Source organism: Geodermatophilus sp. SYSU D00684, assembly GCF_054050455.1.
The window spans coordinates 1-56,636 of the sequence record NZ_JBJGZI010000012.1 but is presented as its reverse complement, the minus strand read 5'-3'; the positions used below and the strand labels follow the sequence as shown (position 1 = coordinate 56,636).

The following is a 56,636-nucleotide window of genomic DNA, read 5'->3' as shown; positions in this document are numbered from 1 at the left end:
TGCCCGCGCTCCACCAGCCGCTCGACCAGCGCCACCATGTCGGGAACGTGCCCGGTCGCGCGCGGCTCGTAGGTCGGCGGCAGGACGCCGAGGGCGTCGTAGGCGCGGGTGCAGGCCAGCTCGTTCGCGTAGGCCCAGGCCCACCACGGGACGCCGTGCTCGGCGGCCTTGGCGAGGATCTTGTCGTCGATGTCGGTGACGTTGCGGACGTAGGTGACCTCGAGCCCGCTCGCGGTCAGCCAGCGGCGCAGGACGTCGAAGGCGACGGCGGCGCGCACGTGCCCGACGTGCGGCGGCCCCTGGACGGTGAGCCCGCAGACGTACACCGAGGCCTCGCCGGGACGCAGGGGCGTGAAGTCCCGGACCGCGCGCGCGGCCGTGTCGTACAGGCGGAGGCTCACTGCGCGGAGTCTACGGAGCGCGCCGTCAGCCGGGCGCGGAGTCCACGGACCCCGCCCGGACGACCAGCGCCGTCGCCAGGGCGGCCCGGCCCTCGCCGCGGCCGACCAGCCCCAGTCCGTCGGTGGTGGTGGCGGTGACGCTCACCGGGGCGCCCAGCGCCGCGGACAGCGCCGCCTCGGCCTCGGCGCGGCGCGGGCCGAGCTTCGGTGTGGGCGCCACGAGCTGCACGGCGGCGTTGCCGACCCGCCAGCCGGCCGCGACCAGGGTCTCCCGCACGTGCTCGAGGACGGCGACGCCGCGGGCGCCGGCCCAGCGCGGGTCGTCGGTGCCGAGCAGCCCGCCGATGTCGCCGAGGCCGGCCGCGGACAGCACCGCGTCGGTGAGGGCGTGCGCGACGACGTCGCCGTCGGAGTGCCCGGCGCAGCCGTCGGCGCCCGGCCACGGCAGCCCGGCCAGCCAGCACTCCCGGCCGGCCTCGACCGGGTGCACGTCGACGCCGAGGCCGACGCGGGGGAGGTCGTCGCTCACCGGGCGGCCTGCAGCGCGGCCAGGTGCAGGTCGTGCGGCACGGTCACCTTCGCGGCGCGCTCGTCGCCGGCCACCGTGCTGACGGGGACGCCGACCGCGCGGACGACGGCCGCGTCGTCGGTCAGCTCCTCGCCGGCCGGCAGGCCGGCGTAGGCCTCGTCGAGCACGCGGCGGGAGAAGCCCTGCGGGGTCTGCACGCGGCGGAGCGTGGCGCGGTCGGGGGTCGCGGTGACGGTGCCGGCGGCGTCGACCACCACGGTGGTGTCCACGACCGGCAGCACCGGGACGACGGCGGGCGCGCCGGCGGCCAGCGCGTCGAGCACGCGGGCCACCACGTCCGGCGGGGTCAGCGGGCGGGCGGCGTCGTGCACGAGGACGGCGTCGGCGCGGGAGCCGGCGGCCGCCAGCGCGGCGCGGACCGAGGCGGTGCGGGTGGCGCCGCCGTCGACCAGCGCGACGCCCCCCGGCAGGACGGCGGCGAAGGCGTCGTGCTCGGCCGCGGGCACCGCGACCACGACCTCGTCGACGCCGCCGGCCAGCAGCGTGTCCACCGCCCAGCAGACCAGCGGGCGGCCGGCCAGCTCCACGAGCGCCTTGGGCCTGTCGGCTCCCAGACGCGAACCACTCCCGGCCGCTGCGACGATGCCGACAGCGGACACGGGAGCGGTCCGGGAGAGCGAGGGTGCGGGGGTCAGCTGGCGAGGACCTCGTCGAGCAGCACCTCGGCCTTGTCCTCGTTGGTCCCCTCGGCGAGCGCGAGCTCGCTGACCAGGATCTGGCGGGCCTTGGACAGCATCCGCTTCTCGCCGGCGGAGAGGCCACGGTCCTTGTCACGGCGCCACAGGTCGCGGACGACCTCGGCCACCTTGTTGACGTCGCCGGAGGCCAGCTTCTCGAGGTTGGCCTTGTAGCGGCGCGACCAGTTGGTCGGCTCCTCGGTGTGCGGGGCCCGCAGGACCTCGAACACGCGGTTGAGCCCGTCCTGACCGACGACGTCACGGACGCCGACGATCTCTGCGTTGTCGGCCGGCACGCGCACGGTCAGGTCGCCCTGGGCGACCTTCAGCACGAGGTAGGCCTTCTCTTCACCCTTGATGACCCGCGTCTCGATCGCCTCGATCAGAGCGGCACCGTGGTGCGGGTAGACGACGGTCTCGCCGACAGTGAAGCCCATGTGTGTGTGACCCCTTTCGCTGTACCCAGGTTAGCACGGCACACTGACGGCCGGAACGGTCCGCCGATGGATATCCGCAGGTCAGAGGCCTGATGAAGTACCCGGGAGGGGTTGACAGCGCGTGGTCGGTGTGCCTGCACGGGCCTCGCGGGGCGCCTCCGTCCGCGCGCTCGTCCTGGCCACGCACGCGCCGCCGGCGGTCGCGGTCACCGTCGTGGCGACCCTCCTCGCGGTCACCGCGCAGGTGTCCCCGGGGCGCGTGGTGCTCGTGGGACTGGCCGTCCTCGCAGGTCAGGCGTCCATCGGGTGGAGCAACGACTGGCTCGACGCCGACCGCGACCGCGCCGTCGCGCGGGCCGACAAGCCGGTCGTGCAGGGCGCCGTGACCCCCGCCACGCTGCGCGCGGCGGCCCTCGGCGCGGCCGTCGCGGCCGTCGTCCTGTCCCTGGCGCTGGGCTGGGTGCCCGGACTGCTGCTGCTGGTGCTGGTGGCCAGCGGTTGGGCCTACAACGCGGGTCTGAAGCGCACGGTGGCCTCCGGGCTCCCCTACGTCACCGGTTTCGGCGCTCTTCCCGCCGGGGTGGTGGCCGCGGCGCCGGGCGTGCCCGTCGCGCCGTGGTGGCTGCCGGCCGCCGGCGCGGCGCTGGGCGCGGCGGCCCACCTGGCCAACGTGGCCCCCGACATCGCCGACGACCTGGCGACCGGGGTGCGCGGCCTGCCGCACCGGCTGGGTCCCCGCGTGTCGGCGGTCCTGGGAGCGCTGCTGCTCGGGACGGCGTCGCTGGTGCTCGTGCTCGGCCCGGCCGGCGCGCCCGCGTGGTGGGGCTGGGCCGGACTGGTGCTGGCGGTGCCCGCGGTCGCCGTCGCCGCCCTGGCCGGGACGGCGCCCTTCCGCCGGCTGGCCTTCCCGGCGGTGATGCTGCTGACCGTGCTCGACGTGGTGCTGCTGCTGGCGGGCGGGGCCGCGCTCACCTGAGCGCGGCCCCGCCGTCGGTCACTTCCGGCCGTTGCCGTGGCCGTGGCCGCCACCGTTGCCGTTGCCGTTGCCGTTGCCGCCACCGTGGCCGCCGGTCGAGGTGGTGGCGACGGGCTCCTCGGGCGCGGGCGCCGGGGCCACGACCTCCGGCTCCTCGGTCACCGGCTCCTCGGTGACCGGCGCGGCAGCCTGCTCACGGGCCGCCTGGCGCTCGGCGTTGCGCGCGTGGGCCGCGTCGCTGACCCGCTCACCGGTCACCCAGCCGTTGCGGGCGCCCTGGCTGACCCAGTCACCGTGGGACTGCCCCTCGGCCGGGCCCTCGGCCCACTGCTCCTCGGTGAGCTCGGGTTCGGTGGTGGGCTCCTCCTCGGTGCCCTCCTCCGCGGCGACCCGGTCCCCGGTGGCCTCCTCGGTGCCCTCCTCCGCGGCGACCTCGTCCCCGGTGGACTCGTCGGTCGCCCCCTCGGTGCCGTCGCCGGCGACCAGGTCGTCGGTCGTGCCGTCAGAGACGCCGTCCGTGCCGTCGCTCGTCTCGGTGACGGCGGGGGTGGTGTCCTCGGGCAGGACGACGGCGGCGGTGGTGCCGGCGGTCAGGGCGACCGCGACCGCGCCGCCGGCGACGGCGGCCTTCGCGACCGCGGAGAGCGCGGCGAACTTGACGGCGAGGGAGGTGATGAACATGCGGGGTCTCTTCCGTGAGGCCCGGGCGGGGCGCCCGGTCGTCCGCGTGGACGGGTCCGACTGGTCGGTGAGCGAACCGGTCGCCAGCAGCTCGGCCAGGGCCGCGTTCGGGCGCCCCGGCGCGGTGGCGGAGGACCGGACCGCGTCGGTGAACGCGGCCAGGTACTGCGCGCCCTCGGGCACGGGACGGCCGGCGAGGCAGGCCTCCAGGGCCCGCTCGGCGGTCCGGGCGTCGGCTGGCGTGGTCATCTCGCCCCCGTCATCGCCGGACGGGCCCGCAGGGGCGCGCGGCCCGTCGTCGTCTCCCTCGTCCGGGTGGTCCCGGCGGGCTCCAGCTCCTCGCGCAGCCGGCGCAGGCCGCGCCGCTGCAGCGCCTTGACCGAGGCCACCGAGCGGCCCATCACCGCGGCGACCTGCTCGACGGTGAGGTCGGCCAGGATCCGCAGCAGCAGGACCGAGCGCTGGTCCTCCGGCAGGCCGGCGCACAGCCGGTGCACCGCCTCGGCGCCCAGCCGGGTCAGGACGTCGTCCTCCACGTCCCCGCCGGCGACCTCGGGCAGCAGGTCCGCGCCCCCGTCGGCGAGCTGCGGGCGGCGGCTGCGCCGGCGCAGGTCGTCGACCAGCCGCCGGTGGGCGATGGTGAACACCCACGACCGCAGCCCCGCCTCGTCGCCGGTGAAGCCGGACATCCCGCGGAAGACCGCGAGGAACGTCTCGCTGGCCAGGTCGTCGGGGTCCGGGGCGCCGTGCAGCCGCAGGTAGCCGGTGACCACCGGGGACAGGTCCCGGTAGAGCACCTCGAAGGCCCACGCGGCGCCCGTCCGGGCCGCCGCGAGGACGTCGTCGAACGCGGTACCGACCGCCACACCGCACCTCCCGTGCCGTCCCCCGTGCAGGGGGAGGCATCGGCAGGCCGGGCGCGGAACTGGACCGTCCGTCCCCCGATCAGGGGGCGGCGGTGCCCCGGGCGGCCTCCTGCTCGACGACGGCCGGCAGGTCCCCGAGCCGGTCCAGGCCCTGCAGCGGACGGCGCATCCGCTGGTTGCCGGCCAGCCGCTCGCGGTTGCGCTCGAGGAAGGCCCGGTAGCCGGCGGTGTAGGGGCAGGCGTCGTCGCCGAGGCGCCGCCGCGGGTCGTGGGGGCAGCCGCCGCAGTAGTCGCTCATCCGGTCGATGTAGGCGCCGCCGGCCGCGTACGGCTTGGTGGCCAGCGCCCCGCCGTCGGCGTGCTGGCTCATCCCGACGACGTTGGCGACCATCACCCAGTCGTAGCCGTCGACGAACGTGCGGTGGAACCAGTCGGTCATCGCCAGCGGGTCGATGCCGCGCTGCAGCGCGTAGTTGCCGAGCACCATCAGCCGGGGGATGTGGTGCACCCAGCCGTCGCGGCGCAGGTCGGTGAGGACGCCGGACAGGCACGCGGCGTCGACGGCGTCCCCGTCCAGCTCGGCCAGCCACCGCGGCACCGGCTCGGTGGCGCGCAGGTGGTTGCGGTGCCGGTAGTCGCGGCCGAAGTGCCAGTAGGTGTGCCAGACGTAGTCCCGCCAGCCCATGACCTGGCGGACGAAGCCCTCGACGCTGTCGAGCGGCAGCGGGGCGCCGTCGGCGGCGGCCGCGCGGACGGTGTCCTCGGCGGCGTGCACCACCTCCAGCGGGTCGAGCAGGCCGAGGTTGATCGCCGACGACAGCAGCGAGTGGGCCAGCCAGCGCTCGCCGGCGAGGATCGCGTCCTCGTGCGGGCCGAAGACGCCCAGCCGCGAGCGCAGGAAGTCCGACAGCCGGATGAGCGCCTCCTCGCGGGTGACGGGGAACCGCCGCGGCCCGTCGTCGCCGACGAAGGAGACCTCGCCGTCGGCCTCCCAGCGGTCGAGGTCGGCGCGCACCTGCTCGTCGATCTCGTCCTCGGTGGGCCACCACGGCTCCGGGGCCGGGGAACGGCCGTCCCGCGGGGCGGGCTCGCGGTTCTCGTGGTCGCGGTTCCACTGCCCGCCCAGCGGCTCCGCGCCGTCCATGAGGACGTCGAGGCGGCGGCGGGCGTCGCGGTAGAAGTCCTCCATCAGCAGCCGGCGGCGGCCGCGGCCCTCCGCCCACCGGGCGAACTCGGCCTGGCTGCTGACGAAGCCGCGCGCGGCGAGCACCTGCAGGCCGGGGCGGCGCAGCACGTGGTCGCGGCTGCTCCAGGTGGTGGGCGCGCAGACGCTCAGCGGCTCGTCGTACCGGTCCAGGGCCCCGGCGTAGGTGGTGACCTGGTGGAAGTCGGCCTGGTCCCCCAGCTCCGCGGCCCGGTGGCGCAGCGCGGACAGCACCAGGTGGGCCTTCTGCCGGCGGAACCGCCGGCGGCCGAAGACCGCCCTCGACTCGACCAGGAGCACCGGCTGGCCGGGCGCGTCGAGGAAGTGCGGGCCGAGCTGGTCGGCGAAGGTCCACCGACGCGTACCGGGCGACCGTTCGGGGAAGTCAGCGAGGGCAGGGTCGCTCGGCTCGCCGCCGGCGCCGGGTCCTGGGCGCCCCATCGGCCTCACCTCCCGGCGGACATGGTGGGCGGACCGTTAGGCTCGGCGCGACTCGGGCCATCGAGACGCACGGTGGCCGGCTGCTGTTTCCCCGTGGAGGTCGACCGCTGTGAACCGCGCGCTGCGCGCCGCCGTGATGGGTGCCCTCGTCCTCAGCCCGGTCGCGCTCGGCGCCTGCAGCGCCGGCCAGGTCTCCCAGACCGGCACCCAGGACCGCGACAAGGTCGGCCCCCAGGCGCAGGTGGAGGACATCCTGCTGCGCCAGGTCCTGCTCGCTCCGCCGGAGAACGGCCGGTACGAGGAGGGCGACGACGCCGAGCTGATCCTCACGATCGTCAACGCCTCCGACGCCGACGACACCCTCACCGGCATCGAGGGCGAGGGCTTCGACGGGGTGCTGGTCTCGGCGACCGGGCCCACCCCCTCGCCGTCGTCGCCCGCCGGCAGCTCCCCCACGGCCACCCCGACGCCGGGCAGCACCGGCGCCACCCCGGGTGCGTCGGCCGGCGGCACGGCGAGCACGCGGGTGTCGCTCGACGTCCCGGCCGACACCGCCCTCTACATCGGGCGCGAGGACGGCGCGACGGTCACGCTGCAGGACCTCGGCGAGGAGCTGACGGCCGGGCAGACGGTGACGCTCACCCTGACCTTCGAGCAGGCCGGCGAGATCACCACGCAGGCGCTGGTGGCCGGTCCGGACGAGGAGATCGAGCGGGGCGAGAGCTTCGACTTCGAGGAGGGCCTCGAGGAGGAGAACCCGGAGAGCGAGGAGGACACCCAGGCCGAGTGACGGCCGTGGTGACCTGCCTCCGGTGACCCGCCCGGCCTCCCCGGGAGTGTCGGTACCCCCACCTACCGTGGCGGCGTGCCCTCCGGAGTGAAGTCCGCCCGTCCCGCCCACCGCTGCACCGAGTGCGGCTTCTCGTCGGCGAAGTGGATGGGCAAGTGCCCGGAGTGCCAGGCCTGGGGCACGCTGCAGGAGGTCGGGCCCGCCGCGCCGGCGCTCCGCTCGGTCGCCGCCGGCCCGGTCACCGCGCCCGCGCGGCCGATCGCGCAGGTCCAGCTCGACGGCGCGCGGGCGGTGCCCACCGGCATCCCCGAGTTCGACCGCGTCCTCGGCGGCGGCCTGGTCCCCGGCGCGGTGGTCCTCGTCGCCGGCGAGCCCGGCGTCGGCAAGTCCACGCTGCTGCTCGAGGTCGCCCACCGGGTCGCGGAGTCCAACGGGCCCACGCTGGTGGTCTCCGGCGAGGAGTCCGCCGCGCAGGTGCGGCTGCGCGCCGAGCGGATCGGCGCCCTGCACGACCGGCTCTACCTGGCCGCCGAGACCGAGCTGTCGGCCGTGCTCGCCCACGTCGAGCAGGTGGCGCCCTCGCTGCTGGTGCTCGACAGCGTGCAGACCGTCCGCTCCTCCGCGGTCGAGGGGACCGACGGCGGCGCCACCCAGGTCCGCTCGGTGGCCACCGCGCTCACCGCCGTCGCCAAGTCCCGCGGGATGACGACGATCCTCGTCGGGCACGTCACCAAGGACGGCGCGATCGCCGGGCCGCGGGCGCTGGAGCACCTGGTCGACGTCGTCGTGTCCTTCGACGGCGAGCGGCACTCCACCCTGCGCCTGGTGCGCGCCACCAAGAACCGGTTCGGCCCGGCCGACGAGATCGGCTGCTTCGAGATCGGCGACGGCGGGGTGGTCGGCGTCCCCGACCCCTCCCACCTGTTCGTCTCGCGCCGCACCGCCTCGGTGCCCGGCAGTTGCGTCACGGTGACCATGGAGGGCAGCCGGCCGCTGCTGGCCGAGGTGCAGGCCCTCGTCGCCACCAACACCGGCGGCGGCTCGCCGCGGCGGGCGGTCAGCGGGCTGGACTCGCAGCGGGTCGCGATGGTCAACGCCGTCGTCGAGCGGCGCGGCGGCGTTCGGCTGGCCGACGCCGACGTGTTCGCCGCCTCCGTCGGCGGCGTGAAGATCGCCGAGCCGGCGGCCGACCTCGCGCTCGCGCTGGCGATCGCGTCGGCGTCGCGGGACACCCCGCTGCCCGAGGGGATGATCGCGCTGGGCGAGGTGGGCCTGTCGGGGGAGATCCGGCGGGTCGGCGGCACCGGCCGGCGGCTGGCCGAGGCCGCCCGTCAGGGGTACAGGCTCGCGCTGGTCCCGCCGGACGCCGGCCAGGCGCCCAAGGGCATCCGGCTCATGGAGGTGCCCGACCTGGGAGCGGCGCTCGCCGGGCTCTTCCCCGGGTGAGCCTGGTCACCACACCCCGGTCCCGACCGGCAGGTCGGCGTGCCACGTAGACTCGGTGGCCGTACCACGACGACGTCAGGAGCGCCCGTGCCCCCCGCTGTGGACTCCGAGGTCGCCCTGCGCGAACTGCTCGGCCGCATCGCCCCGGGGACCGCGTTGCGCGACGGCCTGGAGCGCATCCTGGCCGGCCGCACCGGCGCCCTGATCGTGCTCGGCTACGACCGGGTCGTGGAGTCCATCTGCACCGGCGGGTTCGCCCTGGACGTCGCGCTGTCGGCCACCCGGCTGCGCGAGCTGGCCAAGATGGACGGCGCGGTGATCCTGTCCTCCGACGGGCTGCGCATCGTCCGCGCCGGCGTGCACCTGATGCCCGACCCGACCGTGCCCACCGAGGAGTCGGGCACCCGGCACCGGACCGCCGAGCGGGTGGCCGTGCAGACCGGGTTCCCGGTGATCTCGGTCAGCCAGTCGATGCACATCATCAGCGTCTACGTGGCCGGCCGGCGCTACACGCTCGAGCACCCGACGACGATCCTCGCCCGCGCCAACCAGGCCCTCGCGGCGCTGGAGCGGTACAAGCTGCGCCTCGACGAGGTCGCCAGCACCCTCTCGGCGCTGGAGATCGAGGACCTGGTGACGGTCCGCGACGCGATGAGCGTCAGCCAGCGGCTGGAGATGGTCCGGCGGATCGCCGACGAGATCGAGGGCTTCGTCGTCGAGCTGGGCACCGACGGGCGGCTGCTGGCCCTGCAGCTCGACGAGATGCTCGCCGGCGTCGAGGAGGACCGCGCGCTGCTGGTGCGCGACTACCTGCCCGCCGCGGGCACCCGCCGGCCGCGGACCATCGAGGACGTGCTGGCCGAGCTGCGGGCGCTGTCGGCCACCGAGCTGCTGGACCTGTCCGCCGTCTCGCGCTGCTACGGGCTGCCCACCTCGGCCGACGCGCTGGACTCCCCCGTCAGCCCGCGCGGCTACCGGCTGCTGGCCCGGGTGCCGCGGCTGCCCGCGGCGATCATCGACCGGCTGGTCGACCACTTCGGCGGCCTGCAGAAGCTGCTGGCGGCCACCATCGAGGACCTGCTCGCCGTCGAGGGCGTCGGCGAGGCCCGTGCCCGCGGCATCCGCGAGGGCCTGTCCCGGCTGGCCGAGACCTCGATCCTCGACCGCTACAGCTGAGGAAGGACCCTCCTGCCCCCCCACCGTGGAAGGACCCCGGCCTCCCCGCCCTTCGCAAGCTCAGGGCGGGACCCGGGACGGGGCCAGCGGCGGGTCCCTGCAGGAGGGCCGGTCAAGTGATGCTGAGGGCGGCGTCCGGGCTGGTCTTGGTGTCCAGCCGGGCGCGCAGCACGTACTGACCCGGGGCCACCGGCACGCGCTCGGCGGTGCAGGTCGGCTCGCTGGTCAGGCCGCTCCACACCAGCGGGAACACCACCTGCTCGCCGGGCTGCAGCGTGCGGGTGTCGCTGCTGGTCTCGGGCTGGCAGTCGTTGCTGCCCCACAGCCGGGCGCCGGCCGCGTCGAGCAGCACCATCTCCTGCACCTGCTTGTCCAGCACGCGGGTGCACGGCACCGCGGCGGTGTTGGTGACGACGAGCTCGAGCGTCGGCGAGGACCCGGAGGCGACCGTGCCGGGCGTGCGCACCTCCAGCGCGACGACGTCGTCGCCGCAGGGGGCGCCGGCCTCCTGCACCGGGGCGGCCGGCCCCGCGGGCGGCGCGGGCGTCGGGGTGGGCGGCGGGGTGGGGGTCTGCACGCTGGCGAGTGACGGGAGGACCCGGTCGAGGGCGGGCGGCTCCTCGGCGGCCGGCGCCGTCGACGCCGCCTCCGAGGTGCCGGCGGCCGTGGCCGAGCCCTCCGGGCCGCCGCCCAGCAGCGCCACCCCCAGCCAGCTCCCGCCGCCGAGGACGGCGACGAGCAGGAGGAGCACGAGCAGCCGCCGTCGCCAGTAGACGGCGGCCGGCAGGGGCCCGACCGGGTGCAGCACGAAGGCGACCGTAGTCGGCGCCTCCCGGCCGCCCCGGCAGGGCACGCCGCCGGTCCGGGCCGGGCACACTGGACCCCCGTGAGCAGCACCGCCGGACTCGGGGACGCCCTCGTCGACTGGTACGACACGGCGGCCCGCGACCTGCCGTGGCGCCGGCCCGGCGTGGACCCGTGGGCGGTGCTGGTCAGCGAGGTGATGCTGCAGCAGACGCCGGTGGCGCGGGTCGAGCCGGTGTGGCGGGCGTGGATGGAGCGCTGGCCCACGCCGGCCGCGCTGGCCGCCGCGTCGCCGGCCGAGGTGATCCGCGCCTGGGGCAAGCTCGGCTACCCGCGGCGGGCGCTGCGGCTGCGGGAGACCGCCGTCGCCCTCACCGAGCGGCACGGGGGCGCCGTCCCGGCCGACGTGGCGGCCCTGGAGGCGCTGCCGGGCATCGGGACGTACACGGCCCGGGCGGTGGCCTGCTTCGGCCACGGGACGCCGCAGCCGGTCGTGGACACCAACGTGCGGCGGGTGGTGGCCCGGCTGGTGCACGGCCGCGCCGAGGCCGGCACCGCGCGCGCCTCCGACCTGACCGACGTCGCGGCGCTGGCACCGGCGGACCGGGAGCGGGCGTGCCGGTTCTCGGTGGCGGCCATGGAGCTCGGCGCGCTCGTGTGCGTGGCCCGCACCCCGCGGTGCGGCGCGTGCCCGGTGCGCGACCGGTGCGCCTGGCGGCTGGCCGGCTGCCCGGCCGCCGAGGGGCCGCCGCGGCGGGTGCAGCGGTTCGCGGGGACCGACCGGCAGGTCCGCGGCCGGCTGCTCGACGTCCTGCGCGCCGCCGACGGCCCGGTGCCCGCCCCGGCCCTCGACGCCGCCTGGGACGACGCGGTGCAGCGGTCCCGCTGCCTGGACTCCCTGCTGGCCGACGGCCTGGTCGAGCAGACCGACGACGGCCGGTTCGCCCTCCCCGCCTGAGCCCCGCTCAGCGGCGCCGCGGCGGCGTGAGGTCGCGGAAGGTCAGCAGCCACCCCGCCAGCGCCGTCAGCGCGGCCAGGACGAGCAGGAGGCCGCGGACGGCGCCCGGCAGGCCGGTACCGGCCACCACGACCAGCGTGGCGCCGACCATGGCGAGCGCGATCAGCAGCCCGCCGTAGACCGGCGTCCGCCTCGGGTGGTCCCCGCGGGACATCGCCCCGCCCCCTCCCCGGGAACGCGACAGGGGCCGCCTCCCTCGCGGGAGACGGCCCCTGTCGGTGGAGCTACCTGCTCACTCCTTGCGGAGCGACGGGCCCTGGGTGCCGTCCTCGTCGTCGCCGACGGTCAGCGCCACCGGCGGCGTGTCGGGCAGGTCGATCGGCTTGGTCTCGCCGCGGAAGGTGAACTTCGCGTCGGTGCCCTCGCCCTCGACGTCCACCACGACGATCTGACCGGCGGTCAGCTCCCCGTAGAGGATCTTCTCCGACAGCGCGTCCTCGATCTCGCGCTGGATGGTCCGGCGCAGCGGCCGGGCGCCCAGCACGGGATCGAACCCGCGGGCTGCCAGGAGCTTCTTGGCCTCCTGGGTGACCTCGAGCGACATGTCCTTGTTGCTCAGCTGGCCCTCCACGCGGGCGAGCATCAGGTCGACGATCTGGATGATCTCGGCCTCGGTCAGCTGGTGGAACACGACGATGTCGTCGATGCGGTTGAGGAACTCAGGCCGGAAGTGCTGCTTGAGCTCGTCGTGGACCTTCGTCTTCATGCGCTCGTAGTTCGACTGGTCGTCGTTCCCGGCCTGGAAGCCGAGGCCGACCGCCTTGGAGATGTCCCGCGTCCCGAGGTTGGTCGTGAGGATCAGGATCGTGTTCTTGAAGTCCACGATCCGGCCCTGACCGTCGGTGAGGCGGCCGTCCTCCAGCACCTGCAGCAGCGTGTTGAAGACGTCGGCGTGGGCCTTCTCGATCTCGTCGAAGAGGACCACCGAGAACGGCTTGCGCCGCACCTTCTCGGTCAGCTGGCCACCCTCGTCGTAACCGACGTAGCCGGGAGGGGCACCGACGAGCCGCGACACGGTGAACCGGTCGTGGAACTCGCCCATGTCGATCTGGATGAGCGCATCGTCCTCGCCGAACAGGAAGTTCGCGAGCGCCTTGGCGAGCTCGGTCTTACCGACACCCGAGGGGCCGGCGAAGATGAACGAGCCACCGGGGCGACGCGGGTCCTTGAGGCCCGCGCGGGTGCGCCGGATCGCCTGGCTGACGCTCTTGATGGCCTCTTCCTGGCCGATGATCCGCTTGTGGAGCTCGTCCTCCATGCGGAGCAGACGGGTCGTCTCCTCCTCGGTGAGCTTGAAGACGGGGATGCCGGTCCAGTTGGCCAGCACCTCGGCGATCTGCTCGTCGTCGACCTCGGCGACGACGTCCATGTCGCCGGCCTTCCACGCCTTCTCCCGCTCGGCCTTCTCGGCCAGGAGGGTCTTCTCCTTGTCGCGCAGCGACGCGGCCTTCTCGAAGTCCTGCGCGTCGATCGCGGACTCCTTCTCGCGGCGGATGCCGGCGATCCGGTCGTCGAACTCGCGCAGGTCCGGCGGGGCGGTCATCCGCTTGATCCGCATCCGGGCGCCGGCCTCGTCGATCAGGTCGATCGCCTTGTCCGGCAGGAAGCGGTCGGAGATGTACCGGTCGGCCAGCGTGGCGGCGGCGACGAGGGCGCCGTCGGTGATGCTGATCCGGTGGTGCGCCTCGTAGCGGTCGCGCAGGCCCTTGAGGATCTCGATCGTGTGGGTGAGCGTCGGCTCGCCCACCTGGATCGGCTGGAAGCGGCGCTCGAGCGCGGCGTCCTTCTCCAGGTGCTTGCGGTACTCGTCGAGCGTGGTGGCGCCGATGGTCTGCAGCTCGCCGCGGGCCAGCATCGGCTTGAGGATGCTGGCGGCGTCGATCGCGCCCTCGGCGGCACCGGCACCGACGAGGGTGTGGATCTCGTCGATGAACAGGATGATGTCGCCGCGGGTGCGGATCTCCTTGAGCACCTTCTTGAGGCGCTCCTCGAAGTCACCGCGGTAGCGCGACCCGGCGACCAGGGCGCCGAGGTCGAGGGTGTAGAGCTGCTTGTCCTTCAGCGTCTCGGGGACCTCGCCCTTGACGATCGCCTGGGCCAGGCCCTCGACGACGGCGGTCTTGCCGACGCCGGGCTCGCCGATGAGGACGGGGTTGTTCTTGGTCCGCCGCGAGAGGACCTGCATGACCCGCTCGATCTCCTTGGCCCGCCCGATGACCGGGTCGAGCTTGGAGTCGCGCGCGGCCTGGGTCAGGTTGCGGCCGAACTGGTCGAGCACCAGCGACGTCGACGGCGTGCCCTCCGAGGGACCGCCGGCCGAGGCCGGCTCCTTGCCCTGGTAGCCGGAGAGCAGCTGGATGACCTGCTGGCGGACGCGGTTGAGGTCGGCGCCCAGCTTCACGAGGACCTGGGCGGCCACGCCCTCGCCCTCGCGGATCAGGCCGAGCAGGATGTGCTCGGTGCCGATGTAGTTGTGGCCGAGCTGCAGCGCCTCGCGCAGGGACAGCTCGAGCACCTTCTTCGCCCGCGGGGTGAAGGGGATGTGCCCGGACGGGGCCTGCTGGCCCTGGCCGATGATCTCCTCGACCTGCTGGCGGACACCCTCGAGCGAGATGCCGAGCGACTCGAGGGCCTTGGCAGCGACGCCCTCACCCTCGTGGATCAGGCCCAGGAGGATGTGCTCGGTGCCGATGTAGTTGTGGTTGAGCATCCTGGCCTCTTCCTGCGCCAGGACGACCACCCGTCGGGCTCGGTCGGTGAACCGTTCGAACATCTGCTGCTTCTCCTCTGACCGGCTGGTCCGGCACGTCCCTCCCCACGAGCGGGGAGGAGCACCCGACGTCCGTCGGCGCGCTGGGGCACCGGTCATTCCACTGTAGTCACGGACCACGCCGTCCCGTCGGTCGCGACCGGCGGTGCGGTGGGTGGCTTGCCCGGTCCAACCGATGGTGACGGGACGGTGTTCCGGGAGCGTTACGCCGACAGCGGACGGCGTGTCCCCCGAGGACGCCGGTGGCCCGGTCCCTCGAAGGGACCGGGCCACCGGTGACGTGCTGGAACGGCCCCCTCGCAGGGGCCCACCCCGAGCGGAGCGAGGGGTGGGGGGCGAGGGGGCCCTCTGTCAGTGGGCGGCCTCGTAGGCCTCGACGACGCTGGCCGGGATGCGGCCGCGGTCGCTGACGTTGTGGCCGTTCTTCCGGGCCCAGTCGCGGATCGCGCCGGCCTGCTCGCGGTCCATCCGGCCGCCGCCACCGGTGGCCCGGGACCGGCCGCCGCCGGAGGCCCGGCCGCCGCCGCGGCCGACCTTGCGGGCGGCCTGCACGTACCGGGAGAAGGCGTTGCGCAGTTCCTCGGCGTTCTTCTCGGACAGGTCGATCTCGTAGTTCGTGCCGTCGAGCGAGAAACTCACCGTCTCGTCGGCGGGGAGGTCCTCGTCGAGGTCGTCACTCAGGATCACCTGGACCTTGCGCGCCATTCCGCTTTCCTCACTCCCTCTCGGCCCCCGTGGCCGGACAATCCACGCCGCCGAATTCGACGACGCGCACATTCCACCACAGAAGGGAGCTGCCGGACCAATCCCGCGCGGCGGGTCGCCCTTTCGGGGAGGAAATGTCCGGCAACGGCACGGCGTGTTTCAGGAAATCGGCCGGACCAGTGGGAAGAGGATGGTCTCGCGGATACCGAGTCCGGTGAGCGTCATCATGAGCCGGTCGATGCCCATGCCGACGCCGCCGCTGGGCGGCATCCCGTACTCGAGGGCCTCGAGGAAGTCCTCGTCGAGCACCATGGCCTCGGGATCGCCGGCCGCGGCCAGCAGCGCCTGCTGGGTGAACCGCTCGCGCTGCACCACCGGGTCGACCAGCTCGGAGTAGCCGGTGCCGCGCTCGATGCCGGCGATGTAGAGGTCCCACTTCTCCGCCAGGCCCGGCGTCGTGCGGTGCGCGCGGGTCAGCGGCGAGGTGTCGACCGGGTAGTCGACGACGAACGTGGGCGCCTGCAGGGAGTCCTGCACCAGCGCCTCGAACAGCTCCTCGACCACCTTGCCGGGCAGCCACGCCGGGTCGACGCCGACGTCGTGCCGGCCGGCCAGCTCCCGCAGCCGCTCGACCGGCGTCTCCGGGGTGACCTCCTCGCCGACGGCGTCGGAGACCAGCGTGTAGAGCGGCACCTGCGGCCACTCCCCCGACAGGTCGATCTCGGTGCCGTCGTGGTGGCGCGCGACGTGGTCGCCGAACAGCGAGGCGCAGCACTCCTGGACCAGCTCGCGCGTGGTGCGCGCCACGTCCTGGTAGTCGGCGTAGGCCTCGTAGAACTCGAGCATCGCGAACTCCGGCGAGTGCGAGCTGTCGGCGCCCTCGTTGCGGAAGTTCCGGTTGATCTCGAAGACCTTCTCCAGACCGCCCACGATGCACCGCTTGAGGAACAGCTCGGGCGCGATGCGCAGGTACAGGTCGAGGTCGAAGGCGTTCATGTGCGTGCGGAACGGCCGGGCCGCGGCGCCGCCGTGCACGGTCTGCAGCATCGGCGTCTCGACCTCGAGGAACCCGCGGCCGGTGAGCCCGGACCGCAGCGCGGCCATCACCTGCGCGCGCTGCCGGACGGTGCGGCGCGCCTCGTCGCGGACGATGAGGTCCACGTAGCGGCGGCGGACCCGCAGCTCCTCGCTCATCGGCTTGTGCGCCACCGGCAGCGGGCGCAGCGCCTTGGCCGCCATGCGCCAGGAGTCGGCGAACACCGACAGCTCGCCGCGCCGCGACGTCCCGACCTCGCCCTCGACGAAGACGTGGTCGCCGAGGTCGACGTCGGCCTTCCAGGCGTCGAGCGCGTCGGCGCCGACCCGGTCGCGGGAGAGCATGACCTGCAGCTCGGCGTCGCCCTCGCGCAGCGTCGCGAAGCACAGCTTGCCGGTGTTGCGGCTGAAGATGACCCGGCCGGTGACGCCGACCCGCTCGCCGGTCGTGGTGTCGGGCTCGAGGTCGGGGTGCTTGGCCCGGACGTCGGCCAGCGAGGTCGTGCGCTCCACCGTGACCGGGTACGGGTCGACGCCGGACTCGCGCAGCCGGTCGAGCTTGGCGCGGCGGACCCGGAGCTGTTCGGGGAGCTCGTCGTCCGGCAGGCCCGGGGGTTCGTCGGTCACGTCGTCCGAGCCTACGGCCGTGCGCCGCGCCACCCCCGGCGACGTCCTAGCGGCGGCCGCCGGCCTGGGAGCGCTCGAAGGCCAGCCGCAGGCCGTGCACGGTGAGGTCGGGCTCGCGCTCGCCGATGGTGCGGCAGCTGTCGGCCACCAGCGGCGCCAGGCCCCCGGTGGCGACGACGACCGGCGGGTCGCCGAACTGCGCGACCAGCTCGCCGGCGATCCGGCCGACCAGCCCGTCGACCAGGCCGGCGAAGCCCAGCACCAGCCCGGACTGCAGCGCGGCGACGGTGTTCTTGCCGATCGCCTGCGCCGGCACGGTGAGCTCCACCGACCGCAGCTGCGCCGCGCGGGTGGCCAGCGCCTCCAGGCTGACCTCGACGCCCGGGGCCAGCGCGCCGCCGAGGAACTGCCCGTCGGGGCCGACGGCGTCGACGTTGGTGGAGGTGCCGAAGTCGACCACCACGACCGGGCGGCCGCTGCCGTCGGGCGCCCGGCCGAACAGCTCGTGCGCGGCCAGCGCGGTCACCACGCGGTCGGCGCCGACCTCGCGCGGGTTGTCCACGTGCAGCGGGACGCCGGTGCGCACGCCGGGGCCGATGAGCACGACCGGCACCTCGAGGGAGTCCAGCAGCTGCCGCAGCGCGGGCAGCAGCGCCGGCACGGTCGAGCACGCCGCGACGCCGGTGACCTCGGTGTCGCGCAGCAGCCCGCGCCACAGCATCCGGATCTCGTCGGAGGTGGCCCGCGCGTGCGTCGTCACGCGCCAGCACCCGACCCGCCGGGCGCCGTCGAAGGTGGCCAGCACGGTCTGGCTGTTGCCGACGTCGACGGTGAGCAGCACGGGTCAGCTCCGCAGGTCGAGCGCGAGGTCGAGGATCGGCGAGGAGTGCGTGAGCGCGCCGACCGACAGGAAGTCCACCCCGGTCGCGGCGACCTCGCGGGCGACGGCGAGGGTGAGCCCGCCGGTGGCCTCGAGCTCGGCGCGGCCGCCGACCAGCCCCACCACCTCGCGCAGCTGCGCGGGCGGCATGTTGTCCAGCAGCAGGAAGTCCGCGCCGGCCTCGACCGCCTCGACCGCCTGCGCGGGGGTGTCCGCCTCCACCTGCACCGGCACCCGCGGCGCCCGCTCGCGCACCGCCGCGACGGCGGCCGCGACCGAGCCCGCGGCGGCGACGTGGTTGTCCTTCACCATCGCGACGTCGTAGAGGCCCATCCGCTTGTTCGACCCGCCGCCGCAGCGCACCGCGTACTTCTCCAGCGGGCGCAGGCCCGGGGTGGTCTTGCGGGTGTCGAGGACGACGGCGCCGGTGCCCTCGACGGCGTCCACCCAGGCGCGGGTGGCGGTGGCGATGCCGCTGGCCCGGCTGGCGATGTTCAGCGCGCTGCGCTCGGCGGCCAGCAGCGCGCGGACCGGCCCGCGGACGGTCAGCAGCACGTCGCCGCGGGTCACCCGGTCGCCGTCGGCGGCGCCGGCGGTGAGCGTGGCGCCGGGCGCGAGCCGGGCGAACACGCGGGCGGCGACCGGCAGGCCGGCGACGACGCCGTCGGCGCGGGCCACGAGGTCGGCGGTGCCGTACTGCGCCGGGGGCACGGTGGCCGCGCTGGTGACGTCGAGGGCGACGGCCAGGTCCGGCGCGCTCGGCAGGACGGCCCCGCCGGCGAGGTCCTCGGCCAGCGTGCGCTCGACCAGGTCGTCGACCCAGGCCTCGGCCAGCCCGGTGCCCGCCAGCGACCGCGGGTCGGCGGTCACCACGGCTGCACCACGGGGGTCCCCACCGGCCGGCGGGTCAGGCGCAGCCGGCCGTCGTCGTCGAGGCGGACGTCGAGGTGCACCCGCCAGTCCTCCTCGGTGGCGGGGTGGTCCTCGCGCCAGTGGCAGCCGCGGGTCTCCTCGCGGGCGCCGGCGGCGGCGGTGAGGGCGCTCGCGACGGTGAGCAGGTCGGTGGCCTCCCAGCTCGCCACGCCGGGGACGGCGCCGGGTCCGGCCGCCAGCCCGGCGGCCAGCGCGGCGAGCACGCCGGTGGCCTCGGCCAGCCCGGCGCCCGAGCGCAGCGCGGCGACCCGGCCGGACATCGTCTCGGTGACCGTGCGCCGCCCGGCCGGGTCGAGCAGGCCCGAGGTCCCGGCGACGGCCGCGCGGGCCGGCTCGGCCGGGGGCAGCGAGCGGGCCAGCTCCGCGCCGATGCGGGCGGCGAACACCAGCCCCTCCAGCAGCGAGTTCGACGCCAGCCGGTTGGCGCCGTGCACGCCGGTGCAGGCGGCCTCGCCGCAGGCGTAGAGCCCGGGGACGGTGGTCCGGCCGGCGAGGTCGGTGACCAGTCCGCCGGAGGCGTAGTGGGCGGCGGGGGTGACCGGCACCAGGTCGGTGACCGGGTCGACGCCGATCGCGCGGCAGCTGGCCACGATGGTCGGGAACCGCTCGGCGAGGCCGGGGACGTGCCGGGCGTCGAGCCACACGTGGTCGACGCCGTCGCGCAGCTGCACGCGGGTGATGGCCTTGGCGACGACGTCGCGCGGCGCGAGCTCGGCCTGCGGGTGGACGCCGAGCATGAACCGCTCCCCCGCCCCGTCGCGCAGCACCGCGCCCTCGCCGCGCAGCGCCTCGCTGACCAGCGGCTGCTGCCCGCGGGCGCCCGGGCCGCGGTACAGCGACGTCGGGTGGAACTGCACGAACTCCAGGTCGGTGGCGATCGCGCCGGCGCGCAGGCCCAGGGCCACGCCGTCGCCGGTGGACACCGGGGGGTTCGTCGTCGCGGCGTAGACCTGGCCCATCCCGCCGGTGGCGAGGACGACGGCCCGCGCGCGGACCGCGCCCACGCCGTCCTCGGTGCCCTCGCCGAGGACGTGCAGGGTGACGCCTGCGGCCCGGCCGCCGGCGTCGGTGAGCAGGTCGAGCACCATCGCGTGCTCGACGAGGGTGATGCCGGGGTCGGCGTGCACGGCCTCGCACAGGGCGCGCATGACCTCGGCGCCGGTGGCGTCGCCGCCGGCGTGCACGATCCGGTCGGCGGTGTGCCCGCCCTCGCGGGTGAGCAGCAGGCGGCCCGACGGGTCGCGGTCGAAGCCGGCGCCCCAGCCGATGAGCTGGTGCAGCCGCGCCGGGCCCTCGGTCACCAGGGTGCGGACGGCGTCGGGCTCGCACAGCCCGACGCCCGCGACCTCGGTGTCGCGGGCGTGCGCCTCGGGGCTGTCGGCCGGGTCGAGCACCGCGGCGATGCCGCCCTGCGCCCAGCGGGTCGACCCGTCGTCGACGCGGACCTTGGTGACGACGGCGACCGACAGCCCGGCCGCCCGGGCGTGCAGCGCGACGCACAGGCCCGCGACGCCGGAGCCCACGACGCAGACGTCGGCCGACAGCTCCCAGCCCGGCGCGGGCGCGGCCAGCCGGGTGGGCAGGCCGCTGACGGTCGGGGCCGCCAGGGTCACCGGACGGGGACGCCGAGGTCGCTGCGCTGCTGGTCGGGCGCGCCCGGCACCGGGGCCGAGGGGTCCCCGCCCAGCTCGACGACGCGGTTGCCGCCGTCGACGTGCACGACCTTCGGGATGTGGCTCTTGGCCTCGGTCTCGTCCATGAGGCCGTAGCTGATCAGGATCACCAGGTCGCCGGGGTGCACGAGGTGCGCGGCGGCGCCGTTGATGCCGATGACGCCGCTGCCCCGCTCGCCAGGGATGACGTAGGTCTCCAGGCGGGCGCCGTTGGTGACGTCCACGATCGCCACCTGCTCGCCGGGGATGAGGTCGGCGGCGTCGAGCAGGTCCTCGTCGACCGTCACCGAGCCGACGTAGTGCAGGTCGGCCTGCGTCACCGTCGCCCGGTGGATCTTGGACTTGAGCATCGTGCGCATCATCGGGGCTCTCCCAGGGTGACGGGGACGTTGTCGAGGAGTCGGGTGGCGCCGGCGCGGGCGGCCAGCAGGAGGCGGGCGGGGCCGGCCGCGGGGGCGGGGCCGAGGTCGGGGTCGGTGAGCTCGAGGTAGTCGGGCACCAGCTCGGGCGCGCCGGCCAGCACCTCGCGGGCGGCGGCGAGGACGGCCGCGGCGCCGCGCGGGCCGGCGTCGGCACCCGCGCGCAGCGCCCTGTTCAACGTCGCGGCCCGGGCGCGCTCTTCCGGCGCCAGGTAGCGGTTGCGGCTGGACAGCGCCATGCCGTCGTCCTCGCGGACGGTCGGCACGCCGACCACCTCCAGCGGCAGCGCCAGCTCGCGGACCATCGCCCGGACCAGCGTCAGCTGCTGGTAGTCCTTCTCGCCGAAGAACGCGAGGTCGGGCCGGGTGAGGCCGAACAGCTTGGCGACGACGGTCAGCACGCCGGCGAAGTGGCCGGGCCGGACCGCCCCCTCGAGGACCGACCCGAGGGGGCCGGGGTCGACGGTGACGCCGAGCGAGCCGGGCGGGTAGACCTCGTCGACCGGCGGGTGGAACACGACGTCGGCGCCCTCGTCGGTGAGCGCGGCGAGGTCGGCGTCCCAGGTGCGCGGGTAGCGGTCGAGGTCCTCGCCGGGGCCGAACTGGGTCGGGTTGACGAACACGGACACGACGACGCTGCCGGCCCGCTCGCGGGCGGCGCGGACGAGCGTGCGGTGCCCCTCGTGCAGGGCGCCCATGGTCGGCACCAGCGCCACCGGGCCGGGCAGGGAGGCGCGCAGGCGGGCGAGGTCGGCGGTCGTCTCCGCGACGGCCGGCCGGGTGCTGGTGGTCACCGGGAGCCCGCCGGGTCCGCGGCCTCGTACAGCAGGTCCAGCAGCGGCGCGCCCTCGTGCCGCTTGAGCCGGCCGGCGGACAGCGCGCGCTCGGTGGTCCGCTGCGCCATCGCGACGTAGGCGGCCACCGACTCGGGTGCCCGGTCGGTGAGCGTCGCGAGGTGGTCGGCCACCGTGCCGACGTCGCCGCGGCTGACCGGGCCGGTGAGCCCGCGGTCGCCGCGGCGCAGTCCGTTGTCCAGCGCGGCGGTGAGCAGCGGGGTGAGCACCCGGGCCGGGGCGTCGACGCCAGCCTGGCGCAGCAGGTCGGCGGCCTCGGCGACGAGGGTGACCAGGTGGTTGGCGCCGGTGACCAGCGCCGCGTGGTAGAGCCGCCGGTCCTCCTCGGCGACGAAGAACGGCTCGCCGCCCATCTCCAGCACCAGGGTCTCGGCGACCGGCCGGTGCTCGGGGCGGCTGGTGACGCCGAACGGGGCGCCGGCGAGCCGGTCGGCGTCCTCGGGGGCACCGGTGAAGGTCATGGCGGGGTGCAGCGCGAGCGGGAGGACGCCGGCCCGCTCCGCGGGGGCGAGGGCGGCCAGGCCGTGCGCGCCGGAGGTGTGGAAGGCCAGCTGGCCGGCGCGCCAGGTGCCGGTCTCGGCGAGGCCCGCGACCAGGCCGGGCAGCGTGTCGTCGGGGACGGCGAGCACCACGAGGTCGGCGGCTGCGACCACCTCGTCCGCGGGCAGCAGCGGGGTGCCGGGCAGCAACCGGGCGGCGCGCTCGGCGGAGGCGGTGGAGACGCCGGAGGCGGCGACCACGTCGTGGCCGGCGGCGGCGAGCGCGGCCCCGAGGACGGCGCCGACGCGGCCGGCGCCGATGACGCCGACGCGGAGCCGGGCGGGGGCGCTGTCGGCGGGCTCGAGCCCGGCAGCGCGGGGGGTCCTGCGGGCAGCAGGCATCGGGTCACCTCTCGTTCCAGTCCCTGGCGGGTACCGGACTCGGTGGGCGGACCGTCGTCGTTGGCGGCCCGGGTGGTGCGGGCGCGGTGCGGGTGGTGCCGGCGGGCCGTCCGCTGCGACCGGGTGTGTCACGCGGGCGACGCGCCGAAGGCGAGTGTGAGTCGGCCCCGGGGCGCCTGCAACGGAACGGCGGTGTGGGGTGGCTCACGCTCCGCTCGCCGGGGTGGGCGGGGCGCCCGTCCGGGGCGGTCCTACGGTTGCGGCGGCACCGGCGCCGACGCGGTCGCCGGCGGACACGAGGGAGTGACGTGGGCACGTTCGAGGGACGCACCGCACTGGTCACCGGCGGCAGCCGCGGCATCGGGCTGGCCATCGCCCGCAGCCTGGTCGACCGGGGGGCGCGCGTGGTGCTCACCGCCCGCAAGGCCGAGGCGCTGGAGGAGGCCGTCGCGTCGCTCGGCGGCCCCGACGTCGCCGTCGGCGTGGCGGGCAACGCCGGGGACGCCGCGCACCGGGCCGAGGCGGTGCGCACCGCGGTCGAGCGGTTCGGCAGCCTCGACCACCTGGTCGGCAACGTCGGGATCAACCCGGTCTACGGCCCGATGGTCGACCTCGACCTCGACGCGTTCCGCAAGATCCTCGACACCAACGTCGTCGGCACGCTCGGCCTGGTGCAGGAGGCCTGGCGGGCGTGGATGTCCGAGCACGGCGGCTCGGTCCTCGTCGTCGCCTCGGTGGCCGGGCTCAAGGCCTCGCCGATGATCGGCGGCTACGGCGTCAGCAAGGCGGGGCTGGTCAACCTGGTCACCCAGCTGGCCGTGGAGCTCGGCCCGAAGGTGACGGTCAACGCGGTCGCCCCGGCGGTGGTGAAGACCCGGTTCGCCGGCGCGCTGTACGAGGGGCGCGAGGAGGAGGCCGCCCGCGCCTACCCGGCCGGCCGGCTCGGCGAGCCCGAGGACGTCGGCGAGGCCGCGGCCTACCTGCTCGGCGCCGGCTGGGTCACCGGCCAGACGCTGGTGCTCGACGGCGGCGCGCTCTCCCGCGGCCCGGCGTAGCCGACGGCCACTGCCGCGGCGTCAGGCGTCGCGGTAGCGGCGGCGCCGGCCGCCGGGGGTGACCCCGCTCTCGGCGAGGATCTGCGCGAGCCGCGCCGCGCCGGCCTCGTCGTCCGGCGGCACCGGCACCCCGTGACCGCCGTGCCGCGCGGCGGAGGAGTGCACGGAGGGGCGCTCGAGGGTCAGCTGCTCCTGCGGCGCCGGGGGCAGCAGGCCGGCGGGCAGGTCGGTGCGGCGCCGGCGCGGGACCGGCGGCGGCGTCACCACGCGCGCGACCGGCTCGGGCTCGGGCTCGGGCTCCGGCGCGGGGAGCGGCACGGCGGCCGTGGTCGGCACCCCGGTGCCGAGGCCGTCGGACGGCGTGGGCCAGCCGCCCAGCTCGCGCGGGACGGCGGCGTGCCAGGCGGCGGTCGCCGGCTCCAGCGGCTCCCGGCCGGTCCGCACCGACTGGGTGCGCATGACCACCCGCTCGATGTGCATCTCGCCGGAGTGGTGCAGCTCGCCCGTGTGGGGCAGCTCGCCCGCGGACCGCTCGGTCAGCTCGGCGCGCAGCCGGCCGACGTCGGCGCGCAGGCCGGCCAGCTCGGCCAGGTCGGTCCGCAGGGCGCCGATCGCGGCGACCTCGGCGTGCAGCGCGCCGAGGCCCGAGAGGTCCCCGCGCAGCCCGGCCAGCTCGGCCCGCAGCCCGTCGAGCTCGCGGCGCATCGACGCCTCGGACTCGCCGCGGACCCGCGCCTCCAGCTGCCGCTCCGACTCGCGGTGCGCGGCCGCGTCGCGGTCGCGGTCGGCCTCGTGGGCCCGGCGCAGCTGCGCCTCGAGGGCGGCGACGTCGGGACCGCCGGCGGCCGGTTCCGGGCGGCGCCCGGCCGCGAAGGCGGCGCCGAGGCAGGCCCAGGCGACGGCGACCACGGCCACCCGCAGGACCTGCGGGTCGTCGCTGAGGAAGACGACGGCGGTCGCGGCGGTGGCGAGCACGCACCCGAGCACCTGCCCGGCGACGCGCAGCCGTCCTCCCGTCCGCATGACCTCAGGGTAACGCTGAGCGAGCCCCCGACTGCGGCACGGAATCGTCCCGTGTGCCGCGGCCGGGGGCCCGCCCGGAGTCGCTAGTCCTGCGCGAGGGCGCCGTCGGAGCTGAAGACCAGGCCCATCGAGACCTCGCCCTGCTGGATGGCGGCCTTGGTCGCCGGGCCGCCGGCGTCGAACTCGCGGAACTCGGCGAACTGCAGGCCGTAGGTCTCCTCGAGGCCCGGCTGGCAGAACGGCCGGGTCGGGCACTCGGCCGGCCCGCCCAGGACGAGCGACCCGTCCCCGCAGGCGTCGGCGAGCTCCGACAGCGTGGTCACGCCCAACTGGTCGGCGAACTCCTGCGTCACGGCGAAGGCGTTCTGGTCGGCGGCCTCCGACGGCGTGCCGAAGGTCAGCCCGACCTGGTCGGCCAGCGGCTGCAGCGCGTCGCGGGTGGCCTGGGCGTCGCCGCTGGCGATCGGCGTCGGGTTGGGGCCGTTGACCTGCGCGTTGAGCGCCTCGGTGACGGTGGCCAGGTACTCGGGGAAGACCTGCAGGTCGGTGCCCGAGATCAGCGCCGGCAGGTAGAGGTCGCGGTTGCCCACCTCGCGCACGGTGGCGTCGAAGCCCGCGGCCCGCAGGACCCCGGCGTAGACGTTGGCCAGGATCGTCGACTCGGTGAAGTTGCCGGCGCCCACGATCACCGGCCCGCTGCCCTGCTCGAGGCCCTCGGTCACGCCGCTGTCCTCGACCCACTGCGCCGCGACGTCCTCGGCGCTCTGCCGCTCGAGGTCGACGGCGGCGTTCATGTCGATGAGCTGGTCGGTGGTCAGCGCCGCCGAGACCGCGTCGAGGGCCGGCACCAGCGCGGGGTTGGCCGCGGCGGTGGCCGAGGTCACCGCCGGCACGATGTTGTCGGCGTTCTGCAGCTCCTGGTCGTCCTCGAGGACGACCAGCTGGTCGCCGGCCACCGGGGCGCAGGCGTCGCCGCCGGCGGCCGAGCCGCTCGCGGTCGAGCCGCCGGTGCCCGAGGAGCCCGACTCGCCGCAGGCGGCGGTCAGGAGCAGACCGGTGAGCAGGAGAGGAGCCAGGGCGCGCTGCGTGCGCATGGTGTCCCGCCTTCTGTGTCCCGTGCGGCGTGCGGCCGCGACGCGTGTCTGGCGGGGGTCCCCCGCGCGGCCCATGCAACCCGCGTGCCCCGCACACCGACACCGCCCCCGCCGATGTGTTGCGCTCTCGTTACCTGCCCGCGATCAGCCGGAGACGCAGGTCACAGCGGCACCCCGCTGGCGGTGGGTTCCGGCACGGCGCCGTCCCGTGACGGCGTCGTGCGGGCGTGCAGGAACGGCAGCCGGCGCGGGCCCGGGGTGATCGCCCAGGACAGCACCGCGAGGACCAACTCGGTGAGCAGCGCGAGGCCTGCCACGAGGATCGCGCCGGCGATCATCACGCCGTAGTCCTGCTGGCCGAACCCGAGGTTGATCAGCCGGCCCAGCCCTCCCCCGCCGACCAGCGCGGCCAGCCCCGCCGTCGCCACCACCTGGACCGCCGCGGTGCGGATGCCGGTGGTCACCAGCGGCAGGGCCAGCGGCAGCTCGACCCGGCCGAGCACCTGCGCCCGGCTCATCCCCATCCCGCGGGCGGCCTCCTTCACCTCGGCGTCGACGCCGCGGAAGCCGACGAAGGTGTTGGTGAGGATCGGCGGGACGGCGAACACCGCCAGCGCGATCGTCGTCGCGCGGTTGCCGAAGCCGATGGGGCTGACCGCGAAGAGGGTGAGCAGCGCGAGCGTCGGGACCGCCCGGCTGACGTTGGACAGGACGACGACCAGGCCCGCACCGCGGCGCGCCGTCCCCAGGGCGACGCCGACCGGCAGCGCCACGACCATCGCGGCGAGCACCGCGACGGCGGAGATGCCCAGGTGCTCCAGCGTCAGGTCGACGATGCCGTTGGGGCGGGTCCAGTTGAACGGGTCGTTGAGGTAGACCAGCGCCCTCGAGAAGTCGTTCACGCCCGCACCGCCCGCGTCCACGGGGTGAGCGCCCGCTCGGCGCCGGCCAGCAGGACGTCGGCCAGCAGCGCGAGCAGCACGCACCCGACCGCGCCGGTGACGATCTCGGCGCGGTAGAAGTTCGCCGCGAACCCGCCGGTGATCAGCTGGCCGAGCCCGCCGTGGCCGACGAGGACGCCGACCGTCGTCAGCGCCACCGTGGACACCGTGGCGATCCGCAGCCCCGCCATGAACGCCGGCAGGGCCAGCGGCAGGTCCACCCGCCAGAACGTCTGCGCGGCCGACAGCCCCATCCCCCGGGCCGCCTCGCGGACGTCGGCCGGGACGCCCTGCAGGCCGGCGAGGAAGTTCCGCACCAGGATGACCAGCGAGTAGGCGACCAGGCCGATGAGCACGGTGTTCGACGACAGCCCGGTGAACGGCACCAGCAGCGCGAACATCGCCAGCGACGGGATCGTGTAGACGACCGTGGACAGGCCGAGCACCGGCGCCGACAGGAACCGGCTGCGCCGGGCGAGCACCGCCAGCGGCAGCGCGATGGCCGCGCCGATCACCACCGCCAGCACGGTCAGCCGGACGTGCTCGCCGGTGTAGGACAGGATGGAGTCCCAGTTCTCCGTCACGTAGGACGGGTCGAACCACGGGTTCGGCGCCTCGTCCACCGCGAGCAGCCCCGCCACGGGGTCGCTCACCGCGTCCAGCAGAGGGCGCGCACCCAGGGAGGTCACCCCGTGGACGCTACTGCCGATGCGCAGCCGGAGAGCACCGCAGAGGAGATCCGGCTCGAGGGGGTCAGCAAGACCTACCCCGACGGCACGGTCGGCGTGGAGCGGCTGGACCTCACCTTCGCCGCGGGCGAGCTGTCGGTCCTGGTCGGCCCGTCCGGCTGCGGCAAGACCACGACGATGAAGATGATCAACCGGGTCATCGAGCCGACGACGGGGCGGATCCTGCTCGGCGGCGAGGACGTCACCCGCGTCGACGCCGACCGGCTGCGCCGCCGGATCGGCTACGTCATCCAGAACGTCGGGCTCTTCCCGCACCAGACCGTGCGGGACAACGTCGCCACCGTGCCGCGGCTGCTGGGCTGGGACAAGCGGCGCACCCGCGCCCGCGTCGACGAGCTGCTGGCCACCGTGGGCCTCGACCCCGCCGTCCACGGCGGGCGGTACCCGGCCCAGCTCTCCGGCGGCCAGCGGCAGCGGGCCGGCGTGGCCCGGGCGCTGGCGGCCGACCCCGCCGTCCTGCTGATGGACGAGCCGTTCTCCGCGGTGGACCCGGTGGTCCGCGAGCGGCTGCAGTCGGAGTTCCTCCGGCTGCAGGAGACGGTGCGCAAGACGATCGTGTTCGTCACCCACGACATCGAGGAGGCCGTCCGCCTCGGCGACCGGATCGCGGTGATGAGCACCCGCGGCCACGTCGAGCAGTTCGCGCCGCCCGCGGAGCTGCTCGGCCGGCCGGCCAGCGCCTTCGTCGCCGACTTCGTGGGCGCCGACCGCGGCCTCAAGCGGCTGGCGGTCACCGGCATCGGCCCCGACGACCTGGAGCGGCCGCCGGTCGTGCACGTGGCCGACGGGCTGGCCGACGCCCGCGCGTCGCTGGAGGCCGGCGGCGCCCGCTGGGCGGTCGTCCTCGACGACGACGGCCGGCTGCACGGCTGGCTGTCGGCCGAGCGGGCCACGGGCGCCGGCACGGTCGAGTCTGCGGCGCACCGGATGGAGGCCTGGGTGCCCGCCGAAGCGTCGCTCAAGACCGCCTTCGCGACGATGCTCCAGCACGAGGCCGGCTGGGTCGCGGTCCTCGACGGCGACGTCTTCCTCGGGGTGCTCACCCCCGAGTCGCTGCACGCGGCGCTGCGCCGCTCGGTGGAGGGGACGGCTCCGGAGACCGCCGGCCCGGTGCCCGCCCGGGGGTGAGCGGCTAGGCCCGGACGCCGTCCCCCTGCCGCGGGTCGTCGCGCTCCTCCGGCGGGATGCGGCAGACCGACTCCAGCCACAGCGCGGCGACGGTCAGCGCGACGGCGCACAGGACGCCGACGAGCGCGGTGACGGTGTCGTTGCCGGCCGCCTGCAGCCGGGACACCGCGGGGGCCACGTGCAGCAGCACCCCGGCCCAGATGCCGACGAACGCCGCGCCGACGAAGGCGCTGGCCTGCGCGAGCACCGCCAGCCGCGCCACCAGCAGCGGCTCGACGCGGCGCACCAGCGGCGCGCCGCGGTCGGCGGGCGGCGCCGCCTCTCCCCCGCGGGCGCTGCGCCGGGCGGCGCGCTCGGCCGCCAGCCGGGCGCGCAGCGTGCGGGCGCCCAGCGCCTCGACGACGGCGAGCAGCGCCAGCGGCACCGGCAGCCACCAGCGCAGCGGCGGCAGGCTGCCGTAGGTCACGCGGACCAGCAGCCAGGCGGCCAGCGCCAGCCCGACGGCGACGACGACCAGGTCGCGGCGGTTGACCGGCCTCACTCTGCAGCTCCGCGTGCGCTCGCGAGCCCGCTCACCGGAGGTGCTCCCACCGCACGACCGCGGCCACGTCCTCCGGCGGGAGCGCGGCGACCAGGTCGGCCACCTTCCCGTGCCCCGGCAGCACCGCGGTCGGGTCCAGCGACAGCCACGGGACCAGCACGAACGCCCGCTCGTGCGCCCGCGGGTGCGGCAGCGTGAGCGCCGGGTCGTCGGAGAGGACCGGGGTGCCGTCGTCGGCGGTCACCGTGACGACGTCGACGTCGAGGGTGCGCGCGCCCCACCGCACCTCGCGGGTGCGCCCGGCGGCCTGCTCCAGCTCCTGCGCGCGGGCCAGCCAGCCGGCGGCGTCGCGCTCGCCGCGGACGAACACCACCGCGTTGAGGTAGGACGGCTGCTCGACCGGCCCCCACGGCGGCGTCTCGTACAGCGTCGAGCGGGCGACCAGGCCGTCGGCCCGGAGCGCCTCGATGGCGGTGCGCAGCGCCTTCGCCCGGTCGCCGAGGTTGGCGCCGAGCGAGAGCACGGCCCGGCTCACGTCGCACGCTCGCGGCGGATGGTGACGGTGACGTCGTCGAAGGGGACGCCGAGGTCGGCCTGCGGCTTGTGCACGGTGATCTCGGCGGCCTCGACCAGCGGGTCGGCGAGGCAGACGTCGGCCAGCCGCTGGCAGAGGGTCTCGAGCAGGTCCACCGGCTCCCCGGTGAGGACGGCGTGCAGCCGCTGGGCCAGCTCGGCGTAGTTGACCGTCTTCGTCAGGTCGTCGCCGGCCGCCGCGGGTGCGGTGTCGAGCTCCAGGACGGCGTCGACGGAGAAGGTCTGCCCGTCCTCGCGCTCGAAGCCGTAGACGCCGTGGTGGGCGTGCGCGGTCAGGCCGCGGACGGCGATCCGGTCGGGGGCGCGGCGGTCAGTCACGGCGGGCCTCCTCGCGGGCGCGCTGGACGGCGGCCACGGTGCGCACGGCGTCGGCCGAGCCCGCGGCGTCGTGCACCCGCACGCCCCAGGCGCCGGCCTCCGCGGCCAGGACGGTGGTGGCCAGGGTGGCGGCGTCCCGGCCCGGCGCGGGGCGGAGCGCGCCGTCGGGGCCGGCGAGCAGGCGGCCGAGGAAGGACTTGCGGGAGGCGCCGACCAGCACCGGCAGGCCCAGGGACACGACCCGGGGCAGCGCGGCCAGCAGGGCCCAGTTGTGCGCCGCCTGCTTGGCGAAGCCCAGGCCGGGGTCGAGCACGAGCTGGGCGGCGTCCACGCCCGCCGCCAGGGCGGCGTCGACCCGCGCGGACAGCTCCGCGCAGACCTCGGCCACGACGTCGCCGTAGGTGGCCTGCGCGTACATCTCCCGGCTGTGGCCGCGCCAGTGCATGAGCACCCACGGGACGCCGGCGTCGGCGACGAGCGCGGCCATGCCGTCGTCGGCCAGCCCGCCGCTGATGTCGTTGACCAGCACCGCCCCGGCCTCCAGCGCCGCCTCGGCCACCTCGGTGCGGGTGGTGTCGACGCTGACCCGCACGCCGGCGTCGGTGAGCTCGCGGACCACCGGGACGACGCGGCGGCGCTCCTCGGCGGCGTCCACGCGGTCGGCGCCCGGGCGGGTGGACTCACCGCCGACGTCGACGTAGTCGGCGCCCGCCGCGGCCATCGCCAGGCCGTGCGCGACCGCGGACGCCGTGTCGGCGAAGCAGCCGCCGTCGGAGAAGGAGTCGGGCGTGACGTTGAGGACGCCCATGACCACGCACCGGCCCGGGTGCAGGAGCTCGGCGCGGCGTCCGGTCACCGGCCCAGGACGAGGCTCATCGCCTCGGCACGGGTGGCCGCGCTCTCCCGGAACATGCCGCGGACGGCCGAGGTGACCGTCGTCGACCCGGGCTTGCGGATGCCGCGCATCCCCATGCACAGGTGCTCGGCCTCGACGACGACGATCACGCCGCGCGGCTTGAGGTGCTCGGCCAGCGCGTCGGCGATCTGCCGGGTCATCCGCTCCTGCACCTGCGGGCGGCGGGCGTAGACGTCGACCAGGCGGGCCAGCTTGGACAGCCCGGTCACCCGGCCGTCGTCACCGGGGATGTACCCGACGTGCGCGGCGCCGTGGAAGGGCACCAGGTGGTGCTCGCAGGTCGAGTACATCGGGATGTCCCGGACCAGGACCATCTCGTCGTGGTCCTCGTCGAAGACGGTGGCGAGGACCTCGCCGGGGTCCTGCCAGAGCCCGGCGAAGGTCTCGGCGTAGGCCCGGGCGACCCGGGCGGGGGTGTCCCGCAACCCGGGCCGGTCCGGGTCCTCGCCCACCGCGAGCAGCAGCTCGCGGACGGCGGCCTCCGCCCGCGCCGAGTCGACCCGCGAGAAGTCCGGACGGACCTCGTCCTCGGCCTCCTCCGGGATCTCGCTCATCTCTGGACGGGGGCGCCGACGTCACCGACCGGGTTGTTGCCGCCCTTGACCAGCCCGTTGCCGGCCGCGGTGGCCCCGTGGCCGTTGGCCCCGTTGGCCTGGGCCGCCTGCTCGGCGGGGGTGAGCACCGGCGGCTGGTCCGACGGCGTGCGCTTGCCGAAGCCGTTGTAGGGAGCCAGCGACGGGCGCTTGGTGACCGGCGCACAGATGCGGGCCATGTCGTCCTTGGAGAGGGTCTCCTTCTCCATCAGCTCGAGGACGAGCTGGTCGAGCACCGCCCGGTACTCGACGAGGATCTCCCACGCCTCGTCGTGGGCGGCCTCGATGAGGGCGCGGACCTCGGCGTCGATGTCGGCGGCGACGGCCTCGGAGTAGTCCGGCCGCGAGCCCATGTCCCGGCCGAGGAACGGCTCGGAGTCGGTGCTGCCGTACTTCACCGCGCCGAGCTTGGCGCTCATGCCGTACTGGGTGACCATCGCGCGGGCCATCGAGGTGGCCTTCTCGATGTCGTTGCCGGCACCGGTGGTCGGCTCGTGGAAGACCAGCTCCTCGGCCGCCCGCCCGCCGAGGGCGTAGGCCAGGGTGTCGATCATCTCCGAGCGGGTCTGGGTGTACTTGTCCTCGGTCGGCAGGACGAGCGTGTGCCCGAGCGAGCGGCCGCGCGGCAGGATCGTCACCTTGTGCACGGGGTCCAGGTTGGGCAGCGCGTGCGCCACCAGGGCGTGCCCGCCCTCGTGGTAGGCGGTGACCTTCTTCTCCTTCTCGCTCATCGCCCGCGTCTTGCGCTCGGGGCCGGCGATGACGCGGTCGATCGCCTCCTCGACGGTGGCGTCGGTGACGACCGAGTTGCCCTGGCGGGCGGTGAGCAGCGCGGCCTCGTTGAGCACGTTGGCGAGGTCCGCGCCGGTGAAGCCGGGGGTGCGGCGGGCGACGGTCTCGAGGTCGACGTCGGGGGCGAGCGGCTTGCCCTTGGCGTGCACCTCGAGGATCCGCTTGCGGCCCTCGAGGTCGGGCCGGTCGACGGCGATCTGCCGGTCGAAGCGGCCCGGGCGCAGCAGCGCGGGGTCGAGGATGTCCGGCCGGTTGGTGGCGGCGATCATGATGACGCCGCCCTTGACGTCGAAGCCGTCCATCTCGACGAGCATCTGGTTGAGCGTCTGCTCGCGCTCGTCGTGACCGCCGCCCATGCCGGCCCCGCGGTGCCGGCCGACGGCGTCGATCTCGTCGACGAAGATGATCGCCGGCGCGTTCTGCTTGGCCTGCTCGAACAGGTCGCGGACCCGGCTGGCGCCGACGCCGACGAACATCTCGACGAAGTCCGACCCGGAGATCGAGAAGAACGGCACGCCGGCCTCGCCGGCCACCGCGCGGGCGAGCAGCGTCTTGCCGGTGCCGGGCGGGCCGAACAGCAGCACACCCTTGGGGATCTTGGCGCCGACGGCCTGGAACTTGACCGGGTTGGCGAGGAAGTCCTTGATCTCCTGCAGTTCCTCGATGGCCTCGTCGGCACCGGCGACGTCGGCGAACGTCGTCTTCGGCATGTCCTTGCTGACCGTCTTGGCCTTGGACTTGCCGAAGGCCATGACGCCGCGGCCGCCGCCCTGCATGGAGTTGAACAGCCAGAACAGCAGCAGCAGCAGGATGAGGAAGGGCAGGAAGCTGATCAGGACGCTGACGAAGACGTTGTCCTGCGTGACGTTCGTGGTGAAGTCGACGCCGTCACCGGTGCTCTGGCCGTTCGCGTCGATCCCCGAGACCAGGGCGAAGACGTCGTCGGAGGCCCCGATCGGGTAGGACGCGCTGATCTGGTCGCTGCCCTCGTAGGGGTCGCGCAGGTCGAGGTCGAGGGTCTGTTCCTTGTCGTTGATCGTGACCGACTCGACGTTGCCGTCCTCGATCTGCTGCAGCGCGACCGAGGTGTTGACCTGCTCGTAGCTGGAGCCGCCGCCGAGGAAGGTGGACAGCCCGAGGGCCACCAGGACGACGAGGACGACCCAGAACCACACGGAGCGGAAGATCTTCTTGCGTTCCATACACCGATGCCGGGCGGCCGGGGGGCTCCGGCCTGGCCCGTCGACCCTCCTGATCGCGTCCGGTGACGCTCCGTGCGACCCGGGCGGGCACCCTGGCGCTCGGTCCAGCGTCGTTGCGGTCGACGGTACACCGGAGAGGCTGCGCGTCCCCTGTGTGCGAGCTGCCCGGGTGCTGTGCCCTCCCCCGTCCTGGGGACCCCGCTAGCTCGCGTAGACCTCCGGCTTGAGCGTCCCGATGTAGGGCAGGTCGCGGTAGCGCTCGGCGTAGTCGAGGCCGTAGCCGACGACGAACTCGTTGGGGATGTCGAACCCGACGTAGCGCACCGGCACCTCGACCTTGATCGCGTCGGGCTTGCGCAGCAGCGCGCACACCTCCAGCGAGGCGGGCCGGCGGCTGCCGAGGTTCTTGAGCAGCCAGGACAGGGTCAGCCCGGAGTCGATGATGTCCTCGAGGACGAGCACGTCCTTGCCGGAGATGTCCCGGTCGAGGTCCTTGAGGATGCGCACGACGCCCGAGGAGCTGGTGGAGCTGCCGTAGGAGGAGACGGCCATGAACTCCATCTGGGTGGGCAGCCGCAGCGCCCGGGCGAAGTCGCTCATGAACAGCACCGCGCCCTTGAGGACGCCGACGAGCAGGACCTCCCGGCCCTCGTAGTCCCGCGCGATCTGGTCGGCCAGCTCGGTGATCTTGTCCTGGATCTGCTGCTCGGACAGCAGCACGTGGTCGATGTCGGGGCCGTAGCCGTGGTCGGGCCCCAGCACGACAGGGGTCGACGCGGTCTCGCTCACGGACGCTGCTCCTCGGGGTCGGGGGCGGTTCCGGCCCTCCCGCCCCGGGAGCCGGCGGGCCGCAGCACCAGCCTGCCAGACGCCCGGAGCGCCTCCGCACCGCCCGGGAGGGCCACCGGCCCCTGCCCGCGCCACCCGGTCAGCAGCGCGTCGGCGGCGGCCAGGTGCACCGCCTGCAGGTCGCGGACCCCCGCCCCGCGCAGCCAGCCGCGCAGCACCCGGCGGCGCAGCGCGGCCGGCAGCGGCGCCAGGTGCGCGACCGGCAGGCCGTCCGGGCCGGCGAGCCGGGCGAGGTGGTCGTCGGCCAGCGCGTCGAGCGCGTCGAGGTCCTCGCGCAGCTGCTCCGCGGTCCGGGCGAGGGCCGGGGCGACGCCGCCGCCGAGCACGTCCTCCAGCAGCGGCAGCACCTCGGCGCGCAGCCGCGCGCGGCGGTAGGCCGGGTCGGTGTTCCACGGGTCGTCCCACACCGGCAGGCCCAGGGCCGCGCAGGCGGCCCGGGTGGTGGCCCGGCGGACGCCGAGCAGGGGCCGCCAGAACGGCGGGCGCTCGGCCACCATCCCGGCCACCGACCGCGGGCCCGAGCCGCGGCCCAGCCCGAGCAGCACGGTCTCGGCCTGGTCGTCGAGGGTGTGGCCGAGGGCGATCCGGGCGCCGTGCTCCCGCGCGCACCCGGTCAGGGCCGCGTACCGGGCGGCGCGGGCCGCGCCCTCGGGGCCGCCCCCGGCGCCCACCTCGACCGGGACGACCAGCACCGGGTCCAGTCCCGTCCCGCGCAGCAGGTCGGCGGTGTCCCGCGCGCGCTGCGCCGAGCCCGGCAGCAGGCCGTGGTCGACGGTCACCGCGCCCGCGGGCACCCCGGCGCGCGGGGCCTCGAAGGCGACCGCGGCGGCCAGTGCGAGGGAGTCCGCTCCCCCGCTGACGGCGACCAGCACCGGCTGCCCGGACGCCCGCAGGCCCGGCCGGACGGCGCTGCGGACCCGCGCGACCGCGACCGGCGGGCCGCTCACCGCGCCCCGGGGGTCAGGCGGTCACGGCCGGGCGGCCGTGCACCCGCTCGACCCACCGGGCGGGGTCGGTGAGCTCCTCGACCAGCGGCAGGGTCTCCGGGCCGGTCCACACCCGGTTGAAGCCCTCCATGCCGACGAGGTCCACGACGCCGCCGACGAAGGTCCGCCCGTCGGCGTACTGCTTCATCTTCTGCTCCAGGCCCAGCAGCCGGCGCAGCACGCGGTCGAGCGGGCCGCGGCCCTTGCGGCGCTGCGCGAAGCGCTTGCGCAGCGTCCGGACCGAGGGCACGACGTCGGGGCCGACGCCGTCCATGACGAACTCGGCGTGCCCCTCGACCAGGCTCATCACCGCGGTGACCCGGTCGAGGACGGCGCGCTGCTCGGGGTCGCGCACCAGCGCCATCAGCCCCTGGGAGCCCTCGTCGCCGTCCCCGCCGCGGACGGCGTCGGCGATCCCGCGGACCAGGTCGGACATCCGGTCGCGCAGCGCGTCGGGGCTGAGGTCGGTGGCCTCGACGAACTCGGCGATCTGCGCCTCGAGGTGGTCGCGCAGCCACGGGAAGGCGGTGAACTGCAGCTGGTGGGTGACCTCGTGCAGGCACACCCACATGCGGAAGTCGGTCGGGTCCACGCCCAGCTTGCGCTCGGCGTCGACGACGTTCGGCGCCACCAGGAGCAGCCGCCCGCCGGTGCCGAACACCTCGTACTGGCCGAGGACGCGGGAGGAGAGGAAGGCCAGGAGCCCGCCGGCCTGGACGCCGGTGGCGCGGGAGCCGATCGCGGTGGCCAGCGGGCCGGGCCGGCTCTCCGAGCGTTCGGTGAGCGCGGTGACCAGCGGGTCCAGCAGCGCGGCCATGCCGGTGGTGTTGGCGTCGATCCAGCCGGGCCGGTCGACGACGGCGACCTCCGGCACGGGGCCGCCCGCGACCGGGTGCAGCCCGGTCAGGCCCTCGACGTGGGCGACGGCGGCCGCGGCGGCCTCGTGCAGCTCGCGGACGACGGCGGCGGCCTCCTCCCGCGTGGTGGCGGGCCCGGGCCCGGCCAGGCGGCGGGCGGTGCGCCCGGCGAGCTCCCAGTCGACCAGTGCGCTGCTCGTCATCGCCTCACCGTACGCGCGGAGGCCGGGCGTCGGCCCCGTTCAGCGGCACCCGCAGGCGGCGAGCGCCGCGGCGACGGCGTCCAGCGCCGCCTCCTCGGGCCCGCCGCCGCCGGTGGTGCCGTTGGCCACGAGCGCGTAGGCCAGCAGCCGGCCGTCGGCGGTGACCACGGTGCCGGCGAGGGCGTGCACGCCGAGCAGCGTGCCGGTCTTGCCGCGCACCGCGCCGGGGGCGGTGGCCGGGTCGGCGTCGCCGCGGTCGGCGAGCGTGCCGTCGTAGCCGGCGACGGCCAGCCCGGAGACGACCGCCGAGGCGCCGGGCAGGGAGCCGTCGGCGGCGCCGGTGACCACGTCGGCGAGCAGGTCGGGGGTGACCAGGTCCAGCCGGGACAGCCCGCTGCCGTCGTACAGCTCGACGCCGGTGGTGTCGAGGCCGGCGTCGGCCAGCGCCCCCGTGACCGCCTCCGCCGAGCCCTCGAACGTGGGCGGCAGGCCGCGGGCCAGGGCGACGTGGCGGGCCAGCGAGTCGGCCAGCAGGTTGTCCGACTGCGACACCGCCTGCTCGACCAGCCGCGCGACCGGCGCCGAGCGGACGGTGCCCAGCGTCGTCGCGCCGTCGGGGGCCTCGCCGAGCTCGACGGCCGCGTCCGGGACGCCGAGCGCCTCGGCCAGCGCCCGCCCGGCGTCGGTGCCGGGCTGGCCGCTGCGGGCGTTCTCCCCCGGGACCACCCGCGCGCCGTCCACCGCGGCCGCGGTGACCGGGGCGGCGTAGCTCGAGGGCGCGTCCTCCGGCCCCCAGCCCTCCGCGGTCAGCGGCCCCTCGAACAGCGAGGTGTCGACGACGACCCGGCCCACCGTCGTGCCCGGCGGCAGCGCGGCCCGCACCTGGGCCGCGAGGTCGGCGACGGTGGCCGCGCCCGGGTAGGTGAGCGAGGGGCTGGTCGTGGACAGGGTCGGATCGCCGCCGCCGACGAGGACGACCTCGTCCGGGGCCGCCCCGGCGACGACCGTCGTCGCGAGCGTGTCGTCGGGGTCCAGGGCGGTCAGCGCCGCGACGGCGGTGAGCAGCTTGGCCGTCGAGGCCGGGGTCACCTGGTCACCGGCGCCCTGGTCGACCAGGGTCTCCCCCGTGGCGACGTCGACCACCTCGGCGTTCACCCCGCGGGCCAGCGCCGGGACCGCCAGCAGCGGGCCCAGCTCGGCGGCGAGGACGTCGGGGTCGGGGGTGGGCGCGTCGGAGGCGAGCGCGGCGAGCACGGGCGCGGGGTCGCCGACGTCGGGCAGCACCGCGGCGGGCCCGGCGGCGGTGCCCGTGGCGTCGTCGTCCCGGGTCAGGAACAGGACCCCGCCGACGACCAGCGCGGTCACCAGCAGCACGGCCAGGGCGCTGACCAGCAGGCGCCGGCGCAGCCGCCGGTAGCTCGGCGTGACCGTCGTCGGACCGTTCGGCGCGATGCTGCCCACCCCCCGTACGAGACCCCGGGGCGGACCTGCGCCGGTGGGCCTGATACCGGTGGGCCACACTACGTGCCGTGCAGTTCGACGTGACGATCGAGATCCCCAAGGGCCAGCGCAACAAGTACGAGCTGGACCACGCCACCGGACGCATCCGGCTCGACCGGATGCTGTTCACCTCCACGCGGTACCCGGCCGACTACGGGTACATCGAGAACACCCTGGGTCAGGACGGCGACCCGCTCGACGCCCTCGTGCTGCTCGAGGAGCCGACCTTCCCCGGGTGCCTCATCACCTGCCGGGCCATCGGCATGTTCCGGATGACCGACGAGAAGGGCGGGGACGACAAGGTCCTCACCGTCCCGGCCACGGACCCGCGCATGGCCCACCTGCAGGACATCACCGACGTCTCGGAGTTCGACCGGCTGGAGATCCAGCACTTCTTCGAGACCTACAAGGACCTCGAGCCGGGCAAGTCGGTCGAGGGCGCCGAGTGGGTCGGCCGGGCCGAGGCCCAGGCCGAGATCGACGCCTCCATCAAGCGGGCCCAGGAGGCCGGCGGCCACTGACCGCCGCCCCGGGCGATCCACCGGCCCTCCGAGCGCACGACGGACGACGCACGGCGGTGCACCCCTCCGCGGGGTGCACCGCCGTCGTCGTGTCAGCGCCGGGTGTCGTGCAGGACGAGGGTCAGGAACCCCAGCTCGCCGCGGTAGCCCTCCAGCCACTGGCGCCGGTGCGTGCGGGCGGCCTCCAGGGCGGCGGCGCGGTCCTCCCCCGTCGCCTCGGTCAGCGCCCACTCGGTGACCGCGCCGGTCCAGCACCACTCGTACTCGTCCCACTCGGCGAGCGTGGACAGGTGGCCGTAGCCGGGCTCGAAGCCGGCCCGGGTCACCTCGGCCAGCAGCCCGGGCAGGTCCGGCAGCTCCCCGGGCTCGGCGCCGAGGCCGGTCAGCGCCGCCTCGCCGGGCCCGGCCTCCCAGAAGCCGTCGCCGAACAGCACCCGGCCGCCGGGGCGCAGGTGGCCGCGCACCGCGTCGAGGGTCCCGGCCGGTCCGCCGAAGGCGTGCGTGGCGCCGATGCAGACGACGACGTCGAACCGCCCGCCGCGCCAGGCCGCCGCGTCGGCCTGCACGAACTCGACCCGGCCGACCAGGCCGCCGAGCGCGGCGCGGTCCCGGGCGGCGTCGAGGGCGGGCGCGGAGGTGTCCACGCCGACGCCGACGACGCCGGGGTGGGCGGCCACCAGCGGCAGCAGCCAGGCGCCGGAGCCGCAGCCGAGGTCGAGCACCCGGCCGTCCTCGGGCGGGGCCAGCCGCGCGATCAGCCGGGCGAGGGCGTCGTCGGAGACGGGGGCCGCGACCGGGTGCCAGCGGTGGGCGACGGCGCTGAGGAGGGCTCTGTCCACGCCGGCAGTCTGGCGCAGCCCGCCGGGTCAGATGAGGCCGCGGGAGCGCAGCTCGCGCAGTTCGGCGAACACCCGCCGGCGGATGAGGTCCTCGTCGCGCTCGGCGAGGCCGATGAACCGCAGGGACAGCTCCGGGCGCTTGTCCTCGCGGGGGTGGCGCCGGACGACCTCCGCCTTGACGGCGACGGCCCGGCCGTCGACGTCGAGGCGCACGTGCACCACACCGCCGGGCTCCAGTGCGCCGGTGCGGTCGGGCTCGCCGTCGAGCAGGCAGTGCGTGCCGCCCTCGCTCAGGTCCCGCGTGGTCCCCGGGCGCTTCTGGCCGCCGGCGGTGACCTCGACGGGCACGGACAGCGGCGCGCGCACGGCGGCCCGGCGCTGTCCGCGCGAGGCCGGCCCGGTGAGCCGGAGCCGCCACGTCGGCGCGTCGTCGCCGTGCACCTCCAGCAGCTCGGCAGGCACCGACCGCAACTCCTCGGGGCCCCGCCAGACCAGCTCCAGGGCCTCCCCCGGCTCCAGCCGGACCCGGCGCTGCGAGGCGTCCTGTGCCACGCTGACGACGAGCTCGCCGCCCGTCGCCTCCTCGACGAAGCTGGTCAGCACGTCGTCGCGGCTGACCGCCTTCACGTCGAGCACGGTCCTGTCCTCGGGGTAGTCCACTCCCGGGGTGGCCATGGCCGATCTCCCTCTCTGCGTGCCCGTCACCAGTTGCGGACGGCATCGTTCCGCGCGATGCGCCGGAGAGGCCCCATCCCGCCCGGCCGTGTCGCCCGGAGGGGTGGGTCCTGCCGGAGTCCTCGTCCCCCCATCGGCAGGGGTGGCGCGGATCTCCAGTCGGGGGGATCCACGACTCCGCCGGCGCGTCGATCGGCCTCCGCCCGGGACCGGGCGGGACGACGGCGGATCCCTCGACGGGCGCGGGATGCCGCAGGCACCCCGCGGGTGCCCCGGTCACGGGCACCGGTACCGGCGGGGGTGTCGTGGAGCGTCTGGCCGCGTCGTCCGCGTCACCTGTCGGTCGAGTTCAGCGGGACCGCGTCCGGGAGCGGGCGCAGTCGGTCGGACCGGCCGGTCGACGACGGCAGCGGCTGCCGGTACACGACCGAGGACACGAAGAGGAAGCGCGCCAGGAAGGCCAGGAGGAGGGTGACCGCCTGGCCGAGGACGGAGGGCAACCCGACGAGGTCGACCAGGAGGACGAGGACGGGGAGACGGGCGAGGGTGTCGACGTTGTTGTAGACGACCGACAGGAGAGCCCGGACCGGCCACCGGTGCCGCCCGTCACGCAGGTCGCGGAAGACGAATCGCTCCTGCAGGAGGAAGTTGTGCACGATCGCCACCTCGGTGGCGATCACAGCTGCGATGACGTAGTGCAGATCCGTCATCCGCAGCAGCCCGCCCATGAGGAGCAGGTTGAGGACGGTGCCCAGCACGCCGACCGCCGCGAACCGGGACATCCTCCCCATGCGCAACGCCACCATCTGCCGGAGGAACTGGACCCCGTTGCGCCACGAGGCCTTGCTCTCCCCCGTGGCCCGGACGCCGAAGACGAACGGGATCTCCGCCACCGTCAGGTCGTGCCGCGCCAGGAGCTCGAGGAGGATCTTGAAGCCGCGAGGCCGCAACCGGTCCAGGTCGACGGCTTCCCGCCGGACGCAGAAGAACCCCGTCATCGGGTCGGTGCAGACCCGGCCGACCCGCTTTGGGAAGCACGACCTGGCCAGGAGCGTGGAACCGCCGGACACCAGGCGGCGCCAGGAGGACGACAGCCCGGACGAGTCCCCGGCACCCCCGTACCGGCTGGCGATCGCGAGGTCCCTCCCCTCGGCCGCCTCGCGCAGGACCGGAGCCAGCTCGGGCGGGTGCTGCAGGTCCCCGTCCATCACGAGGACGTAGGCGGCCCGCGACGCGGCGATGCCCGCGGTCACCGCACCGGCCAGCCCGCCGGTGCGGTGCCCGGCCTCCCGGTGGAGCAACCGCACCGGCACGGCCACGCGGCGGGCGGCGTCACGGATGCGGTCCGGGGTGTCGTCGGTCGAGTCGTCGACGAACAGCACCTCCACGTCGCGTCGATCCCGGAACGCGCCCTCCAGTCGGCGGAGCAACTCCGCGATGTTGCCGCCCTCGTTGAAGGTGGGCACCACCACGGTGAGACCCACTGCCACTGGCTCCATCCGTGGACCTCCCCGTGGGATCCCAGACACCGGTCGGCACTGCCCTGCCCGCCACGGGCCCACGGGCCGCGAGGGACATACGTGCTGGTCGGGCGGCGGAATCCGGCCGACTGTCCCAGCCGGAGCCCGGGGGCGGAAGGCGGACTCGTCCTGGCGGTCGAAATACCGCAGAACGCGAACCCGCGGCCACCACGGGTGACGGTTCCTGGGGCACCTCACGTCCCGGGACCCCGGGCCGGCATGGCGTGCGGGTCCGCTGGAGGGATGGACGTGGCTCCTGTGCCACGCCTCGGGGTCGCCGACCGGCCGGAGGTGGGGACGACCGGCCGGGCGCCCTCGGCGTCCCGCAGGCCCCTCTCAGGCGCCGACGTAGGCCGCGAGGTGCTCGCCGGTGAGGGTGGAGCGGGCGGCGACCAGGTCGGCGGGCGTGCCCTCGAAGACGACCCGGCCGCCGTCGTGGCCGGCCCCGGGACCGAGGTCGACGATCCAGTCGGCGTGCGCCATGACCGCCTGGTGGTGCTCGATGACCACCACCGACCGGCCCGAGTCGACGAGCCGGTCGAGCAGGGCGAGCAGGTTCTCGACGTCGGCGAGGTGCAGGCCGGTGGTCGGCTCGTCGAGCACGTAGACCGCGCCCTCGTCGGCCATCTGGGCGGCCAGCTTCAGCCGCTGCCGCTCGCCGCCGGACAGCGTGGTGAGCGGCTGGCCGAGGGTGAGGTAGCCGAGCCCGACGTCGGCGAGCCGGTCGAGCACCCTCGCCGCGGCGGGCGTGCGGGCCTCGCCGGAGCCGAAGAACTCCCGGGCCCCGGCGACCGGCATCGCGAGCACCTCGCTGATGTCCCTGCCGCCGAGGCGGTACTCGAGCACCGAGGCGTCGAACCGCCGGCCCTCGCACTGCTCGCAGGGGGTGGCGACGCCGGCCATCATCCCGAGGTCGGTGTAGACGACCCCGGCGCCGTTGCAGGTGGGGCAGGCGCCCTCGGAATTGGCGCTGAACAGCGCGGGCTTGACGCCGTTGGCCTTGGCGAACGCCTTGCGGATCGGGTCCAGCAGGCCGGTGTAGGTGGCCGGGTTGCTCCGCCGCGAGCCGCGGATCGCGGTCTGGTCGACGGTCACCACGCCCTCCCGGCCCGCCACCGACCCGTGGACCAGCGAGCTCTTGCCCGACCCGGCCACCCCGGTGACGACGACGAGCACGCCGAGCGGGATGTCGACGTCGACACCCTGCAGGTTGTGCGTGCGGGCACCGCGGACCTCCAGCGCCCCGGTCGGCGTCCGCACCGAGGTCTTGAGCGCGGCCCGGTCGTCCAGGTGCCGCCCGGTCAGCGTGCCGCTGGTCCGCAGCCCCTCGACGGTGCCCTCGAACACCACCTCGCCGCCGGCGGTGCCGGCCCCGGGGCCGAGGTCGACGACGTGGTCGGCGATCGCGATCGCCTCCGGCTTGTGCTCGACGACGAGCACGGTGTTGCCCTTGTCCCGCAGCTGCAGCAGGAGGTCGTTCATCCGCTGGATGTCGTGGGGGTGCAGGCCGACGGTCGGCTCGTCGAAGACGTAGGTGACGTCGGTGAGGGCGGAGCCGAGGTGGCGGATCATCTTGGTGCGCTGGGCCTCGCCGCCGGACAGCGTGCCCGAGGGGCGGTCGAGGGACAGGTAACCCAGCCCGATCTCGACGAAGGAGTCCAGGGTCTCGCGCAGCGCCCTGAGCAGGGGGGCCACCGAGGGCTCGTCGAGGTCGCGGACCCACCCGGCGAGGTCGCTGATCTGCATCGCGCACAGGTCGGCGATGCTGGCGCCACGGATCCTCGAGGACCGGGCGGCCTCGCTGAGCCGGGAGCCGCCGCACTCGGGGCAGGTGGTGAAGGTGATCGCCCGCTCGACGAAGGCGCGGACGTGCGGCTGCATCGCGTCGACGTCCTTGGACAGCATCGACTTCTGGATCTTGGGGATGACGCCCTCGTAGGTGAGGTTGATCCCCTCGACCTTGATCTTCGTCGGCTCGCTGTAGAGGAGCGTGTCCAGCTCCCGCTTCGTGAACTGCGCGATCGGCTTGTCCATGGGCAGCCCGGCGCCGGTGAAGATGCGGCCGTACCAGCCGTCCATGCTGTAGCCGGGGACGGTCAGCGCGCCCTCGTTGAGCGACCTGCGCTCGTCGTAGAGGGCGGACAGGTCGATGTCGTTGACCCGGCCCATCCCCTCGCAGCGGGGGCACATGCCGCCGGTGATGGTGAACTCCCGGCGCTCCTTGACCTCGCGTCCGCCCCGCTCGAGCGTGACCGCGCCGGCGCCGCTGATCGAGGCGACGTTGAAGGAGAACGCCTGGGGCCCGCCGACGTGCGGCTGCCCCAGCCGGCTGAACAGGATGCGCAGCATCGCGTTGGCGTCGGTCGCGGTGCCGACCGTGGAGCGCGGGTTGGCGCCCATCCGCTCCTGGTCGACGATGATCGCCGTCGTCAGGCCGTCGAGGACGTCGACGTCGGGGCGGGCCAGCGTGGGCATGAAGCCCTGCACGAAGGCGCTGTAAGTCTCGTTGATCAGCCGCTGGGACTCCGCGGCGATCGTGCCGAACACCAGGGAGCTCTTGCCCGAGCCGGAGACGCCGGTGAAGACCGTCAGGCGGCGCTTGGGCAGCTCGACGCTGACGTCCTTGAGGTTGTTCTCGCGCGCGCCGTGCACGCGGATGAGGTCGTGGGAGTCGGCCGCGTGCGACCCGGACGCCGGCCGGTCGGTGCTGGTGGCGGGGCTCATCGTCTCTCCATCCGGTGCGCGCCGCCGTCGTCGGCGCGTTCGCTGTCTACCTGGTGGGGGTGACGGCCGGCACGGGGCGACGCCCGTCCGGCTGACACCGGGCGGGCGTCGTGCTCGCGGGACGGCGGGCGGCTCAGCCGGCCTCCTGGACGCGGACGAGGTTGCCCGCGGGGTCCCGGACGGCGAAGTCGCGGACGCCGTAGGGCTGCTCGGCCGGCTCCTGGACGACCTCGGCGTCGCCGGCCTGCAGCCGCTCGAAGGCGCCGTCGAGGTCCTCGGTGGCCAGGACGATCGAGGCGTAGGTGCCCTTGGCCATCATCTCGGTGACGGTGCGGCGCTCGTCGTCGGTGATGCCGGGGTCGACGGCCGGCGGGTGCAGGACGATCGAGGTGGGCTGGCCGGGCGGGCCCACGGTCAGCCAGCGCATCCCGCCGTACCCGACGTCGTTGCGGAGCTCGAATCCGAGGGTGTCGCGGTAGAAGGCCAGCGAGGCCTCCGGGTCGTCGTGCGGGAGGAAGGTGTAGTGGATGGTGAGGTCCATGGCGCTCACGCTAGGGACGGCGCCCTCACCGGGGCTTCTCGATTCCTGACCGGTCGGGTGACCTGCTTGGCGACGCACGCCGGGATGCCGGCGGTGGACTCGGCCGCGAGGCGCCGGTAGGTGCTCGGCGGCATGCCGACCAGCTCGGTGAAGCGGGTGCTGAACGTGCCCAGCGACGAGCAGCCGACGGCGAAGCAGGCCTCGGTGACGCTCACGTCCCCGCGGCGCAGCAGCGCCATCGCCCGCTCGATGCGCCGGGTCATCAGGTACGAGTACGGCGACTCCCCGTAGGCGCGGCGGAACTCGCGGCTGAGGTGCCCGGCCGACACGTGCACGCCCCGGGCGAGCGCCTCGACGTCGAGCGGCTGGGCGTACTCCCGGTCGATCCGGTCGCGGACGCGACGCAGCCGCGCGAGGTCGCGCAGGCGCTGCTCGTCGTCGGGTCTGCTGGTCACCTGCCGGATGGTGCCCGATGCCGGGGAGGGACGGGCGCCGGCCGCCCCGGGCCGTCGGGACCGGGGCGGCCGGCGCTCACGCCGAGTAGGCCAGGCGGGCGGCGTCGGGTCCGCACGTCGGCAGCCCGATGCCCGCGAACGAGTTGCCCGTGACCGCGGTCGAGGTCACCGCGGCGCCCTCCAGGTAGACCCCGCACGCCGAGCCGCTCGCCGTCGTCCGGGTGACCTGGTTGCGGGCGATGGTGATGCCGTCGGCGTCGTACGGCGTGAAGCTCAGCGTGATCGCGGGGACGCCGCTGCTGCCGAGCCAGGTGGCGGTGTTGTCGGCGAAGCTGACGCCGCGGGTGCCCCACGGGGAGCCGCCGAGCCGCAGGACCGCGCCGGAGAACTGGTGGAACCGGTTCTGCGCGATCGTGCCGCTGTGGATCTGCGACAGGCGGATGCCGGAGTCGGTCCGGCCGTCGTCGTCGAAGAAGTCGTTGTCCCGGACGCTCAGGCCGGTGATCAGGTGGTGGTAGGTCCAGTTGCCGTCCGGCGGGGCGTCCTGGTCCACGCCGCGGCCGGTCCCGAGGGCCGGGAACGACGTCGTGTGCACGGTGTTGCCGGAGAAGTCGACGCCGTCGATGGCCCCGGTGCCCTCGGCGTGGAAGACCAGCGCGCGGCCGACCTCGAGGAACCGGTTGCCGGTGACGACCGTGTCCTCCATGACCTCCAGCCGCGAGGCGACGTCGGGACCGACGTAGACGCCCGGCCAGCTCTTCTCGATGAGGCTGTTCGTGACCGCGTTGCGGGTGCCGTGCAGCTCGACGCCGCCGGCGTAGGACCACGGCTGCTCGTCGTGCGTGACGTGCACCTGGTCGACCGTGACGTCCGCCCCGGTGAAGTACATGGCGGAGAAGTCGACCTGGTTGCGGTTGGCCGCCAGGGAGGTGCCGCCGTTGCGGAACGTCGAGCGCAGGACCCGGAAGCCCTCGCCGCGGCCCTGCATGACGACGTAGTTCTGGCCCGGCGTGTCCTGCATGGTCACGTCCTGGACGGTGACGTTGCGGGCGCCGTAGGTGTAGACGCCGTAGCCGGTGATCGTCTGCCCGGGCCGGACCAGGTTGCGGGCGCCGTTGAAGTCCCAGGTCCCGCCGGAGATCGTCACGTCGGACTGGCCGTCGACCATGAAGAGGTTGCCGCCCCAGAGGGTCGGCGAGTCCACGATGACGCCGTCGGCGAAGCGCAGCACCGCCCCGGGGTCCGCGGTGACGGTCTGGCCGCTGCGCAGCGAGAACACGAAGTCGGCGTTGAGCCGGGTCTGCCGCGGGCTCTCGAAGCTCGCCAGCAGGTAGGTGCCGGCCGGGATGTGCACGTGCTGGTTGGCCGCCAGGGCGGCGCGGATCGCGGGCGCGTCGTCGGCCCGCCCGTCGCCCCGGGCGCCGTAGCCGGCCACGCTGACGCCGGCCGGCGTCGGCTGCCCGGCCGCGGGCGGGGCGGCGGAGGTGCTCGGCGGCACGGGGGCGGGGACGGTCGACGGCGCCGGGGCCGGGGCGCTCGACGGGGCGGACGGGGCGGCCGCCGGCGTCCGCGACCCGGCCCGCGCGCCGTGCGTGCGGACCGACGAGCGGCTGCCGTGCACGGGTCCGCGCGCGGCGGCGGTCGCCGTCTCCGTGCCGTCCCCGGCCGCGGGGACGGTGCGCACGGCCGCGGTCGTGGCCGTCACCCCCAGGGCGACGGCGACCACGAGCAGCAGGGCGGACAGCCGCGCCCGGCCGGTGCCGGGGCGGGCGGGCGCCCGGTGCGGGGAGCCGGGGGACGGGGGTTCGACGGGAGGGCGCATGTCCGTACCTGCCTGCGTGTCGGGGGGAGGGCCTTCGCCGTGCGCGCGGCCGCCTGGTGCTCCCCGGGCGGGCGGGCCGCCGCGCACCTCGTCCCGGTGCCGGGACGCGACGGACCGACGCTGGTCCGGGGGCGCGCGGACGCGACGTCCCGGTGGCCGCTCGGCCGGGACGCCCGCTGCTCGGGGCCGTCCGCCGCGGCCCGGGACGGCCGGGACGCGCGCTGACGGGACGTTCCGCCGCCCGCGTCCCCCCGCGGACCGATCGGGATCGGGGCCCGCGGGGTCGTCTCCGACCGGACGGCTCGCAGCAGAACGTAGCCGCGCGGGCGTGGTGAGTCACGAAATAGTCGTCAGACCGGCAGCCCTGCCCCTGCCGTCACAGCCGCCCCAGCAGCCCGGCCCCGGAACGCGACAGCGGCCCTCCCCGGAGAGGGGAGGGCCGCTGCAGGTGAGCCGCCTGTCGGAATCGAACCGACGACCTTCTCATTACGAGTGAGATGCTCTACCGACTGAGCTAAGGCGGCGGGCGTGCGGCGTTCAGAGTACGACACCGGTCGCCCGCGCCCGCGCAGGCCCGGCGGTCAGGTGGCGGGCAGGCGCAGCGCCACGGTGAGCGCCTCGACGGCGACCTGCGGCTTCACGTTCTGCTCCAGCGCGGTGCGGCAGGCCAGGACGGCGTCGATGCGGCGCAGCGCACCCTCGGCGCCGATCCGCCGGGCGAGCTCCTCGGCGTCGGCCCGCCGGTCGGGGTGCGACAGCACCGGCGAGTGCTCCCCCGCGGCGGCGAGCACCAGCGCGTCGCGGTAGAGCGCGGCGAGGTCGACCAGCGCGCGGTCCAGCGAGTCGCGGCCGAGCCGGGTGGCGCGGCTCTTCTGCCGCTTCTCGAGGTCCTTGAGCACCCCGGCACCGCCCCGGGCGGCGGCCACCCCCGGCCCCCGGGCGCCGACGCCGAGGCTGGCCTTGACCGCCTCGGTCTCCGCGTCGTCGAGGGCGGCGGTGGCCCGGTCGGACTCCTCCTTGGCGGCGCTGACCAGGTCGTCGGCGGCGGTGAGGCAGGCGGCCAGGGAGACCAGGGACAGCGGGATGTCGAGCACGGCCTTGCGGGCCAGCCGCGCGTCCTCGTCGCGAGCCAGGTGCCGGGCGCGCCCGACGTGCCCGCCGGCCGCGGCCGCCGCCCAGGCCGCCAGCGCCGGGTCGATCCCGTCGCGGCGCACCAGCACGTCGGCGACGGCGTCGACCGGCGGCGTCCGCAGGCTCACGACGCGGCAGCGCGAGCGGATGGTGACCGGCACGTCCTCGGGGTGCAGGCTCGGCGCGCAGAGCAGGAAGACCGTCCGCGGGGGCGGCTCCTCGATCATCTTGAGCACGGCGTTGGAGGCCTGCTCGGTCATGCGGTCGGCGTCCTCGACGACGACGACCTGCCAGCGGCCCTGCGACGGCGCCCGCCCGGCCAGCCGGACCAGCTCCCGGGCCTCGACGACACCGATCGACAGGCCCTCGGGGGCGACGGTCTGCACGTCGGCGTGGGTGCCGGCGAGCACCGTCCGGCAGGCGTGGCAGGTGCCGTCGCCGCCGTCGGGGCACTGCAGCGCCGCGGCGAAGGCGCGCGCGGCCACCGAGCGGCCCGAGCCGGGCGGCCCGGTGAACAGCCAGGCGTGGGTCATCGCCGTGGGCTGGGCGACGGCGGCCTTGAGCTCGGCGACCACCGCCGGCTGCCCGATGACCTCCGCCCAGACGCCGTCGGCCGTGCTCACGCCACCCTCCCCGGCATGAGCGCGGCGACCCGCTCGCGGACGGCCGCGGCGAGCTCGTCGGCGGGGCGCTGCGCGTCGAGCACCAGGTAGCGCCCGGGCTCGGCGGCGGCGAGGGCGCGGAAGGTGGCGCGGACCCGCTCGTGGAACTCCACCGACTCGGACTCCAGCCGGTCGGCGGCGGCGCGGCCGCGGGCGCGGGCCAGGCCCGCCTCGGGCGGCAGGTCCAGCAGCACGGTGAGGTCGGGCACCAGGCCGCCGGTGGCCCAGGCCGACAGCCGCCGGACCTCGTCGAGGGCGAGCGCCCGGCCGGCGCCCTGGTAGGCCAGCGAGCTGTCCACGTAGCGGTCGGTGACCACCACCTCGCCGGCGTCGAGCGCCGGGCGGACCACCGTGTCGACGTGGTGCGCGCGGTCGGCGGCGTAGAGCAGCGCCTCGGCCCGCGGGGACAGCCCGGCGCTGGCCGGGTCGAGCAGCAACGCGCGGATCCGGGCGCCGGGCGGCGTGCCGCCGGGCTCGTGGGTCAGCCGGGCCGGCACCTCGACCAGGCCCAGCCAGTCGAACAGCCGCCGGACCTGGGTGGACTTCCCGGCGCCCTCCCCACCCTCGAAGGCGACGAACAGACCGCGGCCGGACAGGCGACCAGAGGCGTCGATCGGGGGCTCCCGGGGAGTCGTGGCGGGTGGGCGTCGGCCGGTCCACGGTACCGGCCGGGGACGACGCTCCCGGGGTCCTACGGTCGGGCGGGTGACCGCCGCCTGGGACCCCGCCGTCTACCTCCGCCACGCCGGGGAGCGGGCGCGGCCGTTCGCCGACCTCGTGGCCCGGGTGGACGCGCACGGGCCGCGCGAGGTCGTCGACCTCGGCTGCGGCACCGGGGAGCTGACCGCCTCGCTCGCGCGGCGCTGGCCCGGAGCGCGGGTGACCGGCGTCGACTCCTCGCCGGAGATGCTCGCCGCCGCGGCCGCGCACGCCGTCCCCGGGCGGGTGCGGTTCGTGCCGGGCGACGTCCGCGACTGGCGGCCGGACGGCCCGGTCGACGTCGTGGTCACCAACGCCGTCCTGCACTGGGTGCCCGGGCACGCGGACCTGCTCGCGCGGTGGGCCGGCGACCTGGCGCCGGGCGGGTGGCTGGCGCTGCAGGTGCCCGGCAACCACCGCGCCCCCACCCACCGGCTGCTCGCCGACCTGTGCACCACTCCGCGGTGGGCGCCCCGCCTGGCCGCGGCCGCTCCCCCGCCCGACCCGGTGCCGGACCCGGCGGGCTACGTCGACGTCCTCACGGCGGCGGGCCTGTCCGCCGACGTCTGGGAGACCACCTACCTGCACGTGCTGCGCGGCGCCGACCCGGTGCTCAGCTGGGTGCGCGGCACGGTGCTGCGGCCGGTGCTGGACCTGCTCGACGACGCCGGCGCCGCCGCGTTCACCGCCGAGTACGCCGCGGCGTTGCGGGCGGCCTACCCGGCGCGGCCGGACGGGACGACGGTGCTGCCCTTCCGCCGGGTGTTCGCGGTCGGGTCCCGGCCGGCAACTAGTTGACCGGGTGGAAAGTAGTTGCCACTCTGTCGCGCACCCCGACCGAGGAGGCCGCCGTGCCCGCTCCCACGCCCGAGTCCGCCACCGCCCTGCTGGCCGAGGCCGACGCGGCCGCCGCCCGGGTGCGGCGGGAGGCCAGCCCCGCGGCGTCGGCGTTCCTGCTCACCCTCGGCTGCGCCAGCGCCGGGTTCTTCCTCGCCCCGCCGGTGTCCGGCTCCGAGCGCGGGATCGGCGCGGCGGCGGTGGTCTACGCGCTGGCCGTGCTGGGCGCGGCAGCGGCGCTGCTGGCCGGCCGGGGCTCGGTGCGCGCCGGCTTCTCCACCCGGTTCGGCCTGGCGATGGGCGTCTGGGGCGCGGTGCTCGGCCTCGGGCTCGCGGTGGGCCTCACCGTGCCGGGGCTCGCCGCCGACTGGGCGTGGTGGGCGCCGCTGGCGGTCGCCGTCGCGGCGCCGTGCCTGGTCGGCGCCTGGCGGGAGCGGCCGCGGTGACCGGGCACCCGCGGCACGCCCTCGACGAGGTGATCCACGCGCCGGTGCGGTTCTCGGTGGTGGCCACGCTGGCCGCCGCGGAGGAGGCGGAGTTCGGCTTCGTCCGCGACGGCGTCCAGGTCAGCGACTCGGTGCTGTCGAAGACGGTGGCCGTGCTGGAGCGGGCGGGCTACGTCGAGGTGCGCAAGGGCTACGTCGGCAAGCGACCGCGGACCTGGCTGCGGCTGTCCGCACGCGGCCGCGCGGCCTTCGACGCGCACGTGGCGGCGCTGCGGGCGATCGCGGAGGGCCGGGCGCTCAGCGCGGGGTGAGCCGGTGGGCGTCGGTGCGGTAGGGCAGCTCGAGGACGTCGCGCCCGGCCGTGTCCGGGTGGGTGGCCAGCAGGTGGCGGAGGCCGCCGAGGAAGGCGGCGCGGGCGCCCGAGGCCATCGTGGCCACGTAGCTGCGGGTGCCGATGCCGCCGACGACCTGCTCGGGCGTCACCCGCTGGACGACCCGCGACCGCGCGGTGGCGACGTCGGCGGGCAGCGCCGCGGCGAAGGCGGCCACGACGCCCTGGTCGGCCTCGTGGCCGCGGGCCTCGCCGGCCAGCGCGGCGCCGAGCGCGGCGACCCAGGGGACGGTCTCGTCGCGGGTGTTCCACACGAACCCGACGACGCCGCCGGGCCGCAGGACCCGGCGCAGCTCACCCGCGGCCGGCGCCGGGTCGAACCAGTGCGCGGCCTGACCCGCGACGACGGCGTCGACGGAGGCGGCGGGCAGCGGGATCGCCTCCGCGCCGCCGACCTCCGCCGGGACGCCGGGGTGCCGGACGCGCAGCTGGGCCAGCATCTCCGCCGACGGGTCCACGGCGAGCACCTCGTGCCCGGCGGCGACCAGGACGTCGGTGAGCAGGCCGGTGCCCGCGCCCAGGTCGAGCACCCGCCGCGGCCGGTCACCGAGCAGGAACGCCACCGCGTCGGCCGGGTAGCCCGGGCGCAGCGCGGCGTAGTCGGCGGCGACCGACCCGAACGACGTCCGCCGCTGCTGCCAGTCGGCGGGGTCGAGCGAGCCGGTCGCCGTCACGCTCAGCTCGCGGGGACGGCGTCGGACCCGGCCGCCTTCTTCGCCGTCGTCTTCTTGGCCGCTGTCGTCTTGGCCGCTGTGGTCTTGGCCGCTGTCGTCTTGGCCGCTGTCGTCTTGGCGGTGGCCTTGGTGGCCGCCGTCTTCTTGGCCGCCGTCGTCTTGGTCGCCTTCTTGGCGGCCTTCTTCTTGGTGGCGGCGGGCCGGCTGCGGCGGTCGGCGAGCAGCTCGGCGGCGCGGTCGAGGGAGATGGTCTCGACGTCGTCGCCCTTGCGCAGGCTGGCGTTGGTCTCGCCGTCGGTGACGTAGGGACCGAACCGGCCCTCGCGGACGGTGATCTGGCCCTGGGTGACCGGGTCGGCACCGAGCTCCTTGAGCGGCGCGGCCGCGGCCCGCCGGCCCCGCTGCTTGGGCTGGGCGAACACGGCCAGCGCCTCGTCGAGGGTGACGGTGAACAGCCGCTGCTCGTTCTCCAGCGACCGCGAGTCGCTGCCCTTCTTGAGGTAGGGCCCGTACCGGCCGTTGAGCGCCTGGATCTCCTCGCCGTCGGGGGCGGTGCCCACGGTGCGCGGCAGGGTGAGCAGCTGCAGCGCCTGCTCGAGGGTCACCGTCTCCGGGGACATGGACGCGAACAGGCTCGCCGTCCGCGGGCTGTCCTTGCTGCCGTCGGGGACCACGGTGGTGACGTAGGGGCCGTAGCGACCGGCCTTGACGACCACCGGGTGGCCGGACTCGGGGTCGGTGCCCAGCTGCCGGTCACTGGAGGGCGCGGCGAGCAGCTCGGCGACCTTCTCGCTGGTCAGCTCGTCGGGCGGCAGGTCCTCGGGGAGGCTGACCCGCGGGCCCTCCTCGCCGCCGGCCTGCAGGTAGGGGCCGTAGCGGCCGACGCGGACCACGACCGGCTCGCCGGCCGGCCCGGTCGCCCGCAGCGGGATGGAGTTGACGCCGCGGGCGTCGATCTCCTCCAGCTGCTGGCCGATGACCTGCTTGAGCCCGCCGGAGGCCGCGATTCCGCCGGCGTGCCGGCCCTCGCCGCCGAAGTAGAACTCGGTCAGCCAGTCGACCCGGCCGAGCTCGCCGGCGGCGATCTCGTCGAGCTCGTTCTCCAGCGACGCGGTGAAGTCGTAGTCGACCAGCGCGGCGAAGTGCTGCTCGAGCAGGTTCACCACCGCGAAGGCGGTGAAGGAGGGCACCAGCGCGGCACCCTTCTTCCACACGTACCCGCGGTCCTGGATGGTCTGCATGATCGACGCGTAGGTCGAGGGGCGGCCGATGCCCAACTCCTCGAGCCGGGCGACCAGGCTGGGCTCGGTGTAGCGCGACGGCGGCGTCGTCGTGTGGCCCTTGGGCTCCAGCGACCGCGTGTCGAGCTGCTGGCCGCGCTCGACCCGGGGCAGCCGCCGCTCGGCGTCGTCGCTGCCGTGCTCGTCGTCGCCGTTGCCGGCGCCCTCGTCGCGGGACTCGACGTAGGCGCGCAGGAAGCCGGGGAAGGTGATGGTGCGGCCGCTGGCGGTGAACTCGACCCGCTCGTCGGTGGTGCTGCGGCCGGCCAGCCGGATGCTCACCGTCTGCCCGACGGCGTCGGCCATCTGCGAGGCGACGGTGCGCTGCCAGATCAGCTCGTAGAGGCGGAACTCGTCGCGGGCGAGCTGCCCGGCGAGCTGGCCGGGAGTGCGGAAGGAGTCGCCGGCGGGGCGGATCGCCTCGTGCGCCTCCTGCGCGCCCTTGGCCTTCTTGCTGTAGCGGCGGGCCTCGGCGGGGACGTAGGCGTCGCCGTAGAGCTCGCGGGCCTGGGTGCGGGCGGCGTTGATCGCCTCGTTGGAGAGGTTGGTCGAGTCGGTCCGCATGTAGGTGATGTGGCCGTTCTCGTACAGCCGCTGGGCCACCCGCATGACCTGCGCCGAGGACCAGCCGAGCTTGCGGCCGGCCTCCATCTGCAGCGTGGAGGTGGTGAACGGCGCGTAGGGGCGGCGCCGGTAGGGCTTCTCGTCGACCCGGCTGACCGTGACCTGCCGGCCCTCGAGCCGGGCGGCCAGGCCCCGGGCGCCGGCCTCGTCGAGGTGCACGACGTCGCCGGTCACCTGCCCGGTGGCGGGGTCGAAGTCGCGGCCGGTGGCCACGCGGCTGTCGTCGACGCTGACCAGGCGGGCGCGCAGCGTCGTCGGCTCGCCCGCGTCGGCACCGGCCCGGCCGGGGACGGCGAAGACGCCGTCGAGGGACCAGTAGTCGGCGGCGGTGAACGCCATCCGCTCGCGCTCCCGCTCGACGACGATGCGGGTGGCCACCGACTGCACGCGGCCGGCCGACAGCCGGGGCAGGACCTTCTTCCACAGGACCGGGCTGACCTCGTAGCCGTAGAGCCGGTCGAGGATGCGGCGGGTCTCCTGCGCGTCGACCAGCGCGGTGTCCAGCTCGCGGGGGTTGGCCACGGCGCGGGCGATCGCCTCGGGGGTGATCTCGTGGAAGACCATCCGGCGGACCGGGACCCGCGGCTTGAGGGTGTCGACCAGGTGCCAGGCGATGGCCTCGCCCTCGCGGTCCTCGTCTGTCGCGAGGTAGACCTCGCTGGCGTCCTTGACCAGCTGCTTGAGCCTGCTGACCTGCTGCTTGCGGTCGGGGCTGATGACGTAGAGCGGCTCGAAGGCGTTGTCGACGTCGACGCCGAGGCGGGCCCACGGGGCGCCCTTGTGCTCGGCCGGGACGTCGGCGGCGTTGCGCGGCAGGTCGCGGATGTGCCCGACGCTGGCCTCGACGACGTAGCCGTTGCCGAGGTAGCCGGCGATCTTCCCGGCCTTGGTCGGCGACTCCACGATGACCAGCGGGCGGCCACCCCCCGCAGCAGCGGCCCGGCGGCGGGCGGGCGTGCTCGTGCCGCCGGCGGTCGTGGCGGCGGTCTGGCCGTTCTTCGCGGTCTTCGTGGGCACGGTGCTCCTGTCGGGTGGTGCTGGTCGCGGCAGCGCGGTGTGCGGTCTCGTCGTCACGCGGTGCGCCCCCTCGGCGGGCCACGGTAGGCCACGACGCCGGGACGTGACCGGTCGGCGACTGCGCGCGGGCGCGCCGTCACCGCCTCCAACGGTGCAGCGACGCCGCTGTTCCCGGCCTCCCCGGGCGGGTCCCGGCTGCTCAGTCGCCCTCCTGGGACCCGGCGACCACCTGCCCGATCCCCGCGAGGGTCGGCCGGCCGGGGTCGAGGTACCAGGTGTGCCAGGTGTCCCAGTCGGCCGGCAGCGGCGTCGCCCCGAAGTCGTCGTCGCCGGTGTTCGTGCCGTGGACGTCCAGCGGCCAGGTGACGAGGTCCATCGACGGCGAGGCCTCGTGGACCTCCGCCACCTCCAGGTCCGACGCCGGGCCGTCCATCCCGGGACTGCCGAGGAGGACCAGCGCGTCGGCCGCGAGCCGCCCGGGCTCCTCCGCGGCGCGGTCGACCACGACGGTCCCGTAGCTGTGCGCGACGACGGTGACCCGGGGTGACTCGCCGCCCCGGACGGGGTCGGCCGCCCGCGCCGCCACCAGCCCGGCCAGGTCGCCGGCCAGTGCGGCCCCGCCGGTCGCCGCCCGCCCCTCGCCCCACGCCGTCGGGAACACGACGCTGCGCGGCGGGCGGTAGCCCAGCCAGGCGACCGTGGCCACCGCGGCGGTGGGGGCGGCGGCGCGGGTCGCGTCGGCGACCGCTCGCGCGTCGGCCCCCAGGCCGCCGAGGTCGTCGACGTCGTTGCCGACGCCGGGCACGTACACGCCGACGGCGTCGGCGGTGTCGAGGTCGCCGTGGACCACGGCCACCAGGTGGTCGTCGAGGTCGAGGCTCCACAGCTGCACGGGGCGGCCGGCCGCCTCCGCGCGCGCCAGTTCGGCGGCCACCGCCCGCGCGGTCCCCCCGGTGTCCTCGGACGGGTCGGCCAGCGCCCGCTCGAGCACCAGCCGGTTGGCCCGGTCCCGCGCCCACGCCGGCAGGCCGTCCAGGTTCCCGACGAGCCGGGGGTCGACCGAGGTCACCAGCTGGCGCGCCGGCGTGGACAGTCCCGCCCACCAGGCCGCCACCGACTCCGGCGACGTCCCCCATACCGGCAGGCAGGAGGGCACCCAGACGCCGTCCGCGGCCACGGCCGCCGCGAGTCCGGCGTAGCCCGGGGGCACGGCTCCCCCGGCCGCCCCGATCCCGCCCAGCGGTGAGGCCGAGTCGGCCGCGCAGGCGGCGGCGCGGGCGGCCGCGCGGAGGGCGTCGGCCGCCAGCCCGGCGACCCGCTCGGCCGCGGCGGCCTGCTCGGCGATCGCGTCGTAGTGGCCGGCCAGCGCCCCCGGCGTCGCGCCGGCCGGCGGTGCGGCCGGGGCCGGGAGGACGACCCCGCCGGCCTCGTCGAGGGTCAGGCCGCGGGCGGCGGCCTCGGCCAGCGCCTGCCCGGCCAGGTCCTGGGCGGTGCGCGCCTCCCGGGCGGTGTCCTGCAGCCGGTCCAGCGACGCGCCCAGGGCGGTGGTCACCGCCGTGACCACCGCGGACACCTCGCCCAGCGCTCCCGCCGCGGCCCGTCCCGCGTCACCGGACCAGCACGCGGCGGCCTCCAGGGCGCGGGCGACGGCCTCCGTCCGGGCGCGCCACCCCGGCAGCCGCTCGGTCACCGCCTCGAGCGTCCAGACGGCGCCGTGGAGGAGGGCGACGTCCCACGCGGCGACGGCCGTGAGACCCGGGGCGCTCACCGGGCGCCCACGGGCAGCGCCGCCCGCGCCGCCAGCAGCCGGTCGGAGACCGCGGCGTCGGCCAGCCGGTAGGACCGCACCGCGTCGAGCAGGGCGGTGGCCGCGGCGTCGGCCCCGGCGACGAGGTCGGCGACGAGCACCGCCCACAGCCGCCCGGTCGTCCCGGCCCGGTCGGACACCTCACCGGGCGCCGCCGTGGCCAGCGAGACCGCGGTCGATGCGCACAGGTCGGCGTCGGAGGACAGCTCGGCGGCCAGGGCGGCGAGCTCCTCGCCGAGCGCCTGGACGGCGTCGAGCTGGATGGCGATGGGTGCGGACAACGGCCCTCCCGGCGTGGGGGGGGGGGGGGGGGGGGGGGGGGGGGGGGGGGGGGGGGGGGGGGGGGG

At 75.8% G+C, this 56,636-nt stretch carries 56 protein-coding genes and 1 tRNA gene (1 of these 57 running past the window's edge); 11 read left to right on the top strand and 46 right to left on the bottom strand.

Annotated elements, in window-relative coordinates; translation table 11 throughout:
* The 4 genes in view from cysS to ACI79L_RS10635 are tightly spaced (at most 32 nt apart) and all read right to left on the bottom strand, a layout consistent with a single transcriptional unit that may run on beyond the window.
* A protein-coding gene (cysS, locus tag ACI79L_RS10650; protein ID WP_456936757.1) for a cysteine--tRNA ligase crosses the window boundary here: on the bottom strand, positions 1-401 show its 5' end (the start). Its footprint begins 1,003 nt before the window's first position; only the first 401 of its 1,404 coding nucleotides appear in the window; it begins with the start codon at positions 399-401; its stop codon lies beyond the left edge, outside the window.
* Positions 402-426: 25 nt separating this feature from the next.
* On the bottom strand, positions 427-930 hold the full coding sequence (gene ispF, locus ACI79L_RS10645; RefSeq protein ID WP_456936756.1) for a 2-C-methyl-D-erythritol 2,4-cyclodiphosphate synthase: 504 nt from the start codon (positions 928-930) through the stop codon (positions 427-429).
* Positions 927-1,589: a 2-C-methyl-D-erythritol 4-phosphate cytidylyltransferase gene (gene ispD / locus ACI79L_RS10640; RefSeq protein WP_456936755.1), complete on the bottom strand. Its 663-nt coding sequence runs from the start codon at positions 1,587-1,589 to the stop codon at positions 927-929. Before ispD ends, ispF begins: the two co-directional genes overlap by 4 nt.
* A gap of 32 nt (positions 1,590-1,621) precedes the next feature.
* Complete coding sequence (locus ACI79L_RS10635) at positions 1,622-2,104, bottom strand: CarD family transcriptional regulator (RefSeq protein WP_073418385.1); 483 nt, start codon at positions 2,102-2,104, stop codon at positions 1,622-1,624.
* A gap of 130 nt (positions 2,105-2,234) precedes the next feature.
* On the opposite strand from ACI79L_RS10635, the gene ACI79L_RS10630 reads away from it, so the two are divergent.
* Positions 2,235-3,080 (top strand): UbiA family prenyltransferase, encoded by an 846-nt coding sequence (locus ACI79L_RS10630; RefSeq protein WP_456936754.1) that lies wholly within the window; start codon positions 2,235-2,237, stop codon positions 3,078-3,080.
* Between the two features lie 18 nt (positions 3,081-3,098).
* Here the strand turns inward: ACI79L_RS10630 and ACI79L_RS10625 are convergent, their stop codons facing one another.
* From ACI79L_RS10625 to ACI79L_RS10615, 3 genes are all read right to left on the bottom strand, one after another.
* The gene (locus ACI79L_RS10625) at positions 3,099-4,010 is read right to left on the bottom strand and encodes a hypothetical protein (RefSeq protein ID WP_456936753.1); all 912 of its coding nucleotides are present in this window, start codon (positions 4,008-4,010) and stop codon (positions 3,099-3,101) included.
* Positions 4,007-4,627 (bottom strand): RNA polymerase sigma factor, encoded by a 621-nt coding sequence (locus ACI79L_RS10620; protein WP_456936752.1) that lies wholly within the window; start codon positions 4,625-4,627, stop codon positions 4,007-4,009. The genes ACI79L_RS10625 and ACI79L_RS10620 overlap by 4 nt, the downstream gene beginning before the upstream one ends.
* Before the next feature lie 79 nt (positions 4,628-4,706).
* Complete coding sequence (locus ACI79L_RS10615) at positions 4,707-6,272, bottom strand: cryptochrome/photolyase family protein (RefSeq protein ID WP_456936751.1); 1,566 nt, start codon at positions 6,270-6,272, stop codon at positions 4,707-4,709.
* Positions 6,273-6,381: 109 nt separating this feature from the next.
* Here ACI79L_RS10615 and ACI79L_RS10610 point away from each other — a divergent pair, with 109 nt between their 5' ends.
* The 3 genes from ACI79L_RS10610 (at position 6,382) to disA (ending at position 9,684) form a co-directional block, all read left to right on the top strand.
* Entirely contained in the window at positions 6,382-7,062 is a 681-nt protein-coding gene (locus ACI79L_RS10610; RefSeq protein WP_456936750.1) for a hypothetical protein, read from the top strand.
* A gap of 75 nt (positions 7,063-7,137) precedes the next feature.
* Positions 7,138-8,508, top strand: a complete 1,371-nt coding sequence (gene radA / locus ACI79L_RS10605) for a DNA repair protein RadA (RefSeq protein ID WP_456936749.1) — start codon at positions 7,138-7,140, stop codon at positions 8,506-8,508.
* Positions 8,509-8,595: 87 nt separating this feature from the next.
* On the top strand, positions 8,596-9,684 hold the full coding sequence (gene disA, locus ACI79L_RS10600; RefSeq protein ID WP_387987151.1) for a DNA integrity scanning diadenylate cyclase DisA: 1,089 nt from the start codon (positions 8,596-8,598) through the stop codon (positions 9,682-9,684).
* Positions 9,685-9,796: 112 nt separating this feature from the next.
* Here disA and ACI79L_RS10595 read toward each other — a convergent pair whose 3' ends face one another.
* Positions 9,797-10,492, bottom strand: a complete 696-nt coding sequence (locus tag ACI79L_RS10595; protein WP_456936748.1) for a MucR family transcriptional regulator — start codon at positions 10,490-10,492, stop codon at positions 9,797-9,799.
* 78 nt (positions 10,493-10,570) lie between these two features.
* Between ACI79L_RS10595 and ACI79L_RS10590 the strand changes: the two genes are divergently transcribed.
* A complete protein-coding gene (locus ACI79L_RS10590) occupies positions 10,571-11,446 on the top strand; it encodes an A/G-specific adenine glycosylase (protein WP_456936747.1) in 876 nt (291 codons plus the stop codon).
* Positions 11,447-11,453: 7 nt separating this feature from the next.
* Here ACI79L_RS10590 and ACI79L_RS10585 read toward each other — a convergent pair whose 3' ends face one another.
* The 10 genes from ACI79L_RS10585 to ACI79L_RS10540 all read right to left on the bottom strand — a co-directional run bounded on the left by ACI79L_RS10585 (position 11,454) and on the right by ACI79L_RS10540 (position 22,283).
* Positions 11,454-11,660 (bottom strand): hypothetical protein, encoded by a 207-nt coding sequence (locus tag ACI79L_RS10585; RefSeq protein ID WP_456936746.1) that lies wholly within the window; start codon positions 11,658-11,660, stop codon positions 11,454-11,456.
* A 78-nt stretch (positions 11,661-11,738) separates the two neighbouring features.
* The gene (locus ACI79L_RS10580) at positions 11,739-14,279 is read right to left on the bottom strand and encodes an ATP-dependent Clp protease ATP-binding subunit (RefSeq protein WP_456936745.1); all 2,541 of its coding nucleotides are present in this window, start codon (positions 14,277-14,279) and stop codon (positions 11,739-11,741) included.
* Between the two features lie 348 nt (positions 14,280-14,627).
* Complete coding sequence (locus tag ACI79L_RS10575) at positions 14,628-14,981, bottom strand: histone-like nucleoid-structuring protein Lsr2 (protein ID WP_456930062.1); 354 nt, start codon at positions 14,979-14,981, stop codon at positions 14,628-14,630.
* Positions 14,982-15,140: 159 nt separating this feature from the next.
* Complete coding sequence (lysS, locus tag ACI79L_RS10570) at positions 15,141-16,643, bottom strand: lysine--tRNA ligase (protein ID WP_456936744.1); 1,503 nt, start codon at positions 16,641-16,643, stop codon at positions 15,141-15,143.
* 46 nt (positions 16,644-16,689) lie between these two features.
* Entirely contained in the window at positions 16,690-17,484 is a 795-nt protein-coding gene (locus ACI79L_RS10565; protein ID WP_456936743.1) for a type III pantothenate kinase, read from the bottom strand.
* A 3-nt stretch (positions 17,485-17,487) separates the two neighbouring features.
* Complete coding sequence (gene nadC / locus ACI79L_RS10560; RefSeq protein WP_456936742.1) at positions 17,488-18,396, bottom strand: carboxylating nicotinate-nucleotide diphosphorylase; 909 nt, start codon at positions 18,394-18,396, stop codon at positions 17,488-17,490.
* Positions 18,390-20,069 carry an L-aspartate oxidase gene (locus ACI79L_RS10555; protein ID WP_456936741.1) on the bottom strand — a complete coding sequence of 560 codons (1,680 nt, stop codon included), beginning with the start codon at positions 20,067-20,069 and terminating at the stop codon, positions 18,390-18,392. The genes nadC and ACI79L_RS10555 overlap by 7 nt, the downstream gene beginning before the upstream one ends.
* Positions 20,066-20,491: an aspartate 1-decarboxylase gene (gene panD / locus ACI79L_RS10550; protein WP_456936740.1), complete on the bottom strand. Its 426-nt coding sequence runs from the start codon at positions 20,489-20,491 to the stop codon at positions 20,066-20,068. The genes ACI79L_RS10555 and panD overlap by 4 nt, the downstream gene beginning before the upstream one ends.
* A complete protein-coding gene (gene panC, locus ACI79L_RS10545; protein WP_456936739.1) occupies positions 20,488-21,342 on the bottom strand; it encodes a pantoate--beta-alanine ligase in 855 nt (284 codons plus the stop codon). The genes panD and panC overlap by 4 nt, the downstream gene beginning before the upstream one ends.
* Positions 21,339-22,283, bottom strand: a complete 945-nt coding sequence (locus ACI79L_RS10540; protein ID WP_456936738.1) for a Rossmann-like and DUF2520 domain-containing protein — start codon at positions 22,281-22,283, stop codon at positions 21,339-21,341. Before ACI79L_RS10540 ends, panC begins: the two co-directional genes overlap by 4 nt.
* 308 nt (positions 22,284-22,591) lie before the next feature.
* Here ACI79L_RS10540 and ACI79L_RS10535 point away from each other — a divergent pair, with 308 nt between their 5' ends.
* A complete protein-coding gene (locus ACI79L_RS10535; protein WP_387987193.1) occupies positions 22,592-23,338 on the top strand; it encodes an SDR family oxidoreductase in 747 nt (248 codons plus the stop codon).
* 21 nt (positions 23,339-23,359) lie between these two features.
* On the opposite strand, the gene ACI79L_RS10530 is transcribed toward ACI79L_RS10535, so the two are convergent.
* From ACI79L_RS10530 to ACI79L_RS10515, 4 genes are all read right to left on the bottom strand, one after another.
* Positions 23,360-24,361: a DUF6779 domain-containing protein gene (locus tag ACI79L_RS10530; RefSeq protein WP_456936737.1), complete on the bottom strand. Its 1,002-nt coding sequence runs from the start codon at positions 24,359-24,361 to the stop codon at positions 23,360-23,362.
* An 83-nt stretch (positions 24,362-24,444) separates the two neighbouring features.
* Positions 24,445-25,455: a glycine betaine ABC transporter substrate-binding protein gene (locus ACI79L_RS10525; protein ID WP_456936736.1), complete on the bottom strand. Its 1,011-nt coding sequence runs from the start codon at positions 25,453-25,455 to the stop codon at positions 24,445-24,447.
* 161 nt (positions 25,456-25,616) lie between these two features.
* Positions 25,617-26,357, bottom strand: a complete 741-nt coding sequence (locus tag ACI79L_RS10520; RefSeq protein ID WP_456936735.1) for an ABC transporter permease — start codon at positions 26,355-26,357, stop codon at positions 25,617-25,619.
* Positions 26,354-27,085, bottom strand: a complete 732-nt coding sequence (locus ACI79L_RS10515; RefSeq protein ID WP_456930050.1) for an ABC transporter permease — start codon at positions 27,083-27,085, stop codon at positions 26,354-26,356. Before ACI79L_RS10515 ends, ACI79L_RS10520 begins: the two co-directional genes overlap by 4 nt.
* A 3-nt stretch (positions 27,086-27,088) precedes the next feature.
* Here ACI79L_RS10515 and ACI79L_RS10510 point away from each other — a divergent pair, with 3 nt between their 5' ends.
* Positions 27,089-28,273 carry an ABC transporter ATP-binding protein gene (locus ACI79L_RS10510; protein ID WP_456936734.1) on the top strand — a complete coding sequence of 395 codons (1,185 nt, stop codon included), beginning with the start codon at positions 27,089-27,091 and terminating at the stop codon, positions 28,271-28,273.
* A 4-nt stretch (positions 28,274-28,277) separates the two neighbouring features.
* Here ACI79L_RS10510 and ACI79L_RS10505 read toward each other — a convergent pair whose 3' ends face one another.
* From ACI79L_RS10505 to dacB, 10 genes are all read right to left on the bottom strand, one after another.
* Positions 28,278-28,814 (bottom strand): DUF3180 domain-containing protein, encoded by a 537-nt coding sequence (locus tag ACI79L_RS10505; RefSeq protein ID WP_456936733.1) that lies wholly within the window; start codon positions 28,812-28,814, stop codon positions 28,278-28,280.
* Positions 28,815-28,845: 31 nt separating this feature from the next.
* On the bottom strand, positions 28,846-29,349 hold the full coding sequence (gene folK / locus ACI79L_RS10500) for a 2-amino-4-hydroxy-6-hydroxymethyldihydropteridine diphosphokinase (protein WP_456936732.1): 504 nt from the start codon (positions 29,347-29,349) through the stop codon (positions 28,846-28,848).
* Positions 29,346-29,726 (bottom strand): dihydroneopterin aldolase, encoded by a 381-nt coding sequence (gene folB / locus ACI79L_RS10495; protein WP_456936731.1) that lies wholly within the window; start codon positions 29,724-29,726, stop codon positions 29,346-29,348. The genes folK and folB overlap by 4 nt, the downstream gene beginning before the upstream one ends.
* A complete protein-coding gene (gene folP, locus ACI79L_RS10490; protein WP_456936730.1) occupies positions 29,719-30,582 on the bottom strand; it encodes a dihydropteroate synthase in 864 nt (287 codons plus the stop codon). The genes folB and folP overlap by 8 nt, the downstream gene beginning before the upstream one ends.
* Positions 30,579-31,196: a GTP cyclohydrolase I FolE gene (folE, locus tag ACI79L_RS10485; protein ID WP_456936729.1), complete on the bottom strand. Its 618-nt coding sequence runs from the start codon at positions 31,194-31,196 to the stop codon at positions 30,579-30,581. The genes folP and folE overlap by 4 nt, the downstream gene beginning before the upstream one ends.
* Entirely contained in the window at positions 31,193-33,229 is a 2,037-nt protein-coding gene (ftsH, locus tag ACI79L_RS10480; protein ID WP_456936728.1) for an ATP-dependent zinc metalloprotease FtsH, read from the bottom strand. The genes folE and ftsH overlap by 4 nt, the downstream gene beginning before the upstream one ends.
* Positions 33,230-33,430: 201 nt before the next feature.
* Positions 33,431-34,018: a hypoxanthine phosphoribosyltransferase gene (gene hpt, locus ACI79L_RS10475; protein WP_456936727.1), complete on the bottom strand. Its 588-nt coding sequence runs from the start codon at positions 34,016-34,018 to the stop codon at positions 33,431-33,433.
* Positions 34,015-35,025 carry a tRNA lysidine(34) synthetase TilS gene (gene tilS / locus ACI79L_RS10470; protein ID WP_456936726.1) on the bottom strand — a complete coding sequence of 337 codons (1,011 nt, stop codon included), beginning with the start codon at positions 35,023-35,025 and terminating at the stop codon, positions 34,015-34,017. Before tilS ends, hpt begins: the two co-directional genes overlap by 4 nt.
* 13 nt (positions 35,026-35,038) lie before the next feature.
* Positions 35,039-36,124: a zinc-dependent metalloprotease gene (locus ACI79L_RS10465; protein WP_456936725.1), complete on the bottom strand. Its 1,086-nt coding sequence runs from the start codon at positions 36,122-36,124 to the stop codon at positions 35,039-35,041.
* Positions 36,125-36,163: 39 nt separating this feature from the next.
* Complete coding sequence (gene dacB, locus ACI79L_RS10460) at positions 36,164-37,585, bottom strand: D-alanyl-D-alanine carboxypeptidase/D-alanyl-D-alanine endopeptidase (protein WP_456936724.1); 1,422 nt, start codon at positions 37,583-37,585, stop codon at positions 36,164-36,166.
* 68 nt (positions 37,586-37,653) lie between these two features.
* Here dacB and ACI79L_RS10455 point away from each other — a divergent pair, with 68 nt between their 5' ends.
* The gene (locus tag ACI79L_RS10455; protein WP_387987239.1) at positions 37,654-38,145 is read left to right on the top strand and encodes an inorganic diphosphatase; all 492 of its coding nucleotides are present in this window, start codon (positions 37,654-37,656) and stop codon (positions 38,143-38,145) included.
* A 92-nt stretch (positions 38,146-38,237) separates the two neighbouring features.
* On the opposite strand, the gene ACI79L_RS10450 is transcribed toward ACI79L_RS10455, so the two are convergent.
* From ACI79L_RS10450 to tmk, 10 genes are all read right to left on the bottom strand, one after another.
* The gene (locus ACI79L_RS10450) at positions 38,238-38,984 is read right to left on the bottom strand and encodes an SAM-dependent methyltransferase (protein ID WP_456936723.1); all 747 of its coding nucleotides are present in this window, start codon (positions 38,982-38,984) and stop codon (positions 38,238-38,240) included.
* Positions 38,985-39,011: 27 nt separating this feature from the next.
* Complete coding sequence (locus ACI79L_RS10445) at positions 39,012-39,659, bottom strand: flagellar brake protein (protein WP_456936722.1); 648 nt, start codon at positions 39,657-39,659, stop codon at positions 39,012-39,014.
* Between the two features lie 332 nt (positions 39,660-39,991).
* Complete coding sequence (locus tag ACI79L_RS10440) at positions 39,992-41,158, bottom strand: glycosyltransferase (protein ID WP_456936721.1); 1,167 nt, start codon at positions 41,156-41,158, stop codon at positions 39,992-39,994.
* 357 nt (positions 41,159-41,515) lie between these two features.
* Complete coding sequence (locus ACI79L_RS10435; protein ID WP_456936720.1) at positions 41,516-43,903, bottom strand: ATP-binding cassette domain-containing protein; 2,388 nt, start codon at positions 43,901-43,903, stop codon at positions 41,516-41,518.
* A gap of 133 nt (positions 43,904-44,036) precedes the next feature.
* Complete coding sequence (locus tag ACI79L_RS10430; protein WP_456936719.1) at positions 44,037-44,444, bottom strand: VOC family protein; 408 nt, start codon at positions 44,442-44,444, stop codon at positions 44,037-44,039.
* A gap of 5 nt (positions 44,445-44,449) precedes the next feature.
* Entirely contained in the window at positions 44,450-44,899 is a 450-nt protein-coding gene (locus ACI79L_RS10425) for a helix-turn-helix transcriptional regulator (protein ID WP_456936718.1), read from the bottom strand.
* Between the two features lie 76 nt (positions 44,900-44,975).
* Positions 44,976-46,721, bottom strand: coding sequence for a glycosyl hydrolase family 28-related protein (locus tag ACI79L_RS10420; RefSeq protein WP_456936717.1), 1,746 nt, complete (start codon positions 46,719-46,721; stop codon positions 44,976-44,978).
* 451 nt (positions 46,722-47,172) lie between these two features.
* Positions 47,173-47,245 (bottom strand) — tRNA-Thr (locus tag ACI79L_RS10415).
* 57 nt (positions 47,246-47,302) lie between these two features.
* Positions 47,303-48,475 (bottom strand): DNA polymerase III subunit delta', encoded by a 1,173-nt coding sequence (locus tag ACI79L_RS10410; protein WP_456936716.1) that lies wholly within the window; start codon positions 48,473-48,475, stop codon positions 47,303-47,305.
* Positions 48,472-49,095, bottom strand: coding sequence for a dTMP kinase (tmk, locus tag ACI79L_RS10405; protein WP_456936845.1), 624 nt, complete (start codon positions 49,093-49,095; stop codon positions 48,472-48,474). Before tmk ends, ACI79L_RS10410 begins: the two co-directional genes overlap by 4 nt.
* Positions 49,096-49,219: 124 nt before the next feature.
* On the opposite strand from tmk, the gene ACI79L_RS10400 reads away from it, so the two are divergent.
* From ACI79L_RS10400 to ACI79L_RS10390, 3 genes are read left to right on the top strand one after another with little or no spacing between them, the layout of a single operon-like run.
* Entirely contained in the window at positions 49,220-50,011 is a 792-nt protein-coding gene (locus ACI79L_RS10400) for a trans-aconitate 2-methyltransferase (protein ID WP_456936715.1), read from the top strand.
* A 53-nt stretch (positions 50,012-50,064) separates the two neighbouring features.
* Positions 50,065-50,496: a hypothetical protein gene (locus tag ACI79L_RS10395; RefSeq protein ID WP_456936714.1), complete on the top strand. Its 432-nt coding sequence runs from the start codon at positions 50,065-50,067 to the stop codon at positions 50,494-50,496.
* Positions 50,493-50,807, top strand: coding sequence for a winged helix-turn-helix domain-containing protein (locus ACI79L_RS10390; RefSeq protein WP_456930029.1), 315 nt, complete (start codon positions 50,493-50,495; stop codon positions 50,805-50,807). The genes ACI79L_RS10395 and ACI79L_RS10390 overlap by 4 nt, the downstream gene beginning before the upstream one ends.
* On the opposite strand, the gene ACI79L_RS10385 is transcribed toward ACI79L_RS10390, so the two are convergent.
* The 4 genes from ACI79L_RS10385 to ACI79L_RS10370 form a co-directional block, all read right to left on the bottom strand.
* On the bottom strand, positions 50,794-51,561 hold the full coding sequence (locus tag ACI79L_RS10385; protein ID WP_456936713.1) for a class I SAM-dependent methyltransferase: 768 nt from the start codon (positions 51,559-51,561) through the stop codon (positions 50,794-50,796). The genes ACI79L_RS10390 and ACI79L_RS10385 overlap by 14 nt on opposite strands.
* A 2-nt stretch (positions 51,562-51,563) precedes the next feature.
* Positions 51,564-54,482, bottom strand: coding sequence for a type I DNA topoisomerase (gene topA, locus ACI79L_RS10380; protein ID WP_456936712.1), 2,919 nt, complete (start codon positions 54,480-54,482; stop codon positions 51,564-51,566).
* A gap of 199 nt (positions 54,483-54,681) precedes the next feature.
* Positions 54,682-56,250 (bottom strand): alpha/beta hydrolase, encoded by a 1,569-nt coding sequence (locus ACI79L_RS10375; protein WP_456936711.1) that lies wholly within the window; start codon positions 56,248-56,250, stop codon positions 54,682-54,684.
* Positions 56,247-56,570: a hypothetical protein gene (locus tag ACI79L_RS10370; RefSeq protein WP_456936710.1), complete on the bottom strand. Its 324-nt coding sequence runs from the start codon at positions 56,568-56,570 to the stop codon at positions 56,247-56,249. Before ACI79L_RS10370 ends, ACI79L_RS10375 begins: the two co-directional genes overlap by 4 nt.
* Between the last annotated feature and the right edge of the window lie 66 nt (positions 56,571-56,636).

Bases quoted from the DNA above. Each gene is read 5' to 3' on its own strand.
- panD (WP_456936740.1), bottom strand. From the start codon at position 20,491: ATGATGCGCACGATGCTCAAGTCCAAGATCCACCGGGCGACGGTGACG.
- ACI79L_RS10585 (WP_456936746.1), bottom strand. From the start codon at position 11,660: ATGTCCCGCGGGGACCACCCGAGGCGGACGCCGGTCTACGGCGGGCTG.
- ACI79L_RS10445 (WP_456936722.1), bottom strand. From the start codon at position 39,659: ATGGCCACCCCGGGAGTGGACTACCCCGAGGACAGGACCGTGCTCGAC.
- ACI79L_RS10615 (WP_456936751.1), bottom strand. From the start codon at position 6,272: ATGGGGCGCCCAGGACCCGGCGCCGGCGGCGAGCCGAGCGACCCTGCC.
- ACI79L_RS10525 (WP_456936736.1), bottom strand. From the start codon at position 25,455: ATGCGCACGCAGCGCGCCCTGGCTCCTCTCCTGCTCACCGGTCTGCTC.
- ACI79L_RS10540 (WP_456936738.1), bottom strand. From the start codon at position 22,283: ATGCCTGCTGCCCGCAGGACCCCCCGCGCTGCCGGGCTCGAGCCCGCC.
- folE (WP_456936729.1), bottom strand. From the start codon at position 31,196: ATGAGCGAGATCCCGGAGGAGGCCGAGGACGAGGTCCGTCCGGACTTC.
- ACI79L_RS10430 (WP_456936719.1), bottom strand. From the start codon at position 44,444: ATGGACCTCACCATCCACTACACCTTCCTCCCGCACGACGACCCGGAG.
- ACI79L_RS10580 (WP_456936745.1), bottom strand. From the start codon at position 14,279: ATGTTCGAACGGTTCACCGACCGAGCCCGACGGGTGGTCGTCCTGGCG.
- ACI79L_RS10530 (WP_456936737.1), bottom strand. From the start codon at position 24,361: ATGCGGACGGGAGGACGGCTGCGCGTCGCCGGGCAGGTGCTCGGGTGC.
- ACI79L_RS10625 (WP_456936753.1), bottom strand. From the start codon at position 4,010: ATGACCACGCCAGCCGACGCCCGGACCGCCGAGCGGGCCCTGGAGGCC.
- ACI79L_RS10575 (WP_456930062.1), bottom strand. From the start codon at position 14,981: ATGGCGCGCAAGGTCCAGGTGATCCTGAGTGACGACCTCGACGAGGAC.
- ACI79L_RS10420 (WP_456936717.1), bottom strand. From the start codon at position 46,721: ATGCGCCCTCCCGTCGAACCCCCGTCCCCCGGCTCCCCGCACCGGGCG.
- ACI79L_RS10635 (WP_073418385.1), bottom strand. From the start codon at position 2,104: ATGGGCTTCACTGTCGGCGAGACCGTCGTCTACCCGCACCACGGTGCC.
- ACI79L_RS10435 (WP_456936720.1), bottom strand. From the start codon at position 43,903: ATGAGCCCCGCCACCAGCACCGACCGGCCGGCGTCCGGGTCGCACGCG.
- ftsH (WP_456936728.1), bottom strand. From the start codon at position 33,229: ATGGAACGCAAGAAGATCTTCCGCTCCGTGTGGTTCTGGGTCGTCCTC.
- ACI79L_RS10465 (WP_456936725.1), bottom strand. From the start codon at position 36,124: ATGACGAGCAGCGCACTGGTCGACTGGGAGCTCGCCGGGCGCACCGCC.
- ACI79L_RS10440 (WP_456936721.1), bottom strand. From the start codon at position 41,158: ATGGAGCCAGTGGCAGTGGGTCTCACCGTGGTGGTGCCCACCTTCAAC.